The sequence below is a fragment of the Neobacillus citreus genome (assembly GCF_018343545.2).
GTDB lineage: Bacteria > Bacillota > Bacilli > Bacillales > Cytobacillaceae > Neobacillus > Neobacillus citreus.
The window spans coordinates 71,769-129,439 of record NZ_JAGYPE020000004.1 but is presented as its reverse complement, the minus strand read 5'-3'; the positions used below and the strand labels follow the sequence as shown (position 1 = coordinate 129,439).

The 57,671-nt window shown below is 42.6% G+C and carries 52 protein-coding genes (1 of these 52 only partly in view); 13 read left to right on the top strand and 39 right to left on the bottom strand.

The features are described from left to right. The 3 genes from KHB02_RS04205 to KHB02_RS04195 all read left to right on the top strand — a co-directional run. On the top strand, nucleotides 1-883 hold the 3' portion of the coding sequence (locus KHB02_RS04205; protein WP_213139937.1) for a TldD/PmbA family protein. 506 nt of this gene lie to the left of the window's left edge; only the last 883 of its 1,389 coding nucleotides appear in the window; its start codon lies beyond the left edge, outside the window; it ends in the stop codon at nucleotides 881-883. Nucleotides 884-886: 3 nt separating this feature from the next. Further along, nucleotides 887-2,230, top strand: a complete 1,344-nt coding sequence (locus KHB02_RS04200; RefSeq protein ID WP_213139936.1) for a TldD/PmbA family protein — start codon at nucleotides 887-889, stop codon at nucleotides 2,228-2,230. Nucleotides 2,231-2,373: 143 nt separating this feature from the next. Next, nucleotides 2,374-3,510 carry an SLC13 family permease gene (locus KHB02_RS04195; RefSeq protein WP_213139935.1) on the top strand — a complete coding sequence of 379 codons (1,137 nt, stop codon included), beginning with the start codon at nucleotides 2,374-2,376 and terminating at the stop codon, nucleotides 3,508-3,510. Nucleotides 3,511-3,557: 47 nt separating this feature from the next. On the opposite strand, the gene KHB02_RS04190 is transcribed toward KHB02_RS04195, so the two are convergent. Further along, complete coding sequence (locus tag KHB02_RS04190; RefSeq protein WP_213139934.1) at nucleotides 3,558-4,097, bottom strand: NADPH-dependent FMN reductase; 540 nt, start codon at nucleotides 4,095-4,097, stop codon at nucleotides 3,558-3,560. Nucleotides 4,098-4,395: 298 nt separating this feature from the next. On the opposite strand from KHB02_RS04190, the gene KHB02_RS04185 reads away from it, so the two are divergent. The 3 genes from KHB02_RS04185 to KHB02_RS04175 all read left to right on the top strand — a co-directional run bounded on the left by KHB02_RS04185 (nucleotide 4,396) and on the right by KHB02_RS04175 (nucleotide 11,102). Beyond that, nucleotides 4,396-4,977 carry an anthranilate synthase component II gene (locus KHB02_RS04185; RefSeq protein ID WP_213139933.1) on the top strand — a complete coding sequence of 194 codons (582 nt, stop codon included), beginning with the start codon at nucleotides 4,396-4,398 and terminating at the stop codon, nucleotides 4,975-4,977. Further along, nucleotides 4,967-6,709, top strand: a complete 1,743-nt coding sequence (pabB, locus tag KHB02_RS04180) for an aminodeoxychorismate synthase component I (RefSeq protein ID WP_213139932.1) — start codon at nucleotides 4,967-4,969, stop codon at nucleotides 6,707-6,709. Before KHB02_RS04185 ends, pabB begins: the two co-directional genes overlap by 11 nt. Before the next feature lie 340 nt (nucleotides 6,710-7,049). After that, the gene (locus tag KHB02_RS04175; protein ID WP_213139931.1) at nucleotides 7,050-11,102 is read left to right on the top strand and encodes a cupredoxin domain-containing protein; all 4,053 of its coding nucleotides are present in this window, start codon (nucleotides 7,050-7,052) and stop codon (nucleotides 11,100-11,102) included. Nucleotides 11,103-11,197: 95 nt separating this feature from the next. Here the strand turns inward: KHB02_RS04175 and KHB02_RS04170 are convergent, their stop codons facing one another. The 19 genes from KHB02_RS04170 to KHB02_RS04080 form a co-directional block, all read right to left on the bottom strand. Then, nucleotides 11,198-12,298 (bottom strand): DmpA family aminopeptidase, encoded by a 1,101-nt coding sequence (locus KHB02_RS04170; RefSeq protein WP_213139930.1) that lies wholly within the window; start codon nucleotides 12,296-12,298, stop codon nucleotides 11,198-11,200. A gap of 87 nt (nucleotides 12,299-12,385) precedes the next feature. Next, nucleotides 12,386-13,285 (bottom strand): acetamidase/formamidase family protein, encoded by a 900-nt coding sequence (locus tag KHB02_RS04165; protein ID WP_213139929.1) that lies wholly within the window; start codon nucleotides 13,283-13,285, stop codon nucleotides 12,386-12,388. 22 nt (nucleotides 13,286-13,307) lie between these two features. After that, nucleotides 13,308-14,240, bottom strand: a complete 933-nt coding sequence (locus KHB02_RS04160) for a metallophosphoesterase family protein (RefSeq protein ID WP_213139928.1) — start codon at nucleotides 14,238-14,240, stop codon at nucleotides 13,308-13,310. Between the two features lie 37 nt (nucleotides 14,241-14,277). After that, nucleotides 14,278-15,879, bottom strand: coding sequence for an APC family permease (locus KHB02_RS04155; RefSeq protein ID WP_213139927.1), 1,602 nt, complete (start codon nucleotides 15,877-15,879; stop codon nucleotides 14,278-14,280). Between the two features lie 154 nt (nucleotides 15,880-16,033). Then, complete coding sequence (gene mdh, locus KHB02_RS04150; RefSeq protein WP_213139926.1) at nucleotides 16,034-16,972, bottom strand: malate dehydrogenase; 939 nt, start codon at nucleotides 16,970-16,972, stop codon at nucleotides 16,034-16,036. 30 nt (nucleotides 16,973-17,002) lie between these two features. Continuing rightward, a complete protein-coding gene (locus KHB02_RS04145) occupies nucleotides 17,003-17,326 on the bottom strand; it encodes a BMC domain-containing protein (protein ID WP_277398160.1) in 324 nt (107 codons plus the stop codon). Between the two features lies 1 nt (nucleotide 17,327). Then, a complete protein-coding gene (gene pduL / locus KHB02_RS04140) occupies nucleotides 17,328-17,990 on the bottom strand; it encodes a phosphate propanoyltransferase (RefSeq protein WP_213139925.1) in 663 nt (220 codons plus the stop codon). A gap of 38 nt (nucleotides 17,991-18,028) precedes the next feature. Continuing rightward, complete coding sequence (locus KHB02_RS04135; protein ID WP_213115508.1) at nucleotides 18,029-18,313, bottom strand: BMC domain-containing protein; 285 nt, start codon at nucleotides 18,311-18,313, stop codon at nucleotides 18,029-18,031. 21 nt (nucleotides 18,314-18,334) lie between these two features. After that, nucleotides 18,335-19,852 carry an aldehyde dehydrogenase family protein gene (locus KHB02_RS04130; protein ID WP_213139924.1) on the bottom strand — a complete coding sequence of 506 codons (1,518 nt, stop codon included), beginning with the start codon at nucleotides 19,850-19,852 and terminating at the stop codon, nucleotides 18,335-18,337. A gap of 23 nt (nucleotides 19,853-19,875) precedes the next feature. Then, entirely contained in the window at nucleotides 19,876-20,337 is a 462-nt protein-coding gene (locus tag KHB02_RS04125; RefSeq protein WP_213139923.1) for a hypothetical protein, read from the bottom strand. Continuing rightward, a complete protein-coding gene (locus KHB02_RS04120) occupies nucleotides 20,324-21,337 on the bottom strand; it encodes a phosphotransferase enzyme family protein (protein WP_213139922.1) in 1,014 nt (337 codons plus the stop codon). Before KHB02_RS04120 ends, KHB02_RS04125 begins: the two co-directional genes overlap by 14 nt. Before the next feature lie 22 nt (nucleotides 21,338-21,359). After that, nucleotides 21,360-22,622, bottom strand: a complete 1,263-nt coding sequence (locus KHB02_RS04115) for a class-III pyridoxal-phosphate-dependent aminotransferase (protein ID WP_213139921.1) — start codon at nucleotides 22,620-22,622, stop codon at nucleotides 21,360-21,362. Between the two features lie 80 nt (nucleotides 22,623-22,702). Next, the gene (locus tag KHB02_RS04110; protein WP_213139920.1) at nucleotides 22,703-23,479 is read right to left on the bottom strand and encodes a DeoR/GlpR family DNA-binding transcription regulator; all 777 of its coding nucleotides are present in this window, start codon (nucleotides 23,477-23,479) and stop codon (nucleotides 22,703-22,705) included. A gap of 82 nt (nucleotides 23,480-23,561) precedes the next feature. Continuing rightward, nucleotides 23,562-24,320: a 3-oxoacyl-ACP reductase FabG gene (fabG, locus tag KHB02_RS04105; protein WP_213139919.1), complete on the bottom strand. Its 759-nt coding sequence runs from the start codon at nucleotides 24,318-24,320 to the stop codon at nucleotides 23,562-23,564. 254 nt (nucleotides 24,321-24,574) lie between these two features. After that, nucleotides 24,575-26,206, bottom strand: a complete 1,632-nt coding sequence (locus KHB02_RS04100; RefSeq protein WP_213139918.1) for an ABC transporter substrate-binding protein — start codon at nucleotides 26,204-26,206, stop codon at nucleotides 24,575-24,577. 123 nt (nucleotides 26,207-26,329) lie between these two features. Next, on the bottom strand, nucleotides 26,330-27,244 hold the full coding sequence (opp4C, locus tag KHB02_RS04095) for an oligopeptide ABC transporter permease (protein WP_213139917.1): 915 nt from the start codon (nucleotides 27,242-27,244) through the stop codon (nucleotides 26,330-26,332). Nucleotides 27,245-27,261: 17 nt separating this feature from the next. After that, nucleotides 27,262-28,212, bottom strand: coding sequence for an ABC transporter permease (locus KHB02_RS04090; RefSeq protein WP_213139916.1), 951 nt, complete (start codon nucleotides 28,210-28,212; stop codon nucleotides 27,262-27,264). A 28-nt stretch (nucleotides 28,213-28,240) separates the two neighbouring features. Further along, nucleotides 28,241-29,233: an ABC transporter ATP-binding protein gene (locus KHB02_RS04085; protein ID WP_213139915.1), complete on the bottom strand. Its 993-nt coding sequence runs from the start codon at nucleotides 29,231-29,233 to the stop codon at nucleotides 28,241-28,243. Then, nucleotides 29,230-30,246 carry an ABC transporter ATP-binding protein gene (locus tag KHB02_RS04080; protein WP_213139914.1) on the bottom strand — a complete coding sequence of 339 codons (1,017 nt, stop codon included), beginning with the start codon at nucleotides 30,244-30,246 and terminating at the stop codon, nucleotides 29,230-29,232. The genes KHB02_RS04085 and KHB02_RS04080 overlap by 4 nt, the downstream gene beginning before the upstream one ends. Nucleotides 30,247-30,462: 216 nt before the next feature. Between KHB02_RS04080 and KHB02_RS04075 the strand changes: the two genes are divergently transcribed. Both KHB02_RS04075 and KHB02_RS04070 read left to right on the top strand, forming a co-directional pair. After that, a complete protein-coding gene (locus KHB02_RS04075; RefSeq protein WP_241113707.1) occupies nucleotides 30,463-31,200 on the top strand; it encodes a response regulator transcription factor in 738 nt (245 codons plus the stop codon). Between the two features lie 12 nt (nucleotides 31,201-31,212). Beyond that, nucleotides 31,213-32,982 (top strand): sensor histidine kinase, encoded by a 1,770-nt coding sequence (locus KHB02_RS04070; RefSeq protein WP_213139913.1) that lies wholly within the window; start codon nucleotides 31,213-31,215, stop codon nucleotides 32,980-32,982. Nucleotides 32,983-33,045: 63 nt separating this feature from the next. On the opposite strand, the gene KHB02_RS04065 is transcribed toward KHB02_RS04070, so the two are convergent. The 7 genes from KHB02_RS04065 to KHB02_RS04035 all read right to left on the bottom strand — a co-directional run bounded on the left by KHB02_RS04065 (nucleotide 33,046) and on the right by KHB02_RS04035 (nucleotide 39,855). Next, entirely contained in the window at nucleotides 33,046-34,233 is a 1,188-nt protein-coding gene (locus tag KHB02_RS04065) for a M20 metallopeptidase family protein (protein WP_213139912.1), read from the bottom strand. Between the two features lie 27 nt (nucleotides 34,234-34,260). Then, the gene (locus tag KHB02_RS04060; protein WP_213139911.1) at nucleotides 34,261-35,448 is read right to left on the bottom strand and encodes an amidohydrolase; all 1,188 of its coding nucleotides are present in this window, start codon (nucleotides 35,446-35,448) and stop codon (nucleotides 34,261-34,263) included. 179 nt (nucleotides 35,449-35,627) lie between these two features. Next, nucleotides 35,628-36,098: an SRPBCC family protein gene (locus KHB02_RS04055; protein ID WP_213139910.1), complete on the bottom strand. Its 471-nt coding sequence runs from the start codon at nucleotides 36,096-36,098 to the stop codon at nucleotides 35,628-35,630. Between the two features lie 160 nt (nucleotides 36,099-36,258). Beyond that, nucleotides 36,259-37,575, bottom strand: coding sequence for an MFS transporter (locus tag KHB02_RS04050; RefSeq protein WP_213139909.1), 1,317 nt, complete (start codon nucleotides 37,573-37,575; stop codon nucleotides 36,259-36,261). Nucleotides 37,576-37,602: 27 nt separating this feature from the next. Continuing rightward, a complete protein-coding gene (locus KHB02_RS04045) occupies nucleotides 37,603-38,163 on the bottom strand; it encodes a class I SAM-dependent methyltransferase (RefSeq protein WP_213139908.1) in 561 nt (186 codons plus the stop codon). 108 nt (nucleotides 38,164-38,271) lie between these two features. Next, on the bottom strand, nucleotides 38,272-38,931 hold the full coding sequence (locus tag KHB02_RS04040) for a class D sortase (protein ID WP_213139907.1): 660 nt from the start codon (nucleotides 38,929-38,931) through the stop codon (nucleotides 38,272-38,274). A 57-nt stretch (nucleotides 38,932-38,988) separates the two neighbouring features. Next, nucleotides 38,989-39,855: an LPXTG cell wall anchor domain-containing protein gene (locus tag KHB02_RS04035; RefSeq protein ID WP_241113706.1), complete on the bottom strand. Its 867-nt coding sequence runs from the start codon at nucleotides 39,853-39,855 to the stop codon at nucleotides 38,989-38,991. Between the two features lie 192 nt (nucleotides 39,856-40,047). Between KHB02_RS04035 and KHB02_RS04030 the strand changes: the two genes are divergently transcribed. Further along, nucleotides 40,048-41,040, top strand: a complete 993-nt coding sequence (locus tag KHB02_RS04030) for an NADPH:quinone oxidoreductase family protein (protein ID WP_213139905.1) — start codon at nucleotides 40,048-40,050, stop codon at nucleotides 41,038-41,040. Nucleotides 41,041-41,098: 58 nt separating this feature from the next. Here KHB02_RS04030 and KHB02_RS04025 read toward each other — a convergent pair whose 3' ends face one another. From KHB02_RS04025 to KHB02_RS04005, 5 genes are all read right to left on the bottom strand, one after another. Beyond that, the gene (locus KHB02_RS04025; RefSeq protein WP_213139904.1) at nucleotides 41,099-42,034 is read right to left on the bottom strand and encodes an aldo/keto reductase; all 936 of its coding nucleotides are present in this window, start codon (nucleotides 42,032-42,034) and stop codon (nucleotides 41,099-41,101) included. A 40-nt stretch (nucleotides 42,035-42,074) separates the two neighbouring features. Beyond that, entirely contained in the window at nucleotides 42,075-43,019 is a 945-nt protein-coding gene (locus tag KHB02_RS04020; protein ID WP_213139903.1) for a phosphotriesterase family protein, read from the bottom strand. A 16-nt stretch (nucleotides 43,020-43,035) separates the two neighbouring features. Continuing rightward, nucleotides 43,036-43,356, bottom strand: coding sequence for a carboxymuconolactone decarboxylase family protein (locus tag KHB02_RS04015; protein WP_241113705.1), 321 nt, complete (start codon nucleotides 43,354-43,356; stop codon nucleotides 43,036-43,038). 15 nt (nucleotides 43,357-43,371) lie between these two features. Next, nucleotides 43,372-43,620 carry a hypothetical protein gene (locus KHB02_RS04010; RefSeq protein ID WP_213139902.1) on the bottom strand — a complete coding sequence of 83 codons (249 nt, stop codon included), beginning with the start codon at nucleotides 43,618-43,620 and terminating at the stop codon, nucleotides 43,372-43,374. 132 nt (nucleotides 43,621-43,752) lie between these two features. Next, nucleotides 43,753-44,949: a CaiB/BaiF CoA transferase family protein gene (locus KHB02_RS04005; protein ID WP_213139901.1), complete on the bottom strand. Its 1,197-nt coding sequence runs from the start codon at nucleotides 44,947-44,949 to the stop codon at nucleotides 43,753-43,755. A gap of 143 nt (nucleotides 44,950-45,092) precedes the next feature. Here KHB02_RS04005 and KHB02_RS04000 point away from each other — a divergent pair, with 143 nt between their 5' ends. Further along, nucleotides 45,093-45,890, top strand: coding sequence for an HAD family hydrolase (locus KHB02_RS04000; RefSeq protein ID WP_213139900.1), 798 nt, complete (start codon nucleotides 45,093-45,095; stop codon nucleotides 45,888-45,890). A gap of 111 nt (nucleotides 45,891-46,001) precedes the next feature. Here the strand turns inward: KHB02_RS04000 and KHB02_RS03995 are convergent, their stop codons facing one another. The 6 genes from KHB02_RS03995 to KHB02_RS03970 all read right to left on the bottom strand — a co-directional run bounded on the left by KHB02_RS03995 (nucleotide 46,002) and on the right by KHB02_RS03970 (nucleotide 53,638). Next, complete coding sequence (locus KHB02_RS03995; protein WP_213139899.1) at nucleotides 46,002-47,744, bottom strand: acetolactate synthase catalytic subunit; 1,743 nt, start codon at nucleotides 47,742-47,744, stop codon at nucleotides 46,002-46,004. 15 nt (nucleotides 47,745-47,759) lie between these two features. Beyond that, complete coding sequence (locus tag KHB02_RS03990; protein ID WP_213139898.1) at nucleotides 47,760-48,737, bottom strand: NAD(P)H-quinone oxidoreductase; 978 nt, start codon at nucleotides 48,735-48,737, stop codon at nucleotides 47,760-47,762. Then, nucleotides 48,734-49,780 (bottom strand): zinc-dependent alcohol dehydrogenase, encoded by a 1,047-nt coding sequence (locus KHB02_RS03985; protein WP_213139897.1) that lies wholly within the window; start codon nucleotides 49,778-49,780, stop codon nucleotides 48,734-48,736. Before KHB02_RS03985 ends, KHB02_RS03990 begins: the two co-directional genes overlap by 4 nt. 89 nt (nucleotides 49,781-49,869) lie before the next feature. Continuing rightward, nucleotides 49,870-51,597, bottom strand: a complete 1,728-nt coding sequence (locus tag KHB02_RS03980) for a CocE/NonD family hydrolase (protein ID WP_213139896.1) — start codon at nucleotides 51,595-51,597, stop codon at nucleotides 49,870-49,872. Nucleotides 51,598-51,735: 138 nt separating this feature from the next. Then, a complete protein-coding gene (locus tag KHB02_RS03975) occupies nucleotides 51,736-53,157 on the bottom strand; it encodes an amidase (RefSeq protein ID WP_213139895.1) in 1,422 nt (473 codons plus the stop codon). A gap of 133 nt (nucleotides 53,158-53,290) precedes the next feature. Then, nucleotides 53,291-53,638 carry a globin domain-containing protein gene (locus KHB02_RS03970; protein WP_213139894.1) on the bottom strand — a complete coding sequence of 116 codons (348 nt, stop codon included), beginning with the start codon at nucleotides 53,636-53,638 and terminating at the stop codon, nucleotides 53,291-53,293. 329 nt (nucleotides 53,639-53,967) lie between these two features. On the opposite strand from KHB02_RS03970, the gene KHB02_RS03965 reads away from it, so the two are divergent. Continuing rightward, nucleotides 53,968-54,747, top strand: a complete 780-nt coding sequence (locus KHB02_RS03965; protein WP_213139893.1) for an alpha/beta fold hydrolase — start codon at nucleotides 53,968-53,970, stop codon at nucleotides 54,745-54,747. Between the two features lie 129 nt (nucleotides 54,748-54,876). On the opposite strand, the gene KHB02_RS03960 is transcribed toward KHB02_RS03965, so the two are convergent. Further along, complete coding sequence (locus tag KHB02_RS03960) at nucleotides 54,877-55,614, bottom strand: TerC family protein (protein ID WP_241113704.1); 738 nt, start codon at nucleotides 55,612-55,614, stop codon at nucleotides 54,877-54,879. A gap of 243 nt (nucleotides 55,615-55,857) precedes the next feature. On the opposite strand from KHB02_RS03960, the gene KHB02_RS03955 reads away from it, so the two are divergent. Next, on the top strand, nucleotides 55,858-56,895 hold the full coding sequence (locus tag KHB02_RS03955) for a hypothetical protein (RefSeq protein ID WP_213139892.1): 1,038 nt from the start codon (nucleotides 55,858-55,860) through the stop codon (nucleotides 56,893-56,895). Between the two features lie 69 nt (nucleotides 56,896-56,964). Beyond that, nucleotides 56,965-57,495: a UGSC family (seleno)protein gene (locus KHB02_RS29730; RefSeq protein WP_273701394.1), complete on the top strand. Its 531-nt coding sequence runs from the start codon at nucleotides 56,965-56,967 to the stop codon at nucleotides 57,493-57,495. Nucleotides 57,496-57,671 lie beyond the last annotated feature (176 nt).

Genomic DNA, 57,671 nt, shown 5'->3' with positions numbered 1-57,671 from the left:
AAGACTGGCGATACAAGCCGTTGCTGTATGCGGCAATAAAATGGAAACTGGCTTTTACGGACCGGGTGCCCATAGCGGCTTTGAATTTATCGAAAACTTAAATCTTGATCTTTATGCCAATGAAGCAGCCAGGATTGCCGTAACCATGCTCGATGCCAACCCATGCCCGAGCGGCAAATTCCCGGTGATTATTGATAATGAGTTTGGCGGGGTCATTTTTCATGAGGCCTGTGGACATGGCTTAGAGGCCACTGCTGTCGCGAAAAACAATTCTGTATTCGCTAATCGCATCGGGGAAAGAGTTGCTCCGGAAATCGTTACGTACATTGATGATGGCACAATTCCTAATGAATGGGGATCCATTAACATCGACGATGAGGGTGAAAAGTCACGAAAAAATGTGTTAATCGAAAATGGGATTTTAACAGGCTATTTAATTGATAAATTTAATTCACGCCGGATGGGAATGAAATCTACCGGTTCCGGCAGAAGACAGTCCTTTCGCTTTGCCCCTACCTCAAGAATGACCAATACGTATATCGCCCCAGGCAAATCAAGACCGGGAGAAATCATCGCAGCGACTGAGAATGGAATATATGCCAAGTACATGGGCGGCGGCCAGGTCAACCCAGCAACAGGCGATTACAACTTTGCCATCATGGAAGCATACGAGGTAAAAAACGGAAAAATCGGAAAGCCATTAAAGGGAGCAACTTTAATTGGGAACGGCCCGAAAACCTTACAGCTTGTCGATATGGTCGGGAACAATCTCGGGCATGGTGCGGGAATGTGCGGTTCCTTGAGCGGCAGTATCCCGGTAAACGTCGGCCAGCCAATGATTCGGGTAAGTGAAATCACCGTTGGCGGGACAAAGGGGGAATAAAAGATGAATATACAGGATTTTCAGGTGAAACTTTTTAAAGAAGCCGCCTCCACTGGTTTTACAGATGTTGAGGTTTACTATGAAATGAAAGAAGTTTTTGGCTGTCAAATATTTAAAGGCGAAATGGACCAATACGAAATCGCGGAAGACGGCGGTGTTTCTTTCCGTGGTATCATTGACGGGAAAATGGGCTACGCCTATACGGAAAAATTAGATGATGCCTCTATCCCCTTCCTATTAAAAAATGCAAAAGAAAATGCTGAGTTCATGAATGACGAGGATATTGAAGAAATATTTGCGGGCAGCAGCTTTTATGAGAACCGGAATTTTTATTCCGCAGTCTTAAATGATGTAACCATTCTGGAAAAGATTCAATTTATCAAAGATGTGGAACGTGAATTGCTGGCAATGGACCCGAGGATTGTGGCGACAGATTATTGTTTGATACGTACGACATCGGTAACCAAAAGCCTTTCCAATACTAAAGGATTGTCCTTGAGTGATCAGGTGAATTATTTGTATGTCATGGTGGAAGCGATTGTGAAAGATGGAGAGGAAACCAAGACATCTTTTGAATTTAAAGTAACAAAGGACTTTCAAAGTCTGGCTGCCAAAGAGATTGCTACAAGAGCAGCTGAGGAAGCCTTATCACAGTTGGGTTCGCGAAATATTACGAGCAAGGATTACCCTGTCCTGTTACGTAACGATGCGGCCGCCAGCCTGCTAGCTACTTTTTCCGACAATTTTTCAGCGGAAAACACTCAAGCGGGGTTATCTTCGCTTAAAGATAAACTGGGGAAGCAAATAGCGAGTTCGATGGTGACAATCGTCGATGATCCATTCCTTGAAGATGGCCTTGGCAGCAGGAATTTTGACAGTGAAGGAGTAGCAACGGAGAAACTTACCTTGGTGGAATCAGGTGTGTTGCATTCCTTCCTCCATAATCTAAAAACAGCTAAAAAGGACCAAACAGCCACAACCGGTCATGCCCAGAAAGATTCCTATAAAGGTGCCGTCAAGGTTGGGCCTTCCAATCTTTATATTGTTCCTTCAGCATCATCTTTGGAAGAGTTGGTCTTTACGATGGGCGAAGGCGTGTTGATTACCGGTTTATCCGGCTTACATTCAGGTGCGAACCAAATATCCGGTGACTTCTCGGTTGCTGCGAATGGGTTTTATGTAAAGGACGGAAAGATCCAATTTCCAGTTAATCTTATGACGATCGCGGGGAATTTCTATCAGCTTTTGACCGATGTGGAAAAAGTAGGATCCGACCTAACCTTCCCACTCTCACCAGTTGGTTCGCCGTCACTACTTATTAAGTCCTTATCCGTTACAGTAGAATAAAGTGGTGTTTTTATAGGGGGCTGTCTCTCACCTTGGGGGTCAGCCCCCCGTTGCTTTTAAGCTATAAAATTTAATTGACAGGAATCGAATTTAATCATAATGTTATCATTGTTGAAAAAATCCTAACCTTTTTGGTGATCATTGTGAAAGAATTGGTTGTTGTTCGAAAACAGAAAAGACTAAGTTTGCCCGTTTCTTTTTTAAAAAAAGACATCGTATTCACGGTTTCACTTATATTAGCATTGGCAAGCTGCTTTCTGCATCCTCCAAAGCTTGAATATATAAACCTCAAGGTTATCATAAGTTTATTTAACCTTATGCTAGTCATTAAGGCCTTCGAGGAATTGAAACTATTAGATAAATTCGCGATTTCAATCTTGAATAAATGCCATACAAGCAAAAAAGTATCCGCGATTCTCGTTTTCTTATGCTTCTTTAGCTCAATGTTCGTCACCAACGACGTTGCCTTAATAACATTTGTACCGTTAACACTGATTATAAGCAAAAAGTTGAAGAACAACATGATGGAAACGATAATCCTGCAAACGATCGCGGCTAATCTAGGCAGCAGTTTGACACCAATGGGAAATCCGCAGAACCTGTTTATCTTTACTTATTACGGAATAAAACCTTTGCAGTTTTTCGGAACGATTTTTCTATTAGCTATTTTGGGAATTGTTATACTTGGAATTCTTTTGATGAGACTAAAAGGGAAAGAATTAAATGTGGTGTTTCCGGCTTCTACTTTTGAGGGAAGAAAAAAAGCGGTTGTTTGGGGAGTAGTCTTCGCCTTCATCATTGCCTCTATCTTTGGTGTGGTTAGTGACAAACTCGCCTTTTTCCTGACGTTAGCGGCAGTTTGTTTGCTAGATATTCATTTATTGAGAAAAATAGATTATACCCTGCTGTTTACGTTTATTTGCTTTTTTGTTTTCATCGGAAATATATCGAATACCAGCATCGTAAACACGTTTGCGAATGAAAGTCTCGACAGTTCACATTCTGTTTTCTTTACGTCGATTCTTTTAAGCCAATTGATCAGCAATGTCCCTGCCTCCCTACTGCTGGCAAAATTTACACCAGATTGGCAGCCGTTATTAATGGGCGTCAACATTGGGGGCCTTGGCACTATTATTGCTTCACTGGCAAGTGTCATTTCCTATAAACTATTCATTTGGGAGTTTCCGGAGGAAAATAAGAAATACTTAATAAAATTCAGCATTTATAATTTTTCATTTTTAGCAGGAATAACCCTTATACAGTATTTAATTGGTGTATGAACCAGCGCCGGGAGACTTGCCCCCGGCGTTTTACAGTTTAAATGAGTTTATTCTTTAACGAAAGCGACGAATCTTTCGACGACATCATCGACGAATTTCAACGTTGCTTCTTCTTTCAAAAGGCCTGTTTCTTCATCAAATTTCGTATGTGCCTGGCTGATCAGGATTTCGTTTCCTGCCGGCGGCAATAGCTTTGCCTGAAGTGATGCTAAGATTTCACGTATATGCAGTTGGGCCCGCAGTGTTCCTGCTATGCCCATAGTTGCACCGCCGGTCATAACCGGTTTTCCAATCAATACTTTATCGACCCGAGACAACCAATCAAGCGCATTTTTTAACACGCCAGGAATCGACCAGTTGAATTCAGGAGTAATAATAATAACACCGTCAGCTTCTTTAACCTTTCTCTTGAATTCCAATACAGGCTCAGAAGGATTAAATTCATCATCTTGATTATAATGCGGAAGTTGTCCGATTTCAAGAATCTCTAATTCGAATTTTTGAACAAACCTCTCCTTAATCGTTTCTACCAAACCCCTATTATAAGAATCTTTCCGTAAACTTCCCACGATTGCTACTAATTTCATTTTTGTCACACCTCTTTATGTAATAATAAAAAACGTTTACTTAAAAGATTATAGGTATAAAAAACTTAACTTTCAACAAAGGTGCCTAACTGCAAAATCCATTCTTCTAGGACCAATAGGACCAATTGCTCATTTTAATATTTGAAAACACCTTTATTTTAAAAGAAAAACTTTCACCTTTTGGAAAAATATCACTTAAAGTTAAACTGAAAAAACAGGACAAGTTTACTAATTACTCCATGTGATTGTATACTAATATTTGAATTTTGTTTAAATCTAGGTGGTGAGAGTAAATACCGTGATTTTAATGATCGACAACTATGATTCATTCACGTATAACTTAGTTCAATTCATACGCAAGATCGGTGAGGACGTAGTGGTGATTCGGAATGACCAGTTAACCTTGGAAACAATAGAAATCATGCAGCCTGATTCTATTTTGATTTCTCCCGGACCGGGAAATCCAGATACCGCTGGTCTATGTTTAGAAGTTGTGAAAAGATTTCATCAGGAAATACCTATTTTGGGTGTCTGCCTTGGGCATCAGACCATTGCCCAAGCATTTGGCGGAAACGTTATTAAAGCTGCTAAACCGATGCATGGGAAAATTTCTTTCATCAGGCATGACAAGCGTGGTGTCTTCACAGGACTGCCTTCACCATTTCAAGTCACACGATATCATTCATTAATAGTCGAAAAATCCACCCTTCCCCCCTGCTTAGAGATTAGTGCTAGAAGTGAGGACGGGGAGATTATGGCCCTTCGCCATAAGGAATATAAGGTGGAAGGCGTTCAATTCCATCCCGAATCCATCTTAACGGATAACGGAATGGACATGCTCCGAAATTTTTTTATAAAGGAAAAGACAAATGAAACATAGAGCACCTCTTTTAACCTTCGAATTTGCCGATACATATGGAAAAATTAAGCCGCTTACATTTCAAAATCCTATTGAGGTTATTGTGGCTCAGACAATTGCAGATGTATTACCAAGCTTTCAACACCTGCAAGAATGGGTGGATAAAGGCTATTATGCAGCGGGATTTCTATCATACGAAAGTGCGCCAGCCTTTGATTCGGCTTTTAAAGTCGTGGAAGGCGGTACCTATCCCCTGCTTTGGTTTGGTATTTTTCAAGAACCGATATATCAACAGATTAGCAGTAACGGAGACTATACACATACGGACTGGGTTCCATCAGTTAATATGGATCAGTATTATCAAGCGATAGATTTCATTAAACAATCCATTGAATGCGGAGATACATACCAGACCAACTATACGATTAGGTTAAACTCACACTTTCAAGGAGACGACCTTGCTTTTTATGGAAAACTCAAAAAAGCCCAGTCTTCGAATTACTGTGCGTACATTAATACAGGTGAACATAGTATTTTATCAGCCTCTCCTGAATTGTTTTTTCACTGGAATGGCAGCGATATCACCACCCGGCCGATGAAAGGTACGATAAAAAGAGGAAAAACATTGGAGGAAGATAAAGCAAATTCGAACTGGCTTTTCGATTCGGAAAAAAACCGGGCCGAGAACCTAATGATTGTTGACCTATTGCGAAATGATTTAGGGATGATTGCTGAGCCTGGGACTGTAGCAGTTCCAAAGCTTTTTGAAATTGAACATTATCCGACCGTACATCAAATGACCTCAACGATAACGGCAGAGGTGTCTGATCATATCAAACTTGTTGATATATTTAAGGCCCTTTTTCCATGCGGGTCTATAACAGGCGCACCGAAGATTAGCACGATGAAAATCATTTCCGACTTGGAAACAGAACCGCGTGATGTTTATTGCGGTGCGATTGGATATATCACCCCGAACAATGAAGCTGTTTTTAATGTACCGATTCGAACCGTTTTGATTGATCATCTTTCAGGGAAGGCCACCTACGGGGTTGGCGGCGGGATCACATGGGATTCTACTTCTGATGGCGAGTATGACGAAATTCTCACAAAAGCAAGTCTGCTTGAAGCGGATAGTCCGGAGTTTCAATTGCTGGAAAGCTTGTTATTGGAGGATGGCACCTTCTTTTTATTGGATGAGCATCTCCATCGCTTGAAAAATTCTGCTGAATACTTCGGTTTTCCGTTTGATTTTGATGGCATCAGAAGGACTTTGAATGATTTTTCAATTAACCATAATACGGGTCAATTGAAAGTTCGTCTTCTCTTGGACCGGCAAGGCCAGTTTACAATCGAAGGTAGTCCGATTAACCAAATGGATTCTGTCGTGAAGGTTACTCTTGCAGACAAACCAGTAACCAAGGAACACTTATTTTTATATCATAAGACAACGTATCGTGACATTTATACGCAATTCCAGAAGAAGAAGCCGGGTGACATTTTCGATGTCCTCCTTTGGAATGAAGATGAAGAATTAACGGAATTTACAAATGGGAACATCGTTTTGCAAATAGGCGGATTATTATGGACCCCCTCCGTAAAAAGCGGACTACTAGCTGGTACTTTTCGTGATGTTCTTATAAAAAATGGTGAGATCCAAGAAAAAACACTCACGCTTGCAGATCTGTATAATAGCGAGAAAATCTGGTTTATTAACAGTGTCCGTAAATGGATGGAAGTACAATTGGTTTAACGCGTTTATGAGGAGGAGTGCAGCGTGCACCTTCCTCCTCTTTTTTAATCTCCCCATACAGTCCTCTACTCCATCTTACATTCATTAACAGATTCTACTATTTTCATAATGTTTATATAATATTTTAAAATATCAAATTTCTACAAAAAACTCTTTATTCGTAATAAAACCTAGCAAAATCAGTCGTTTGTTATCGAGAACATTTTATTTTCTACTTTTTATTAATGTTGTATTATTATATTGAAATTCCAAATTTTACTATTGATAAATATAGGGGGTGTATAATTTGTTTGTTCTTTAAAATGAACGCTATTCTTTATATCGGGGGAGGTTTTTGCTTATGCAAAAACGATTAAAAATCTCGTTTACTGTCATTTTGTGTTTATTACTATTGTTTCAGGCGTCTGGTCAGACTACTATCGCCAAAGTAGAAAGCAAAACCAAAAATAGTACAGAGGTTATCAACAAGAAAAAAAGCAAAATTACTGCTGCTGACCGACAAGCTGCTGCTGACCGATTATCAGTTAAAATGGACGCAGTAAATAGCCAAGACACAACACCTACGCTTACGCCGGGTGCAACTCCGGATTATTTTGGTAAAATCCCTAACTACGCGAATAGCCAGCTTCCCACTGATGGACCGGTCGTGAAAATCAACGGCGACGGTACAGGAGCTGCTGCCACCGCAACCGTAGCAAATGGAGTTATTTCTGAAATTACGATCGTTGATGGCGGTTCTGGATATTTTATCCCTCCTACTGTTGAGATCTCTGGTGGCAACGGAACAGGAGCTGCTGCAGAAGCAATAGTGGAAAACGGAGTAGTGAAAAGCATTACGATCACCAACGGCGGCAGCGGTTATGTTAGAACTGGAGGCATCCGCAAGTTTGTCGATTCACTACCAGGATTAGGAGCAAATAATGCCAACAATCTTGGTCAGTATATACCTGTAGCCGTACCAGATACAACAACCTATAATGGCTCAGATTATTATATCATCGAACTCCGTCAGTATACCGAAAAGCTTCACAGTGACCTGCCTCCTACAACCCTTAGAGGCTATCGGCAAATAGACTCTCAAGGTAACCCTATCACCAACTTCAACTACCTTGGACCAATGATTATTGCACAGAAGGACCGTCCTGTTAGGGTAAAATTTGTTAATCATCTTTCAACAGGTGAAGGAGGAAATTTATTCTTACCAGTAGATACAACTGTTATGGGCGCTGGCCTTGGTGACAAGGGGTTGAAAGTAACACCAGGTTACCCGCTAAATTACACACAGAATAGGGCTACCCTGCATTTGCATGGTGGAAATACTCCATGGATTAGCGATGGTACACAACATCAATGGATTACTCCAGCAGGAGAAAAAACCGATTACCCACAAGGAGTTAGCGTTCAAAATGTTCCAGATATGGCCACTCCTGAACCGGGCTCACAAACCTTCTATTACACCAATCAACAAAGTGCTAGATTAATGTTTTACCATGATCACTCATATGGTATCACTAGACTTAATGTATATGCGGGTGAATCTGCTGGCTACATCCTTGAAGACTCTGCAGAAAAATCATTAATCGACGCGGGAGTTATCCCCGCAGAGCAAGTGCCGCTTATTATTCAGGACAAGACCTTTGTCCCAAATGACACTCAACTAGCCGCAACAGACCCGACTTGGGATAAATCCAAATGGGGCGGCGAAGGAAATCTCTGGTTTCCGCATGTTTATATGCCAAACCAAAATCCTTACGATATTGAAGGGGCAAACGCAATGGGTAGATGGGACTATGGACCATGGTTCTGGCCGCCATTTACAGGGATTGTGAACGGTCCAGTTTCAAACCCTTATTATGACCCGGTCAATGCACCGTGGGAACCGCCGGTAATCCCTGGAGTTCCGAATGTATCGGTTGTCCCAGAAAGTTTCATGGATACTCCGCTTGTTAACGGAACCGCCTACCCATTCCTTAAGGTTGGAAAAAAAGCTTATCGTTTCAGGATTTTAAACGCCAGCAACGACCGCTTCTTTAATCTGCAGCTTTATTTTGCTAAGTCGAACGATGCGATGTGGGATGATAACGGCAACTTAAATAATCCAAATGCCGGAGAAGTGAACATGGTGCCGGCCGTTCCAAAGGCGGGGCTTCCTAGCACTTGGCCAACAGATGGCCGTGATGGCGGTGTCCCTGATCCAGCGGCATCAGGTCCAAGCATGATCCAAATCGGTACAGAAAGCGGCTTTTTACCAAAGCCTGTCGTTCTACCGAATACACCAGTTGGCTACGATTATGACCGCCGCAGTATGACCGTCTTAAATGTCACAAATAAAACGCTTTTCCTCGGTCCTGCTGAGCGTGCAGATGTCATTATCGATTTTTCCGGTGTCCCTGATGGTTCTAAGCTCATTCTCTATAACGATGCACCTGCACCGGTTCCGGCATTTGACACCCGCTACGATTATTACACTGGGAACCCGGATCAAACTGACACAGGCGGCGCACCATCTACCCTGCCTGGATATGGGCCGAACACAAGGACAATTATGCAGTTCCAGGTTTCTTCCAATCTTGGAACAGGTAATACCTTTAATTTAGATACATTGGATAAACAATTGCCAGCCGCTTATGCAAATTTTCAAGATAAACCAATAGTTCCTCAGGCAGGTTACAACAATGCTTTCGGTACCACTTATCCTGCTGACGGCTATGCAAGAATCTTTGATACATCCATGACCTTCTTCAACGGGCCGATAACAGGATTTAAATTAACTAATGGCGGATCTGGTTATACATCTGAACCTACAGTATCCATAACAGGTGGTGGCGGTACTGGGGCAGCCGCGACTGCTACATTAGCAGCAAGGCCAATTGAGTCGATAAGTGTCAATAATGGTGGAACCAGTTACACTAGTGTCCCACAAGTGTCTGTTACAGGTGGCGGCGGATCTGGGGCACTAGCGGAGGCAAATCTTACGCCAACTTCAATCGCCACTATCACGGTTACTAATGGCGGGAATAAATACTCTTCTCCGCCAACAGTGTCATTCATTGGCGGCGACGGGTTAGGAGCTGCGGCTACAGCCACAGTGAGAAACAACAGAGTCACGGCGATAACAGTAACAAATCCCGGCTCCGGCTATACGTCTGCACCAACCATACAATTTACGGGCGGTGGTGGCAACGGTGCTGCTGCAATAGCTAATCTTACCCCGACCTCTGTTGGCAAAATAACATTATCCAATGGCGGTTCTGGTTATACTTCAACACCTTCTGTAACCATCACAGGTGGAGGTGGATCTGGGGCTCAAGCAACTGCCGTACTCGCGCCAGCAGCTGTAGCCAGCGTTCAATTAGTCAACGGTGGAGATGGTTATGGTTCAGCTCCGACTGTAAGCATCACCGGAGGTGGCGGATCTGGTGCAACCGCTGAGGCGTTAGGACTTACAATGGAAATGCAGCCTAAATCAATTATAGAAGACTTTGATGTGAATTACGGAAGAATGAATTCGATGTTAGGGGTCGAAGTGCCTCACACAAGTGCTAATGTTCAAACCTCCATCCCATATGTTGACATTGATCCGCCAACAGAAATATTTAAAAACTCTGATGCAGCCGTTCCTTTAGGGGCGCTAGCGGATGGTACACAAATATGGAAAATCACCCATAACGGCGTGGACACACATGCAATGCACTGGCATATGTTTGATGTGCAATTAATTAACCGCGTAGGTTGGGATGGCATGATCAAGGCTCCGGATCCAAACGAATTGGGCTGGAAGGATACAATTCGCATGAATCCTTTAGAAGATGTGATTATTGCGATGAGACCGATAATTCCAGATGTCCCGTTCGATCTTCCTAACAGCATACGGCCTCTTGATCCGACGATGCCACTCGGGTCGACGATGGGCTTCATGAACGTAGACCCCACCAATCAACCGGCCGCAGTCACAAATCAATTGGTGAACTTTGGTTGGGAATACCTGTGGCATTGCCATCTGCTTGGGCATGAAGAAAATATTATGATGCGTCCGATGGTCGTAACGGTTGCTCCAAAGGCTCCAGTGTCCCTCGCAGCAGTTGCAGGCAAAACGGGTGTGACCCTAACCTGGACAGACCGATCACTGAATGAAACTGACTTTTTAATTCAGCGGTCTACCGTATTTGATGGGCCATGGACCAATGTCGGGACAGTAGCGGGTGTGAAGGGAGTAGGTGGCAACGGTACATTTTTAGATAAGTCCGTAACGAAGAAAAAAACCTATTTTTACAGGATCATAGCCAGTAATACAACGGGCTACACTCAGAAATACTCAGTTTCAACGGTTGGCTATCCGACTATGACGGAAAATTCACAACCGACAACACCGATTTCTGTTATAACACAATAAAAAAACGAACTCCGGATTTATTAACGTTATCCGGAGTTCTTATTTTGTAACTTTAAAGTAGACATAGTCGCTAGCTCTACATGTGATAATAAGAATTATATTCGATTATACTCTTTCATTATCCGCAATAGATCTTGATGATCAATCGCTTCAACCTTATGCCCGTTGGGTTTCACGGTTGTCATTGTTTCTGCTGCAATAAGGGCATTTACCACAGACTCATCAACTGCCTGACAAACCGCTTCATATATCGGGTCAAAAACTTCGTCATTAACAAACTCCATTTTCAGCTTTTCTGGTGCTGATTGCGGAATATCCATTTCGTTCGCAGTAGAAAAAGCGAGAAAAATATCTCCTGAACTGTTTCCGCCAGGACTTCCGCTTCTTCCAATGCCAATCGCCGCACGTTTGGCAACGCGCCGCAGTTGGTGTGGAAGCATCGGGATATCAGTCCCAATAATGACAATGATGGAGCCCTGCTCTTTATCTAAAAGTTTTTCCTTCATCATATGTTTTCCGACCGGTACACCTAAAATGGTAAGCCACTCACGCAATCCAAAATTGGCTTGGACAAGAACTCCTATATGATTCGTCTGGCCATCGATGGTAACAACACGAGACGATGTACCTGTCCCGCCTTTAAACTCGTAGCAAATCATTCCCGTTCCACCGCCAACATTCCCTTCAGCAACGGGACCCGTTTTTGCATTATTAATCGCCGAAAGCACATGCTCTTCAGAAATATGCTGACCGTTTATGTCATTAAGGACGCCATCATAGGTTTCGGCAATGACAGGCATTGACCATATATGTTCATTACTGAACTGTTCACCATAATGGTTTATCATCCATTTTGTGGTAGCATGATGAGCCATTCCTACCGAGTGAGTATTGGTGATGCAGATGGGGCTAAGAAAGTAGCCGGCATCGTTCACCCAATGTACCCCAGTCATCTCGCCATTTCCATTTAAACTGTAAAATCCGGCCCAAATTGGATGCATCGTATTCTTTTTTCCTCTTGGCAGGATGGCCGTCACTCCAGTACGGATGGGCCCTTTACCGATTTGAACCGGCCCTTCCCCTTCAATAATGGTCGTAAAACCAATTTCTACCCCCGGTACATCGGTTAAGGCATTATTTTCTCCTGTCACACCAGGGAATGGCAAGCCGAGATCACTGGCACGCTTTTTACCCAAATTACAACTCCTCCTTACTGTGAACAAAAGAGGGCTCAACCCTCTCCATCAAGATTTACAGAGTGAAGCGGCCCTCTCAACTTGTTCTTACTTTATTTTGTATTCGTATTTATCTAGGATCCATTGTGGGAGTTCCATCCGTGCTGTCATGAGCGGATCCACTATCTGGCAGATTCGCAAGTCACCCACAAGGGATAACAGCATTCCTGCTTCATCGGTATCAAATTCAAGCTGCTGGACAAGAAATTGATGCATATTGATTGTGGCTTGTTGGGCCGCCTCATCTAAAGTTTCAGCAGATGCAATTGTGATTAGCTTCTCTTCGCTGACAAGCATCGGCAATGGATACGATTCTCCTTTTAGAACATCGACCTTAACGGTTACTTCTCCAGGTATTTCCAATCCACAAATGACAATTTCTCCATCAGCCATCACGGCATGCAGGTCTCCCATTGAAAGAAGGGCGCCTGGAACATTTACCGGTAAATAAAGAGTAGAGCCCTTTATGATCTGCTTGCAATCCATATTGCCGCCATGTTCGCCTGGTGTACCAGTCGGAATTTCCTCCCCGCTAGGAGCGGTACCGATAACACCAATCATCGGTTTAATAGGAATATGAATTTTATCATTGAAAACAGCTTTCCCTTCCCGAATTGGAATAACTTTTGTCGTTTCGCCCGACACATAATCCCGTAAAACACCAAGCTTTGGTGTCGTCGTCATGACACCTTTTTGGTCTATTTTAATATCCAATATCTCTACTTTTAGAATATCCCCCGGCTCCGCCCCTTCTACATACAAAGGACCTGTGGCAGGATTGATCTGCTCCCAGCCAACGGAGCTGAACAGCTGATCCTCCCGCTGGATTTGATTGCTAAAGCAGTCATACGTTTCGAACACAACCGTGCTGCCAGCCTGAACTTTTTTAACAGGCTTATTGTTCGGTGACATCGTTAGTACGCCTTGTTCCTTGCGAATTATTTCCATGGTTACAACTCCCTCAAAAAAATTACCCCGCTGTCAGTGTATAGGACACCTGTCCATCAGCACCGACATCCACCAACGCCCCCCTTAGCAGGCCTTGGTCATAGTCTGTTCCGGCGTTAATGCATATGGTTTTCCCTAATGACGTCACACCGCGGCTTTCATGAACATTCCCGTGCAAAGATAGGAGCGGCTGATATTTTTCAATCGCCTCGCGCACCGCTTTGCTTCCTGCTGGACCGGTTGCCAGGGAATCCCCATCAAGTACAGGTTTTAACTCATCATCATATAAGGTCCCTTGATCTAAATCAGTATCATAAGGAGGGATATGAATATTAAAAATGCAGCGATTCATGTCTTTCACCTGCGCGGCCAATTGTTCGATTTTCTCTGCCAGCTCTTCCTCGTTAAATTCACGCGGGTACTTAAACACACTAGGCTTTCCGCCACCCACAGAAAGAATCTCAAACCCATTTACTTCAATAATTTTCCCATCACCGTTTGCGACAAAACTTCCCGCGTTGATCAGTTCATCTAAGTAAAAATCATCGACACTTCCAGGAATCAAGATGCAGGGAATTCCTGCCGCCGAAAATCGCTCATCTGCCAACCGAATCCACTCCTGCAGGACTTCAATCTGCTTCTCTTTGATGATCAGCTCGGCGTCATTTTCGTTTAAACGATTTAATTCATCCTCTGAAACTAAGAAGGGATAGAATCCAGCATCCCTAAGATTTCGCTCCAGGTCTGGCAATTCCTTCTCTTTTTTCACTTTAACGGTTGAGCCGTAATACCGGCAAGTATAAACGCCGTTTTTTTCCACAATCGGAACAACCATTTTCCCGGTTAAATCCCCTCCAAAAATAACTAAGTCAGCTTTATAAAACTTCCCGGCATTAGTGAATTTTCGGAAGGCTGTTTCACCGCCATGCAGGTCTGCTGCATAAAAAATTTTCACTTAGCTCACCCCACTACTTTTTTTAAAAATGGTTTACTTAATCCGAAGGTATCTCTTGGAACTGGATATCGATATCGATTCCCTTCTTCGCATGGGACCGCTTCATCACGAAATAGACGATAATTGGGATTAACATTAAGCAGAGCGAAACCACAATCATTGTAAATGGCAAATCGCCTCTCAAAAACGGAATCAGAAGATAGTAACAAATCGAAACACTGATTGCCAGGGTTAACCAGCCAAGAATGGTAATTAAATGTATTCCTAAAAATTTTGTTTTTACAATCGGCGGTGAGGAGTTAAACAAAATCTTCTTGCGGGTGGAGAAAACAATTCCGGAAATCCCCAGGAAAATCCAAGCTAAGAACCAAGTGAATATCGTATATGCGATATTGGCCGTCCAAGAAGGCATGAAAATATCGAGCATTAAGAAAAACCAGGCACCGATTATGACCGTTCTTAACGCGTAGGTTGGTGAATTCGTTTTCTTGTTGAGTTCCATAAATTTGCTAGGAATCAAGCGGTCAAACGACCAAGCGACAATATTACGCGAAGGGCCGAAGCCAAGACCAGCCGCTGAGCCAAAGGTGGCTACCGCGAAACAGATAGCAATCAAAAAGACAAATACAGGGCTCTTCGTCATAATTCCAATCATGATCGTGATAAATGGATCATAGCCCTTGAAAGGATAGGCCTCATGGCCGGCATTGTACAGATAATACAAGCTATTGGACCAGATATCGCCGAAGTTAATATAAGACATCGCATAGAAAATCGCCCAAACAACCATTAAAATGGCCAGTGAACCAAATAAGGCCAGAAGCTGAGATTTTTGTACATTACGGACTTCGCCAGCGAGGTTTGCCCCAAAGGTGGAGCCAAGGGTGTTTAGAATAATGTAAGTGGAACCGGCCATGACTGTTGCTCCAAAAAGGAACTTTGTTGTGTAGCCATCTGCTTCAGCTAATTTAATGACATCGCCATAGGCCAAGCCTGTCAGCTCAGTAAAATTAGCCGCAAACGTTCCCTGCCCGGTAATTAGGTTTGCAATGATAAAGACAACCGCCCCTACCAGCGTTGCACCGAGCGTTAAATAGGCCAGCCTAACCATCCACTTTGTACCTTTATAATAGATAAAGTAGATGAACGCCAACAGGGCGGTACCGATAATCGCATGCATGATATTGCTGTTGAAAAACTCCGCCAGCCCCAGCCATGTTGCGTCATTTCCGTTAATGAGTGCTATCGAATAGAAGAATTCAACGATCGACCATTTGATAATCCAATTTAACAGAATACCAGTCCAAGAAATGGATGTAAACGTTATCATAAAACTTGCCATCAGTCCAAGCGATGGATGCAGAATCCTGCTTATATAAATATATTCTCCGCCGGAGCGCGGCATCGAGACCGATAGCAGCCAATAAAGGCCGGCAATAATAAACATCTGCGCTACCGTCAAAATCGCCCAAACCATATGGGCACCCGGATATAAAAATGGTGCCCACATAATATACACGAGTGCGAACATCAAACCCGGGTTGGCAGCGGAATAAATCATCGTGTCTATTGGACTGATCTGTCTGGCAATTCCACCTGTTGACTTTTGTTCAAATAATGCGAGACCTGCTTTAGACATCTTTTCACCCTTCTTTCTTTAAAAATAAAAGAAAAATCACAGTGACGAGACATTCCACAACAAAGACAATTTGCTTTCTCTAAGAAAAGAGGCTTCTTCTGGCAGTCCCCCCCTCTAGATAATTAACAATATTCTGAAAAGTAAACTCAAAAAATTAATCTAACAAACGCAGCAAGGATTTTACGGCTTGTGCAGAAACATCGAGCCCCTCTTTTTCCTCAGGTGTGAGCGGCAATTCTATAATACTTTCAATGCCATTGCCGCCAAGAACTGCAGGGACACCTAAATATATGTCTTGATACCCATATTCCCCTTCTAAATAGGCAATCGAAGGGAGAATTCTCTTTTTGTCCTTCACGATCGCCTCGGCCATTTCTACGATTGCCGCGGCTGGTGCATAATAGGCACTGCCCTGACCTAAAAGTTGAACAATCTCACCGCCGCCGTTGCGTGTCCGTTCCACAATTTTATCGATTTTCTCCTTAGAAAGGATCCTTTCCAATGGAATCCCCCCAGCATACGAAAACCTGACCAACGGCACCATCGTATCGCCATGCCCGCCCAAGACAAAGCTGGATATATCCTCTATCGACACATTTAATTCTTGAGCAACAAAGGTATTAAACCTAGCCGTATCAAGTACCCCCGACTGCCCAATCACCCTGTTTTTAGGGAATCTAGTCGTTTTGTAGCAAACATAGGTCATCGCATCAACTGGATTGCTAAGGACTAACACATAACTATTGGGAGAATAGTAGGCGATATTTTCAGATACTTCCTTAATAATTTTTGTATTTATTGAGACTAAGTCTTCCCTGCTCATCCCGGGCTTACGGGCGACTCCGGCAGTAATAATGACCAAGTCTGCGTCCTTAATATCTTCATAGTTGGAGCTACCTTTTATGATAGAATTATATTTCTGCACAGGGCCCGCTTGTAGTAAATCTAATGCCTTCCCCTTTGTCGGATTTTCCTGAGAAGGAATATCCAACAGGACAATGTCCCCCAACTCCCTTTGGGCGAGCATCAGAGCGATTGTCGTCCCGGTATGGCCAGCCCCGATGATGGCAAACTTTATTCGTTTGAAGGACATAATCATCCTCCTTTCTTGCATCAAGCACGTTTAAGTTTTTTTCTCTGAATTGTCTTCAATCTTCTCTTGTTTTTTAACGTTAGACTTCTCCATAAATAACTGCGGCAGGCTTTCATCAGGATGTGGAATGACATGAAATGCAATTAAAGAACCTTTTTTTCTGGCCATATCCGCCCCTGCTTCGACCGCTGCCTTTACGGCACTGACATCCCCTTCTACTACGATCGTAACGAGAGCTGGGTCGACCATATTTTGTTTGACAAGCTGGACAAATGAGGTTTTTACCATCACATCTAATGCTTCGATGGAGGTAGCCAGTCCTCTAGTTTCAATCATTCCTAAAGCTTTTGCCAACTCACCTCACCTCTTCCACGTCTCTTTTCACCAGTTTCCCTGTCTGCCCGCTTACAATCAACCCGGCATTCGCTTCATCGGTATCGATATGCATTTCCAAAATATACTTAGGTGAAACTCGAATCTGGACCCTTTCATATCTGATCGGCCGAATTAGATGACCAACTTCCACGGCAACATATTCCCCGTCCTCCACACTAAATTGTAGTGCTTGTTCTGGCGGCATATGGATATGTGCTTGGGCGATGATCAATCCTTTTTCTAAAAATAGACTGCCATTCGGGCCGATAATGGTTACCGGTGAAGATCCCTCTAAGTCTCCTGATTCTCGGATGGGCGGCATCAAACCAAGTTTAATTGCATCGGTTTGACTTACCTCTACTTGTGTTTCCTTCCGTAATGGCCCAAGAACCCGAACTCTTTCAATGCTCCCCTTCGATCCGGCAATGATGACGGTTTCATTTGCAGCGAATTGCCCGGGTTGCGACAAATCAGCCTTTTTCGTTAACTTATAACCCTTGCCAAAAAGGAATTCCAAATCCTTTTCCTTTAAATGACAATGCCGTGCCGATACACCAATAGGAATACAGGCACCATCATGTGGACTCTGCTGTAGCCGCCTTATTACTTCCTCAACAATCCGTTTTGTTAGTTCTTCCTTCATCCTCTTAACCTCATTTTTTCATCTCTGGAATTAAAGGTCTATCCCTCAATCTTCGGTAATACGAGCTGCAATTCAGTATGCGGCCTTGGGATGACATGAACTGAGAGAAGTTCACCCACCCGCTGTGCCGCTTCACTGCCTGCTTCTGTCGCGGCTTTAACCGCGCCGACATCACCCGTTACTAACACAGTCACAATTCCTCCGCCAACATGGACCTTCCCTACAAGATTTACGTTCGCTGCTTTTACCATCGCATCGGCCGCTTCCAATGAAGCTACCAAACCTCTTGTTTCAATCATGCCAAGAGCACCATTTATCGCCATACCATATTCCTCCTAAATGTACTAAGATTTTTGATATTGTTCTATTACACTCTTAACTAACTGGGTAATCATCTCTTTGTCTATCTCCATCCGGTTCTTGCTTGTTTTTTCCAAGACCTGTTCGACGATTTTCTCACTGCTGCCAATTTTTTCAATCGATTGTGCAGGCTTTGGAATTGGTACATCCTTTATTCCATAAGCGATTCGTTTAATATTAATCAAATGCCGTGCCGTGATGTTGTCCCCCGTAATGTTGCCGCCGTATGACCCGCACCCTAGTGTAAGCGAGGCGGTCAATCCTGTCGTTGCACCTGCAGCTCCAATCGATGCCAGTGTGTTTACTAAAATTCTAGAGACGGGCATTTCAAGGCCAAACATTTTGGCGACATTCTCATCATTAGTATGAAGGGCGAGGCTATGGCCCCTGCCGCCAATATTCAACAATCCCTGGCAGATTCTTTTCGCCTCTTCTACATCCGTAGCTGTATATAGGGCAAAAATCGGAGCAAGTTTTTCAATTGAAAAAGGGATTTCCTTCCCAATCGATTCTTCCTCAGCAATTAACAATCGTGTCTCACTTGGTACCGTAAGGCCAGCCATGGCAGCAATTTTTACGGCAGACCTTCCAACAATCGCTGGATTCAATTTTCCACGTGTTGGAGAAATCACGTTTTCGACCAATGACTTTTCTGAGCCAGTTAAAAAGTAGGCACCATTATTTTTTAATTCTCTTATCGTCATTTCTTTCACGTTTTTGTGGACGACAATCGCCTGCTCGGTGGCACAAATCGTGCCATTATCAAACGTTTTGCTGTCAACAATCATCTTGACTGCTTTGTTGATATTAGCGGAACGATCAATATAAACCGGAACATTCCCTGGTCCGACACCGTAGGCAGGTTTTCCAGAACTGTACGCAGCCCGGACCAGCCCGCCGCCGCCTGTTGCCAGGATTAATTGGATATCTTGATGGTGCATCAGTTCCGTTGTTGCCGGCATTGTCGGTCTGCTGATCCAGCCGATTAACCCTTCAGGTGCGCCTGCCTCGGTGGCGGCATCCCGGCATACCCGAAGCGCCTCCACTGTACACTTTATCGCCGAAGGATGCGGGCTGACGACAATCGCATTTTGCGATTTTAATGAAATAAGTGTTTTAAAAAATGCCGTCGAGGTTGGGTTCGTCGTTGGGATGATCCCGGCAATAACACCGAACGGGTAGGCGATTTCCGTGATTTTTTCTTTTTTGTCTGTTCTGATGATACCTACCGTTTTTTCATCCTTGATAGATTCGTAGACTCCCAGTGAGCCTAAGTCGTTTTTAATTTTTTTATGTTCAACCACACCCATTCCTGTTTCCTCAACAGCCATTTGCGCTAGTCTTTCAGAAGCTTGATAGGCTGCTTGTGCGGTTTGCTTGACGATGCGGTCGACCTGTTCCTGGGAAAATTCCTGAAACCTTGCTTGCGCTTCCTTTGCCCTGCTGACAGCTTCCTTCATTTCTTGAATAGAATTCAAATCTGTATCCATTTGCAAAAACATTCTCCCTCCCTTCATCTATCTTGTTAATCATGATGCGGGAAAAATTTCACCTGCCCTTGTCCCTCTTCCCAACTTGCAGTCTTAGTCCCTAAACGTTTCCAGCTCGATAATTCCTCTTTTGTTAGTGGAGGATAATCAGACTGCCCGCCTGCATCTGCCTGTGGTCTCCTGTTAAAGTCAATTGACGCGGAAATATTCTTCCAGATGTTGATTTCTTCCTCTGACAGGGGAGCGAGGTGAGTTCTTTCCTTAGAAAAACCTATAGCTGAAGAAATTTCTTTCCATTTTTTAAAATCATAATCTGACAACGGCGGATATTCCGGGTAGTTGTTTTCTTCATGAGGACTTGTGTTCCAACCGTTGGATTGGGACGGACCCGCGTATTCTTCCAGCTTCGAAAGTACTAATCTGGTAATCTTTTCGACCAATTCGGCATCCATTGTATCACCACCTAAAACTGCCTCAGGTTTCTTATATTTTTCCATCTCGCAAATACTTTTTTGCTAATTCATCGGTATCTTCTGTAAAGCCACTGCCCAATTCACGTGTTGTCTCATTATCACGGCTGCCCACCCAGGCAATCAGCTGAAGCCGCCGCATTAGTATAAAAGTGGGAATTTCTTGTTCTTCCGCCTTTGAAAGTGGACGGACACTTCGGTAGCCTTTTAACCATGATTCAATAAGTCCGGGGACATATGGTTTGTGTTCAATAAAGCTTAAGGAAGTGGCGAGGTCATACAAATACCAACCAAATCCACAATCATCAAAATCAATTACCTTGATTTGATCGCGCTCCACCAAAAGATTGGCAAGCCGTAAATCAGAATGGATGAGTCCGTAACGGGTGGGAGCTTTTCCGAAACGCTCTAATCTCGTTTTTATCTTTTCGGAAACACTAGTGAACAATTTTTCACGCTCTGGCGTTATACCCAGCCCATCCTGCCATCTTCCCCACTTCGGAGTCTGGCCAAGGATGGTTTCATAATCCCAAGTAAGCCTGCGGACTTGGCAGAGTTGTTCCCAATTTGCCATACTGTGTTCATGCAATTGGGCCGTAATCGCCCCAAGCATTTCAAATTGGCTGATTAGCTCCTGCTCATTGTCTTCATTTGGCGCTTCACCTTCTAAAAACGTGAAAAGAGTACAGTGATAATTCATATTTTCATAGTTGACGACTTGTATATATACACCATTCCCCCCGGACACCGGCAAAGAGACCTGGATGGACGAATGCTGGTCAATCGATCTTAACCACTCCAGTTCACTTTCCACTTCTATTTTTGTGTGATACCCGGGACGTCCCACACGCAGAATATATTTTTCCCTCGTAGTAGTGTCTGTAATTAGGTAAGTAGCATTTTCGGAATAGTTTAATAGCTGAATAGATGATTGCGATAAAAACGGATAAAAAGGAATAGCGGCTTTCGCAATTTGATTAAATTTTTCCATGGATTCCTGTAAAGAATCAATTGAGGAGCTGCCCATATTCAATACTCCTTTCGAATTGTTAACTGTAGCTGAAAACCGATTTAGCTGCCTGTTTGATGCTTGCCTCGCATTTTGACAGTAATTCATCACAATATTCTTTATCGCAAAGCAAACCAGGTTTAAATTGCAGAACTCTGTTATCGAGCATCGAGTAAATAGCCCACACGCCATTTTTATAAAGTTCCTGCATGACATAAAGGGCGCCTTGAGGATGATTAAACTCAAGCCCCATAACAACCCCAAGTTGACGGATGCCGACAAAAAAGTCCGGATGCTGCTTCTTGATGGTTTCTAATCCTGTCCGCAAGTATCGGGCCACAAAATCAACATTTTGCTGAACCTCTTTACGCTGTGAGATTTCAAGCACTTTCATGGCCACAATACAGCCTAATTCCGATCCCCCAAAGGTTGAGATATGCGCAAAACCATCCTCATTCATCCAATTCCCAGCTTGTTTACTGACGACGGTTGCGGCAATCGGGTAAATCCCGCCGCTGAAGCCTTTGGAGGTGACAAGAATATCCGGTTCGACTCCGTAATGCTCAATCCCCCAAAGCTTGCCCGTCCGCATTAGGCCAGTCTGCACTTCATCTGCGATATAAAGTGTCCCGAATCTTTCACACAACCTTTTTACTGCTGATAGATAACCTCGTTCCGGGAGTGGGAACCCATAGGTTGCAGGGATGGTTTCGATAATGACACAGGCGACATCTTCATTTCCGAGTGCCCGTTCCATGGCATCCAAATCATTGAAGGGAACATGAATAAATTCCGACGGGTCACCCTCACTTAGAAACATTCGGGAATACCGTTCATTCCCCAAAGAGACGGCGAGGCCTGTGTGACCATGATAGCCATTTATAATCGAAACAATTTTCTTCCGTTTTGTTGCATAGCGGGCACATTTCAAGGCTACATCAATAGCCTCGCTTCCTCCAGCAGATAAAATAGAATAATGAAGGCTGTCAGGTGTACATTGTGAGAGTTTTTCCGAGAGGCGTGCACGCGTCATGGCCGGAAAGTGGTGATTACCAATATCAAATTCATCCAATGCTTCTTTCAAAGTGGCAATAATTTCTGGATTGCGGTGACCGAGATTATAAGTTCCTCCATTTAAATGGACATCCATTAATTTCTTGCCTTCCATATCATAAAAGTAATATCCTTCTCGTTTCCCCATCACCAAGTCAATGCCGTCTTTTTGCCATTGGCTTGTTTTTCCCGGGTTCCACCATTTAATTGAGCGGTCAAGGATTTCATTTTTTCTGCCAAATTCAATCATATTCGTTTCTCCTTATCTCTCATTAAAGCATTTAGTTATGATGGTTATCACATCTTTAATTTTTGAAATTCAGGATTTCTCTATATCTCATCAGCCACAATTAATTCAACGCCACGGGCGGCTACTATTTTCTTCCACTCCTCGGGGCAGCTTTGGTCCGTGATAATCTTGGATGCATCCGTAATGGAGCACATATATGCAAAGGTAGTTTTTCCAAACTTGGATTGGTCAGCAAGGACAATGACTTCTTCGGCGCGCTCCATCATTTTCCGAGAAATGCTTGATCCGCTGATATCATAATCTGTAATTCCGTTGGCAATGGAAATCCCGCCTGCACAAACAAAGGCTTTATCTGCACGAAGCATTTCGAGCATCCGTTCGGACAGCGGCCCGCTCATATATTTCTGGTTTCTTTCAATTTCGCCGCCGATAAAAATGACTCGGCCCTTAAAACTGTCCATAGCCGCAAGCATGACTGGAACAGAATGGGTAATCAGAGTAATATCCTGCTTATCTGCAAGGAACGGAATCATGTCGAGCGGAGTCGTTCCGTTGCCAATCATAATGACGTCGCCGTCTTCCACTAGGTCTGCAGCCGCCTTACAAATGGCTTGTTTCTCTTTTTGGTTAATCGTTGTTTTTTCATCAAAAGGCAGTTCCCAGCTATGAATCTTATTTTTGACGGCACCACCATATACTTTTTTCAAATATCCTTCCTTTTCAAGCCGGTCTAGGTCGCGGCGAATTGTTTCATCGGAAACATGGAGAAGGTTGGCCAAGACGCGCACTTGGACCTTTTCTTCCTTTTCTAAAGATTCCATAATGGTTGTTTTTCGTTCTTCATAGGATAAAGACATATCTAGTACCACCTACTAAGCACAGAATTGGAACCTTTATTCTAGTAAAGGTATTAGTTTTTTTTCAAAAAATAACTCGAACTTAATTTTCCGGTAATATTTGTCCGCCATCGACGATGATCGATTGTCCAGTGATAAAGCCTGCTTCTTTAGTGGCCAAGAACAGGGCTGCATAACCGATGTCTTCAACGGTGCCAAGCTTTTTCATTGGGATGGCTGAGGCCATTTCTTCTAGGTAGTCATCACCTAGACCTTCGAGTCCTTCTGTTAAGACATTCCCAGGCAGCACCGCATTCACGGTAATTTGTTCGCCAGCCAGCTCTAAGGCGGCTGTTCGCATGAAACCTAATTGCGCCGCTTTACTAGCCGCATAATGAGACCAACCCGGATAACCGGTAACAGGACCAGTAATCGACGAGGTAATGACAATTCGTCCGTATTCAGCTTGCTTGAGATATGGGATGCACGCTTGTACAGCGTGGAATGTGCCCTTCGCATTGGTATTCATGACAGTATCCCAATCTTCATTTGTCATCGTCTCCAGCGAGGCAGATGGAAAAATCCCGGCATTGGCGCACAAAACATCAATACCGCCAAATGTTTCATGGACCTCTTTCACTACAGCCTTCATCGAGTCACGATTTTGGACGTCACCTTGGAATGCCACAACCTTTGCATTTTCACAATTGAGTTCAACTGCACACGCTTGGGCAGCCCCCAAATTTCGGGCCACAACCGCTACATTCGCACCATGCCTTGCAAACACTCGGGCAATCCCTTTCCCAATCCCTTTACTGCCACCCGTAACGATAACCGTCTTACCCTGCAATGAACTATACATTTTAACAGCTCCTCTACCATTTAAATATGAATGGGCTTTTATTAAAACAACAAAATACCAATATCCAAATTGCCTGAAGTTGTGGGATATCATGTGAATTGTTGTGGATTTTGGAAGATAGTAATATGTATGAAAAGTTAGGACGGAATATTCAGTTTATTTAATCTGCTATTTTGCTAAGGGAAGCAGCGGCAAAAAAAACAGCATGCAGCCGAGTACGGCTGATGCTGTAAGAATTCAGTCTATTACTATATTTATTTTTCAATTTGCCATTCATTCACGTTGTAGAACATTCCGAATTGCTTTGGTTGTCCTACTTTTACTTTCTTATTTACGGCTCCCATCAGGAAGTCTGAATAAAGTGAAAGTGTTGGCAGGTCTTCATGCAGGATTTCTTGAACTTTGTCATAAATCACTCTGCGCTTTTCTGGATCTGGTTCTGATTTACCTTGTGTTAACAAATTATCAAGCTCGGGATTGCTATAGTCAGCAAAATTATAGGTTGCACCAGTAGCATAAAATGTACTTACATCCGGATCAATTTGGTACGGAATTCCTAGGAACATAATATCAAAGTCATGCTTAGCACCTTTTTGCATATGAGTTGGGAAATCGAACTTTTGAACCTGAACGTTTAACCCTACTGCTTTTAAGTTTTCTGCAACAATAACAGCGGATTGCTCACGAACTTGGTTCCCGATCGGAACATTGACACGAATTGGCTTGCTCTTATCCCAGCCTGATTCTGCAATAAGTTTCTTTGCCTTTTCTGGATCATACTGGTAATTCTTAATGTCTTTATCAAAATATGGATGGATCTTTGTGTATGGTCCATCAATGATTTCTGCTTTTCCTTTTAAAAGCTTCTCAACAAGTTGCGGACGGTTAATCGCATAAGCGATCGCTTGGCGCATCTTCTGGTCAAAGGTTTTTGTATTCAGGTAGATTTCCTGCCAATCATAGCCCTTTGGATCATTTGTTGTGACATTCGCCATATTTTTCACTTTTTCAATATCTTGAATCGCAATTGCACCGGTGGATGGGTAGTTGATATGAATCTCGCCTGTTTGCAGCTGTGCTGTAATGTTTGCTTGTGGAACTACCTTAAAGAACAGCTTTGCAGTTTTTGGTGCACCTCGATAGTAATTTGGATTTGCCTTAAGTTCTACACTCGATTCCCCGCTGAAGTTAACAAGCGAATAGGCACCATTGGAAACGGTTGGCTTTAACATAAATGGATCTTGATGAAGCGTTGCTGGATCCTTATCCTTTAAGATATGACTTGGAACAGCTCGGAAATTGATTAAGCTCCCTTTAAGATAGTTTGGGTCAGTCGGCTTTTTCGTATGAATGACAAAGGTTTTGTCATCAACTACTTCAATCCCCTTAACAAATTTTTCTCCTTTTGGCAGCTGGCCATTTTCATCCAGACCATCAATAACGTTAAGAGTTTTCAAGCCGGAACTTTGAACGGCAGGATTGGCCAGCAGATCAAACGTAAATTTAACATCCTCAGACGTAACAGGCTTCCCATCTGTCCAATTTGCCTTTGAATTAATTTTAATCGTAAACGCTTGGTTATCTTTTGTTTCAAAGCTTTCAGCTAACTTATTTTGAAATTTCATGTTTTCATCTGGTTCAAAGAAAGGATCAAATAGAATATTTGCCAATGTAATGGCACCCAAGTCACGGGTATTAATCGGATTGATTGCACCGATAGCGTTTGAAACACCTACGACAATGGTATCACCATATTGTGTGGAGCCGTTGCTCTTCCCATTTTCCTTCGGTGTGCTTGATGCATTGTTAGAACCTGAACATGCGCTTAAAAATAATAGCAAAGCAACCGATAAAACCGTTAAAAACTTTCTTTTTAACTTCTTCATTCCCTTCCCTCATTTCGTTTTATATTAGATTGTTATATATTTGGCGGCTTAGCCCCCAATTGTTTAACGCGTTAATGTGATGGAAGCATAACCCCCACTATGTTAAAGCGCTAGTCCCTATTTTTACTTCAATGTTTTCGGATCCAGAGCGTCCCTTAGGCCATCACCGATAAAATTGATGGCTAATACAACAACGACAATCATGATTCCCGGAGGAACCCATAGCCATGGCTGGTCGGTTAATACCGTTAAGGATTGGGCATCTGTCAGCATGTTCCCCCAGCTTGCTGTCGGCGGTTGTACCCCCATCCCGAGGAAGCTTAGAGATGCTTCTACGATAATGGCTGCTGCTATGCCAAATGTAGCTTGGACAAGAATCGGAGCAATCGCATTCGGTAAAATATGCTGGAATAAAATCCTGGGTGTACTTAATCCGAGCACAATGCCCGATTTGACATAATCAACATGTTTCAGCGAAAGTACCGTTCCGCGAACCAATCTGGCAACGGCCGGCCAGCCAAGGAGTCCCAAAATCCAGATGATATTAAATAGGCTAGGCCCTAAAATACTGACCACTACAAGAATTAACATCAATCCTGGAAATGACATGAAGACGTCTGTCAATCGCATTAACACAATATCGACCCATCCGCCAAAATAGCCGGATACCGCACCTAGGATTGTTCCAATGACGGTGTAAATAAGAACTGCCCCTAGTCCGACTGCCATCGAAACCCTTGAAGCATAGATAAGGCGTGTAAAAAGATCCCGTCCGACTTGGTCTGTTCCTAACCAGTGCTCAGCAGATGGCGGTGCAGAGAATTCGTCATAAACCTGATACGGGTCCTTTGGTGCAATAGCTGGTGCAAAAATCGCAATCAGGATGATTAACAACATCAAAATACTGCCTGCTACGGCCAAGCGATGCTTCATAAAACGTTTAAGTATTAGTTGTAAAGGTGTTTCCTCTCCGCCAATCTCTGTATGAGGAATGGGAGGTTCTACATCCTTTTTAATATTTGTTTCAAGCATTGGCATACCATGTTCCTCCTTTCCTATTTATACTTAATGCGCGGGTCAACAAACGAATAAACAATATCTGTTAATAGATTGGCAAACAGCACCATAAAAGCTGTTAATAGATTGAGAGCCATTAGTGTTGGATAATCCCTTGACATGATGGACTGAATGGTCAGCTGTCCCATTCCTGGCCATTGAAAAATTTGTTCGGTGATAACCGCTCCGCCAAGCAAGAAAGGAATCTCCATACCAATAATCGTAATAATCGGAATCAAGGCATTTTTTAAAGCATGTTTATTGGTAACAACAAATTCCTTTAACCCCTTTGCTCTCGCCGTCCTTAAATAGTCCTGGCCCAGCACCTCCAAAAGACTTGCCCTGACATAGCGGACATATTGTCCAGAAATTCCGACTGCGAGCACGATCACCGGAAGAATTAAATGCTGCACCTTATCCAAGAAATTGTCCTCACTGCCGAGAGTCGACATGCCCCCAGCCGGCAGAACCTGCAATTGTACAGCAAAGATATAAATAAGGCCCAATCCTAGGAAAAAATGCGGGATGGAAATTCCGAAAAAAGAAGTCCCTGTCGCCAAATAGTCAAGTTTGCTATATTGCTTGACTGCACTTAAAATCCCTATAGGCAGGGCGATGATTAACCCGACTAGAAGGGCAAGTCCCATTAATTCAAACGTTGGGCCAAGCCTTTCGAAAATCATCTTTGATACTGGTTCATAGGTTGAAAAGGAGTAGCCTAAATTGCCTTGTGCAAGATTACCAAGCCAATGGAAGAATTGAATGTAAAGCGGATCATTCAAACCCAGCTGTTCCTTCCGCATCTCCAGCAGTTCAGGTGAAGAATTGGGGTCGACATACATATCAACCGGGTTTCCCGGCGCCATATTAATGATGATAAAATTGACAACCATTACCCCAAATAAAACTGGGATGGCAATTAAAAGTCTGCGGATAATATAGGGAATCAAATTTTCACCCTCTTTCAAAAACTAATTTTTATGCATCGTTTACCGCGAAGCAGGCAACGCTATGTTCCTTACCTTTTAGAACAGGTCTTTGCTCCCGACAAATCGCCGTTGCAATCGGGCAGCGAGTGTGAAAGCTACAGCCGCTTGGAGGATTGGCCGGACTTGGGACATCGCCAGCAATAATGATTCTTTCTTTCGATCTTAATTCAGGGTTTGGTATCGGATAAGAGCTTAACAACGCTTTTGTATAAGGATGCTGCGGATTTTTGAAGATTTCTTCCGTTTTTGCTACCTCCACAATTCTCCCCAAATACATGACGGCAATCCGGTCGCTGATATACTTTACAGCTCCTAACCCATGGGCAATAAATAAATAAGTCAAGTTGAATTCTTTTTGCAAGTCCTTCAACAGGTTTAAGATTTGCGCCTGAATGGATACATCCAAAGCGGAAACCGGCTCATCACAAATGATCAGTTTTGGATTTAGCGACAAGGCCCTGGCAATCCCGATCCGCTGCCGCTGGCCGCCGGAAAATTCGTGAGGGTAGCGATTTTTATAGCTTTTCGGCAGACCAACCAGCTCTAAAAGCTCGTCCACCCGTTTATGGATTTTTTCCTTTTCAATTACTTGATGAATTCTCATCGGTTCTTCGAGCAGGTCTTTGATTCTTTTCCTTGGATTCAGAGATGAATATGGGTCTTGAAAAATAATCTGCAAGTCCCGGCGCAGACCTTTCATCGTATCTCTGTTAGCAGTGGTGATTTCTTTCTCCTGGAAATACACCTTACCCTCCGAAGCATTTTCCAACCTTACTAGCGTTTTCCCAATGGTTGATTTTCCGCAGCCCGACTCTCCTACCAATCCGAGTGTTTCACCTTCGTTAATATAAAAGTCGACCCCATCTACCGCTTTCACGTGACCAACCGTTTTCAAAAAAACACCCTTTTTAATAGGGTAATAGGTTTTTAGTTTTTCTACTTTTAGTAAAGGAGTCGTTTCTTTTTCAATCATGGTGGTCATGTGAATATTTCCTCCTTTGGTTGATCGGTGTTTGTCCTTAAACCGTCTTCCTCGGTTAACCAGCATCTTACTTTATGCCCTGCCTGAACATCTTTAAGACCAGGCTGTTCCTGCTCGCACCGTTCCGTTGCATATGGGCAGCGGGTATGGAACCGACAGCCTGTTGGCATATGCTTGATGCTTGGCACTGAACCAGGAATTGAAGCCAGGCGTTGTTCACTTTCATATTCCAAATGTGGAATGGAGGCCATTAACCCTTGGGTATAAGGATGCTTTGGCTCTTTAAATAGCGTAAAAACATCTGCTTCCTCGACAACCTGACCGGCATACATGACAATAACTCGGTCGGCCGTTTCCGCAATCACCCCAAGATCATGAGTAATCAGCATAATGGCTGTATTAGAATCCTTTTGCAAGGTTTTCATCAACTGGAGAATTTGTGCCTGTATCGTTACATCCAGGGCAGTTGTCGGTTCATCCGCAATCAACAGCTTCGGCTTGCACGCAAGCGCCATCGCAATCATCACCCGCTGCCGCATTCCGCCTGACAATGCATGCGGGTATTCCTTCATAATCTCATTCGCCCTCGGAATTCCAACCTTTTTTAACATTTCAATGGCATATTCCTTAGCAGCCTTTGGATTCATCTTTAAGTGAAGTTTGATTCCTTCAATCATTTGGTTTCCAATGGTGAAAACAGGATTTAAAGAGGTCATGGGTTCCTGAAAGATCATCGATATCTCATTTCCCCTGATATCTCTTAAACGCTGATTGGATACTTTTGTCAGGTCTTCTTCTCCGAAAAGAATTTGGCCCTTTTTTACTTTTCCGTTTTTTCCGAGCAAACCCATTATCGATAAGGAGGTGACACTTTTTCCGCAACCGGACTCCCCAACAATGCCGATGGTTTCTCCAGGGTTGACTGAAAAACTCACCTCTTCTACTGAAATCACTTCTTCTTTGTCTGTTTCAAATGCAATTTGGACATGGTCTACTTCCAGTAAAGGTTTCATTCCTTCACCACTCTTTCTAAAAACTATTAATTTTAAAAATTTTCGGAACATTCCATTCGGTTAACATTATTTTATTAAAAATAGTAGTATGAAAAAAAGGGACCTGAATTGACATTTCGTATCATTACTTGACAAACAGTGATAGGCTTACGCTTGTTGAACGTGTCAAAGTGTAGTATATTTTGAATATTAAAATAATGTTTTAGGGGGTGCCAAATGTACCAATTGGTGATTGCTGATGATGAATATGAAATCCGGCACGGTCTAGTAAACTATTTTCCGTGGAATGAACTTGGGTTCGAAGTCATTGGGGAAGCAGCAAATGGGAAAGAAGCCCTGGACCTAGTATCAGAGGGAAATGCTGACGTTTTGCTTTGCGATATTCAAATGCCCATCATGACTGGCATTGAGGTCATAAAGGAGATGCATGAGCAGAACTCCCCTGTCTTGACTGTTTTTTTAAGCGGTTACCAGGAGTTCCACTATGCCCAGTCTGCCATTAAGTACGGGGTCAAAAATTATATTCTAAAACCCACAAATTTTTCAGAAATAACGGAAGCGTTTTCGCAAATTAAAAAAGAACTAGACCAAAGAACTCCTGCCTCCACCCAAACGGCTTCCGCAAAACTAAAAAACGATGATGATGATCCGATTATTAATAAAATTAAAGATTATGTGAAAATCAATTTTAAAAATGCCACCCTGGATGAGGCTGCCCAAGTCGTTTACATGAACCCCCATTATGTAAGTAAATATTTTAAACAAAAAACAGATGTCAATTTCTCTGATTTTCTTTTTCAAGTAAAAATGGAAGAAGCAGCAAAATTAATTAAAGAAATGAAGTACAAGGCCTATGAGGTAAGTGAAATGGTCGGATATAGCAATGCCAAGAATTTCACACGTGCGTTCCGAAAATATTTTGGGGTCAGCCCAAAGGAATATCGGCTAAATTAAGGGCGCTTCCTAATGGATTCTTTAAAACGTTCCTTTTTTATTAAAAATTTAAGCAAGCTGCTGATTCCAATGCTAATCCCGGTGTTAATTCTAGGAACACTTGCGATTACGTTAATTCATTTATATCTGAAGGAAAAGATAAATCAAGAAAACTTGAATCTATTAAATCAAATCCAAATGAACGTGGAAATGATTTTCGATGAGCTAAATTCTATTAACTTAACCATTGCCGCTAGCGCCAAAGAATTTCTGGACCTGCAAAACATGCTCGAGAAAAAATGGCTGGATCCTGAGGATTTTGTTAAACTGGCGTCGTTAAAAAATACCATCGACTCTCCCGCGATTGCTCATCCGTACATTGATTCGATTTATATTTATATAGAGAATGACAAACAACGTTTTTTAACATCGACAACAGGCGGTGTAGTAGACCTCCGTCATTTCGATGATGTTTCCTGGTACAAGGGGATCGACAAGTTCAAAAGCGCTGATACTGTTTGGACCCAAAAAAGAACAGTCATTCGAAAGCTCGTAGATTTTCCTGACCAGAAGATTGATGTCATTTCTTTGTATCGAAGCTTTACTCTCGCAAACGGTAACATGGGTTATATTATTTTGAATGTAAACACTGATTATGTAAAGGATAATCTAAACAGCTTATATAAAATGAGCGGTCAAAATATTTTGGTCATGGATAAAAGTAACCAAGTTCTGTTTGTAAATCATCCAGTCCATTTAACGTCATTCGAAAAGAAGGAAATGATTTCCTCCTCTAATGAAATTAACACATTGAAAATAGGAAACGACCCTTCTGCTGTATTTAAACTGGACTCAAAAAAATATGGCTGGGTGTTTTTTTCGACTATCCCGAGGAGTTCCCTTTATAAGCTGCCATACCAATTAAGCATGGTTACATTAATTCTTTTACTCTCGTCGGTTATCGTGGGAGGGATTATTGCTTATTTCCTAACAAAAAGGAATTTTGCCGAAATTGATTCGATTTTCAACATCTTAAATAATGCCGAAAAAGGTGAACCTCTCCCCCATTTGCCATCCGTGGTAACGGATGTTCACAGCCTAATCATTCATAAGATTTTGACCAATTTTATGGAGCAATCCTATATGAAGGTGCTCCTGTCGGAGAGAAAATATAAAATGCAGGCACTGGAATTATCCGTGCACCAATCCCAATTAAATCCGCATTTTTTGTATAATACACTAGAAACGATTAATTGGAAGGTTATCAGTCTTACCAAGCGGCCAAACGAGATTAACCAAATGATTGATCATCTCGGGAATATCCTCCGCTATTCTTTAACTGCAAAGGATAGCTTAGTTGTTTTAAAGGATGAAATCAAACATACGAAAAGCTATGTTGAGATTCAGAAAATTAGGCATAAGGATCAATTTGCGTTCTATTGGGAATGTGATGAGGGTGTTGAAAACTATTATGTTGTTAAACTGTTCCTACAGCCTTTGATTGAGAATTCACTCCAGCATGGCCTGCCGGGCTTGGGAAGAACCCTTTCGATTAAAGCGAAAATAAGAGTGTTTCCTTCACACCTTTATGTAGCGGTCATTGATAATGGCAAAGGAATCGGCAAGGCAAGGCTAGAGGAAATCCGTTCAAAGCTAAAATCAAATTATACAGCAAACGATCACATCGGCCTTTATAATACCCATAAACGCTTGCAGCTAACCTACGGGGATAACTATGGCCTGGCCATCCGCAGCAAACTCGATTGGGGAACAAGCATTTCAATCCATATCCCTATCAAATAAATAAGGGGCCTGGCACCGGCGCGTTAACCATTAACGTACCGGGGTTCAGGCCCCTTTTACATCTTAATTTTCATTTAAGTACTGCAATGCGCTTCTGACAAAATATTGAACCCCTAGAATCAATGCTTCTTCTTTTACATCAAATTTTGGATGATGGTGTGGATAATTTTCGGCAGGGTTGTGGCTTCCCGCCCCCAAAAAGGCGAAGCATCCCGGTGCTGCCTCTGCAAATGCCGAGAAATCTTCACTACCCATCAATGCTGTACCTCTGACAAAATGCTCCTCACCAAAGGTTTCAATAATAACTTTTTCAACCATAGAGGTAATTTGTTCTTCATTGATAGTTGGACTGTAGCCAAAGTCATAGTTTAATTGATAAGTTGCACCATGTGCTTCTGTGAGTCCCTTTGTTAATTTTTCCAACCAGATTGGAATCTCCTTGCGAACTTCCGGGTCAAACGTTCGGACAGTACCGCCTAAGGTCACTTTGTCTGGAATGATATTGTTGGCCGTTCCCCCGTGGAACTGGGCAACCGTAATAACTGCTCTATGGCTGGCATCGACTTTTCTAGAGATAAACTGATTGATTCCATTTACCAACTGAACACCAATGGCAATCGGGTCAACAGTTTCTTCCGGTGCCGAACCATGCCCGCCTTTACCTTGAATGACAATATCAAAATCATCACACGCCGCAGTCACATGTCCGTAACAGAGCGAGAATTTACCCAACGGACCTTGTGAACCAAGGTGAAGTCCAATCACACCGTCAAGGCCATCTGCTGCCCCCGCCTTTACCATTTCCTGGGCGCCGCCAGGATTAAGTTCTTCTGCATGCTGGAAGAAGAAGCGAACTTCCCCTTTGATTTCGTCCTGTAATTGCGACAGAACTTTAGCTGCGCCAAGGAGCATCGCCGTATGTCCATCATGACCGCAGGCATGCATCACACCTATATTTTTGGAGGCAAATGGCAATCCTGTTTCCTCTAGGATTGGCAGGGCATCCATATCTGCCCGGAGCCCCAAGACTTTGCCAGGCTGGCTGCCGAATAAGCGTCCCATGACACTGGTTGGCGTGACCCTGGAAACTTCAATATTGCCAAACGATTGCAGTTTTTCATAAACGTAATTAGAGGTTTCAAACTCTTGGAAAGAAAGCTCCGGATTTTCGTGAAAATGTCTGCGCCATTCAATTACTTCTTCTTCAACTGCCTCTATTAGTTTCTGGATATCTACTACTCTTTCAATCACAAAATCCCCTCCACATAACGGGTACTTTTATTTTTCACCTAAGAATTTGAGGGCCGAGCGGACGAAATAATTGACACCTTTTATTAAAGACTCTTCCTTCACATCAAATTTTGGATGATGATGCGGATAATTTTCGGCAGGGTTCTCGCTTCCAGCACCTAGGAAAACAAAACATCCCGGTGCTTCCGCTGAAAATGCCGAGAAATCTTCCCCTCCCATGATTCCATTTGCAATGACTCGTTTGCTTTCTCCGAATGTTTCCACAATGGTTTGCTCCACCAATTTGGTGATATTTTCTTCATTTATGACAGGTGCGTATCCCAGCATATAGTTTAGTTCATAGGAAGCGTCATGGGCTTCAGTGATCCCTTTTGCAATTTTTTCAATCCAGACAGGAATTTGTTTACGTACTTCACGATCAAACGTACGGACAGTACCGCCAAGGCTTACGCGATCAGGAATAATATTATTGGCTGTTCCGCCATTGAATTTGGTAACAGAAATGACAGCGCGCTGGGCTGCATCCACTTTTCGTGAAATGATTTGGTTGATTCCGTTAATAATTTGAACACCGATAGCTATTGGATCAATCGTTGCATTTGGTGCAGAACCATGTCCGCCCTTGCCTTGAATATCAATATCAAATGCATCAGTCGCTGCAGTGACTGGTCCATAACAAACGGTAAAGATCCCTGAAGGAATTTGCGAACCAAGGTGAACGCCGATGACCCCATCAATTCCTTCTGTAACGCCGGCCTTCACCATTTCCGATGCGCCGCCAGGGAACAATTCCTCCGCATGCTGGAAGAAAAAGCGGATTTCCCCTTCTATTTCATCCTTTAATTGGGACAGAACTTTTGCAGCTCCTAAAAGCATGGCAGTATGTCCATCATGACCGCAGGCGTGCATCACACCGTCATTTTTGGAGGCAAATGGCAGCCCGGTTTCTTCTTGAATTGGAAGCGCGTCCATGTCAGCACGTAAAGCAACAACTTTACCAGGCTTTGCGCCGATAATCCTACCTAACACGCTTGTTGGCGTTGGACGGGATAACTCAATATTGCCAAAGGACTCCAGCTTCTCAAATACGTACTTGGATGTTTCTACCTCTTGAAATGAAAGTTCAGGATTTTCATGGAGATGCCTGCGCCACTCCACAACCTCTTTTTCAACAGCTTCAACTAATTTCTGAAGATCCAGCGTTTTCTCGACCATAAATTAAGCCTCCCTAAAATTCTTTTATTCAAGATAATTTTAGAGAAAAAGTACACTGAAATACAACAAAAATATAGAATATTCTAATAACGGTCAATATAAGAGTATTTTCTGAATCTAAGAAACCTTTTTCTTCCACTTTATATCATTTCAATTAAGAAAACATCCAGCTTTAGGTCTCAAGTACGAAATTTCTTTCTGGACTGATAGACAGCCTTTTTAATTTCCTTCTCCAGGTTTTGGAATAGGTTTTCGATTACCTTGATTGCTGCTCCATTTAGTAACCGATCAGGAGTCACTTCCATAGTCCCTGTTATCACAACATCAGCTTTAATAGTTAATTTGCAAGCCCCTTGCCAATCTCTTAGAAATAAATCAGACTGCGCCTGAATATTTCCAAGTTTGCTAGTTCCGTTTATTTTCAGGCGATAAAATGATGGGTTTTTCTCTTCTATACGTCTTATGTCGATCGCAAATACATCGTTGATTGGACCAATCCGGATATCAATTTCGCCTCGGTAGACACCACTTGAAGTTTCAACAAACGACTTGCAGTTTGGAATCGAGTTTTTTAGAACCGTTTCATCTTTCATCCACTTCCATACTAAATTTCTTGGCAAACCAAAGGCATGATTGTACTCAATCTTCAACGTTATCCCCCCATTGGGCATCAGTATTAGAACTCTATGTCAATCATTGTATTCATTGGTTACCGGTCATGTTAAAGAAGTATTGTGGTGTCTGGGCTATTCATGAAAATTTTCCATACACGAAAAAATTCCAAGCCAATATTGGCCTGGAACTTTTATGCTATTCATTCGGTTGTTTACTCCTGGACCAAATGACAACAGGGATAAGCAGCAAAGATAGAATCCCCCCTACTAGTGAAAGTATCGTGTAACTTGTCTGCGCAACTACCATCCCAGAAAGAACCCCGCCAGAAGCACCGGCAAGAGCAACCAAAACATCTAAGGTCCCCTGTGTCTTAGCGCGCGTGGACACATCCGTTGCATCGACAATAAGCGCCGTACCGCTAATCAACCCGAAGTTCCAGCCAAGCCCTAGAAGTGCAAGTGCAATCATAAGGACGAGCATTGAATCAGACGGTGCAAAAGCAGCAAGGACACCTGCCGTAAGCAAAGTAGCACCTGCAACAATGGACATTGCCGTACGGCCAATTTTATCAGCAAGTATTCCGGTCCCCAGAGATGGAAGGTACATGGCGCCAATATGAATACTGATAATTAATCCGATATCACTCAGATCATGTCCATGGTTTCTCATATGGACAGGTGTCATGGTCATGATGGCAACCATCACTAACTGTGTTAGGACCATCAGGGCAGCACCGACTACGAGTTCGCGCTTCTTCTTGAGTGATGCACCGATGGGTAGTTTTGAAGAAGAATCTCCATTGCTGCTATTAACTTCCGACAATAGCTTCGCAATCTTGAGAGGATCTGGGTGCAGGAACAACAACAACACGGAACCGGCCAGAATGAACGCAGCTGCCCCTAAAATAAACGGCCCAGCCAAAGCAGGGACGCCCACTGACAAAGCGAACCTGCCCATTACATCAATAAGGTTCGGCCCGGCAACAGCTCCGAAAGTCGTCGCTAACATGGTGATACTAATCGCGGTTGCCCGCTGTGAAGGACTAGCGAGATCGGTACCTGCATAACGTGTTTGCAGGTTAGCTGCGGTTCCGGCACCATAGATTAATAGTGATGCAAACAGCAGAATAATAGAATTGATGACAGCTGCCGTCACCACTCCAATCGCGCCGATCCCCCCGGCCAAAAAACCCGCTGCCAGTCCAAAACGGCGGCCGTATCGCTGCGACAGTCTTCCTATCAGAAGTGCTGCACCTGCGGAACCAAGAGTCAACAATGCAACTGGCAGTCCGGCAAACCGGTCGGTTCCCAGCATATTTTTGGCTAGCAGTGCCCCAACCGTTACACCAGCAGCAAGTCCTGCCCCACCGAGCATCTGGGAAATGACCGCTACCCCCAAAGTCCGCTTATATAACCTTTTTTGCCTTTCAGGCGAATCGATGTAAAGATGTATTCCACCCACTGGAATTTCTAAAACTTTGGCGTTATCGTCAACTTTTGGGTCAATCACCATTTCACCTCCCTTATATTTTTTAAATAGCTAAACCTTTTGACAAAATACCGTTTGCCGTCCTTCTTGGTCGTTCTCTTCAAAAAAGTGCACTTTCCATTCACTGAATTCGTTTAAAAGCTCTGTTGGCTTCAATTTATATTGATTGGATATCGTTTGGTATGCTGTCTTGGGTGACTGAAAATAGGTTTCCATAAAGAAAAATCCGTTCCTTTTTACCATGCTTTTGACAAACGGAAAGAGGGATCGGTCTAGGTAGTAGGTAATCACAATAAGGTCTGTTGCACTGAGCGCCATCTTAAGCTGCGTGACATCCGTTAAATCACAGACTCGCGGATTAATATTAAGTTGCTGTTTAACAGCTTGTTCCTGAAGAAAGTTGATGGCAATCTCTGATATATCAAGAGCCTCTACATGATAGTTTAATTGGGCAAGAAAAATACTGTTTCCACCTAGACCGCAGGCAAGGTCAAGGGCATTCCCGCCGTGAAGATGTACTGAAAGATCTTTCAATCTGGGATTGGGATCAGGCTCCTTTAACTCATTCAGGCGATCTTTGTATTTGGCGTTCCATTTAGATTTCATATCCATTTTATTACACCACATCCATCTTGTATAAATGCCTAAATTCTACCATACAAAAAGCCCACTAAAAAGGGGGCAAAATGAAAAATGAGGCCTGAATAGCACAAAAAAGAATCAGTCCCCTTTTAATTTGGAGTGGATAATTAGACGGTGAGTTCCTGTGGTGATAGGGTCGCAGGTGATCAATGTCAAGATCCGGTCTTGACCATTGGGATTTAAAACAGATAAATCATCAGGTTCCACAATTAAAACATTGTAAATATCGTAGGTATAGGCTTGTTTTTTGTCCTCCACCACAATTTCATCGCCAGGCTTTAGTTCATTCAAGCGGTTAAACATTCTTCCATACGATCGGCTGCGATGGGCTGCAATGGCGGCGTTACCGATTTCACCGGGAAGGGCCGTACCATCCAAATGGCTAGCACCAATTTTTAAATTGGCTTGACTTGCCCCTTCTAATATGGGCAGAGTTAGGTCTATCTTTGGTATTTTTATAATACCGGTCATGCCGTCCATTTCGAAATTTTTATTTATCAGGGCAGGCTCCTGAATTGTTCCACGCTCAGGAATAGGCTCCTTTTCCAGGCTTTCATCAAATGCCTTATTTAGACGTTGATAATTATTTTCCAGAGAGGTTTTGTTTCCTTGTTTTTTTTCATCCCATTTCTTTAACAGTAAATTTTGTTCATGGTTATGAAAAACCTCTGTAATTTTTGGATAAAACATAATCATAATGCCTAAAAGAATTAAAAGGACAGCAGTTAACTTTTTCATATATACACCTCAATAAAAAAATTGAGAGAGATATTAATCTCCCTCAAAGCTATGATTCTAGTTGTTTAGCTTTTTCCGTCTTAATAAATACACACCGGAAGCGGTAACGAGTAGTCCGAGTAAATAATAGCCAAATGGGCTTGACTCTCCTGTTTTTGGAAGAACCCCAGTTGTTGTGGTTTGTTTTATAGTTTCTTGTGCCGGAGGATTCTGATTTCCTTGATTTTGTGGAGGCGGGGTATTATTATCCGTACCTCCCGGATTTGGCCCTGGTTGATTTGGATTTTCTGAATTTCCTGGTTTATCTCCTGGATTGTCTCCCGGCTTATCTCCCGGATTGTCGCCTGGCTTATCTCCCGGATTGTCGCCTGGCTTATCTCCCGGATTATCCCCTGGATTGCCATGATCATCGTCATCGTCACCTGGCGGAGGCGGTGGTGGTGGAGGATAACATTTTTCCTGCCAATAATTGATGGTACCGTTTGCTTCGACACCGACTCTTACGTCGCTTACAGGAATGATAACCGGTTCCCTGTCCTTTATAATCAGCTTGAAGGCAGTGATATCATCCGTTACGTATTCAGCATTATCTTTTAATTTAAAATTCGGGGAATTCCCTGGTGCTTCCATCTTAGTCCAAACGCCTTTCCAAAGGACATAAACCTCTACTACGTTTTCCTTACAGTCATTTTTTAAATGAAAATGAATCTCTGTACTCTTATTACCCTTTTGATCCTGGTCGCCCAAGTTCCCGTTATTAGGATTGCCGTTATTCCCTTCCTGTTGTCCCCCGTTATTGTTCCCGTTTTCATTTCCATTCCCTTGACCGTTTGCGGCAACATAAGAAGCGGGAATGATTAGTAGGAAAATTAGTACATACATGGATGCCATTAACAACATCCTTTTTAGGCTAATCGTCTGCAATGCGCCACCTCTTTCCTAATTTAAAAACAAGTTGAATGCAGTTCTATACTATTCAACATTTTCCTCAATAAGTACGCTTCCTTTTTCCTATTTCTTTTTAATTAATTTTTTGATAAATCTGAATTTGTTTTACAAAAAAGGCTTTTCCTTGTAAAATGGCTTCAATAGTAAAAAAGTGGGAGGGGAAAAAATTTGAGTGAATTGTTTAAAGCATTAGTGGTTGATAAGACGGAGACCGATTTTTCAGTTGAGGTTAAAGAAGTTTCTTTTGACATCCTTCCTGAAGCGGAAGTACTAATTAAGGTTGCTTATTCCAGCATAAATTATAAGGATGGACTCGCCAGCATCGCAGATGGCAAAATAGTCAGGTCATATCCGTTTATCCCAGGTATTGATTTAGCGGGAGTTGTTGTCTCGTCTCAGGACCCACGCTTCCAAGAAGGTGATAAAGTTATCGCGACAAGCTATGAGATTGGGGTATCCCATTATGGAGGCTTCAGTGAATATGCACGGATTCCTGGCGATTGGGTTGTTCCGCTTCCGGAGAATCTTTCGCTGAAAGAAGCGATGGTTCTAGGAACTGCTGGATTTACTGCTGCCCTTTCTGTACAAAGGTTAGAAGAAAACGGTGTTACCCCTGCAAAGGGAAAGGTTTTGGTAACTGGAGCAACCGGCGGTGTCGGAAGTATCGCTGTATCGATGCTGGCCAAACGGGGATATGAGGTTGTTGCGAGCACTGGTAAAGCTACAGAGCATGATTTTTTACATAAGCTGGGGGCGGCTGAAGTTATCTCAAGGGATGAGGTTTATAATGGAAAAAATAAGGCATTGGATAAACAACTTTGGGCTGGTGCGGTTGATCCGGTCGGCGGCGAATCCCTTGCAGCAATTTTAAGTAAAATTCATTATGGTGGATCAGTAGCTGTAAGTGGATTAACTGGAGGAGGAAACGTTCCGACTAGCGTCTTTCCTTTTATTCTGCGTGGTGTAAACCTGCTGGGGATCGATTCGGTCTATTGCCCAATGGAAGTACGCAAAAAGCTGTGGGATCGAATGGCCACAGACTTAAAGCCGTCCACGCTATTGGATTCCATTGCAGTTGAAATTTCGCTAGACGACCTGCCTGAAACCCTGCCTATCATTTTGAAAGGACAGGCAAAAGGGAGATTCGTAGTAAGAATTTAAGCTTTTAAAAATTGAAGGACCCATCGGAATTAAGTTTCCAAAGGGTCCTTTTTCTGATTTATAATTGGAATATCTGGTCAATGCTTTGAATCTCTTGTGGTGAAAGCTCCACATCTAGCGTTTTTAAATTATGAAGCACTTGGTCTGCATTTTTGGCACCTGGAATAATCACATCGATTCCTTCACGTGTTAAATACCAGGCAAGTACCACATGAGCAACCTCTGCCCCTTTTGCATCGGCAATTTCCCTTACCTTCTCAATTTTAGCTAAGTTTTGCTCATACACTTCTTTCTGGAATTGCGGCCGTTTTTGATTCTTTTCACTAATCACTGTATTAATATTATATTTTCCCGTCAAAAACCCGGAGGCAAGCGGGTAGAAAGGAACAAAAGAAATATCATGTTCAATCGTGTATGGGAATAATTCTTTCTCTGCTTCTCTGCTTAATAAGTTATAGCCCCCTTGATAGACGTCGACATAGCCGTCTTTATTCGCTTCCTTTAACTGCTCGAGGGAAAAATTAGAGACCCCAATCGCCCTGATCTTCCCCTCATCTTTTAGCTGCTTCAAGGCCCCGACCGCTTCATCCTTAGGTGTATCTTGATCAGGGAAATGAATATAAAATAAATCTATGTAATCCGTTTGCAGGCGCGTTAGGCTCTCCTCTACTGCCCGCTTTAAAAAGCTTGGGGAATTATCGAGCGTCACTTCACCCCCAACAAATTTATGGGCGGCTTTTGTGGCAATCACAATCTCTGAACGATTTCCCCTTTCCTTGACCACTTCCCCGACGATTTCTTCAGAACGCTTTGGACCATAGATAAACGCAGTATCCAAAAAGTTAATTCCCTGTTCCAATCCTACCCGTACTAAATCCCTTCCTGCTTCCTCATCCAGGTTGGGAAATAGATTATGTCCGCCAACCGCATTGGTACCTAAACCAATAGGATTCACATATAAATCTGTCTTTCCAATTCGAATTTGCTTAACCATGTACCATTCATCTCCTTGTTTATACTATTTTGCAAGTTTCCTAATTTCCCTCAAACCAACGGCGAGCGTTATCAACCATCATATTGGTAACCTGCTCTTCCGTTACACCGTTTTTCTTCAATTCTGGAATCACTTCTTCTAACACAAAACTCATGCTCCACTTCGGAAATGTTTTTGCAGATGTTCCATCGGGATACCAATCATAGGAACAGCAATAATCCTGTGATAGGAACATGCGGTCTGCATACCCTAGTTTGGCCAACGCAATCACGGTATCGTTTCGGGATTCGTTTGAACATACTCTAGTTATTCCGTATCGATCCATGCCAATAAATGGTCCCCGCTCCAGTACCTGTAGGATGTACTCCTGATTGTCGGTATCCCCAGTATGCCCAATTAATACCCGTTTTGGATCCACACCCTCTTCTTGTAAAATATCAAGCTGTTTTAGGCCCGTTCCGCTCGCCGGGTGGGAATGAGTCATAATCGGTACACCGGTCATTTTATGGGCCCGCGCTGCAGCACGGATCACTTTTTCAACATCCCTGGTAACCCCTTGTGCATCGGTGGCACATTTTAAAAAGCCAGCCTTGATGGATGTGTTTTGAATGCCGACCTCGATGTCTCTGACAAATAATTCCGCCATATAGTCAATGCTGCGATTTTGGAAGTGAGGCGGGATGTAATGGTAAGAATAAATACCAGTAGCAGCGATAATTTGCACACCCGTTTCACGGGCCACTCTCTCAATAAAGCGGATATCCCGGCCAAGTTCCATCACCGTTGGGTCACAAATGGTTTTAACACCAAGTTCCTTCACTTTATTTACCTGCTCTACCGCTTTGGCAAATTCCTTTTCCTCGTCATATAAATGGGGAAATTGTACAAAGACAGCTTCTGAGCGGACACGCATATGTTCATGAATCAGCGTAACCCCAAGTTCAGAAGACTCAACTGGTCCAGTTACAGTATTTACTAATGTCATAGCCTAGTCTCCTTCTTTATTTTTCTAGCAATTTATCCAAACTCTCTTGTACTCTTGGTCTTGATGAAGTGAATTCTTCTAATTCCGTTTTGAAGGTACCATGAATCCGATTGATCATCCCTGCTACCCCAACAGTAGTACAAAGGACGAGTATTTGCCTTGGGGTAAAGTGTTCTCTGAGTCTGTCATATAATTCATCCTCAATTCGAACCTCAGTAGCCAGCCTCTCCGTATATTCAAGTACAAGCCATTCTATATCGGTATAAACAGTACTTTCCCTCCAGTGACGGAGGTGATCCACTTTATCTTTAGATAGTCCAATGCCCCGACCGAGCATAATATGGGTCGGTACTCAGTAATGACACTTGTATAATGTGGAGGTATAAAGATAAGCAAGTTCAGTCAGCTGAATATCTACCTCACCGGACCGGTACACACCAAAGATAAGATCCGAAACTCCTTCCAATACCTTAGGCTGATTGGCCAGCACCTTGAAAACATTCATTACGTGTCCCCCGGACGCATCCTGAATGAAATCTAAAGACTCCTTGACTTCGGGACTTGCCTGGTCATACTCTATCAATTCAATACGTTCCATCATCTACCAACTTTCTATTTCCACTTTATTGATAGTTTATAATTTTCAGACAATAATTGCAAAGCCAGGGTATTTCCTGGTTTGTTAATAGTGTTCTTAAACTTTTCACTAGTCGACAAATTGTATTCTAGCAATCTATTCTTCAGAAGTGCTAACAACTCTAAGCGTCAAATATCTTTCTATTTCCTCCATGGAATAACCTAATTCCGCCAATATTTCAACGGAATGTTCGCCTATTTCTGGTGGAGGTGAAAAATTCTGAGCATTGGTATCATTGATTTTAATAGGAACTCCAGTAACAAATACTGCGTCCCCTTGTTCACCCATATTCATTTTTCGAACCATATTCCTATCCTTTATTTGCGGATTGTTAATGATGTCCATTAATGTGTTAACCGGGCCGCACGCAATTCCAGCGTTTTGAAGAAGCTGAAAAACTTCCTCTTTTGTATACTGGATGGTCCACTCTGAAACCATCTTTTCCAATACATCCCGATTCTCCATTCGTCCCTCCTTGCTATTAAAGGGAGAATCGCTATTCAGCCATTCATTTTTACCTATGATTCTGCAAAGCTTTTCCCACATATGCTGAGCAGCGGGTGCAATAAATATATAACCATCCTTTGTCGGATACGTATTACAAAAGGCAAGAGGGTCACGATTGCCGATTCGCCGAGGCTCTATTCCCTTTAACATAACTTCAGAAAAATGGTAACCAAGCAAGGATATCATTCCATCAAGCATGCTTACATCAACATATTTTCCTCTCCCGGTTCGTTCTTTGTGCAATAATGCCAGCATCGCACCCATAGCCGCTTGTAAACCGGAAAGATGATCGGCAATATAAAAACCGACGTTGGTAGGAGGTCCGTCTAAATGTCCGGTAAGCCCTGCTAATCCACTCATAGCTTGAATGGTTCCATCGTATGCTCCATATTCTCGATAAGGCCCTGTTAAGCCAAAACCTGTAATATGGACCATGCTTATTTTGGGGTTAATTTCCGAAATAGTTTGATAGTCTATTCCTAAACGCTCAGGCACCCCAGCACCATAATTCGTAATGAGAAGGTCCGCTGTTTCTACAAGCCTATGAATGATTTCTCTGCCTTCTTCGGATTTTAAATTGATAGAAAGTCCTCGTTTATTTCGGTTCTGGGCAGCGAAATACAGGCTTGTATCCTCATGGAAAGGACCAGCCATTCTTCCTACTTCCCCCTCAATCCGTTCTATTTTGATTACTTCAGCACCGTGGTCACTAAGGATTTGACTGCCGTAAGGTCCCGAAATGTAATGAGTAAAATCTAAAACCCGAATGCCAGATAGAATTGACATACCGGTCACCTCTCTTTTTATATTTTTTTATAAAATGTGGGAATAGCGACTTTCCAACACTTATATGTTTGCTTTTTTAAAAATTGTTTTATATAAATGGTATATTGAACATAGTAACCATAAAAAAAGAGAGGAAATATCAAATGAAATGTTTTTCGATTGATCTGGATGGAACGTTATTAAACTCAAAACATGAAATATCAGATGAAAGTTTCAAGGTACTAAAGGAATTACGGGAACAGGGACATCAGATTATTTTTAACACAGGCCGAGCTTTTGATGATGTGATTAAATATGAGCATGTGCAAAAAATAGCAGCTCCCATTTTTACTATTAATGGGACTGTTCTATACTCTGAAACAAGAGATGTCCTATACGAAGCATCTTTATCGGTTTCCATCTATAAAGAGCTGATGCAAATTTTAAAAGAAATTGGAATGTGGATTATGGTCTATACCAATAAAGGTGGTTTTCCATGTCGATATCCAGCGCTTCAAGAAAAAGATCCTGAAGAAATCGTGAAGATTTTCCATCATTATGATTACGATCAAATTCTAGATAAGGATGATATTAAAATTTACAAGATTATGGTCGTCGCACCCGGGAACCAACTTGAAAAAATTGACCAAGTCAAACAAGCAATCGAGGGGAAATTTGCAGTCTCCATGGCCTCTTCTTACGTTCACGTAGTCGAAATTACCTCTATTGAGGCAAATAAAGGAGAAGCACTGCGACGATACCAACAATTAATGAATATCCAGTTTGATGAAATTTTTGCGTTTGGTGACGGTGGGAATGATATCTCCCAATTTAAAGCAGCAACTACTTCCGTCGCAATGGCCAATGCCCCCCTATATGTTCAGCAGGAAGCGGATATCGTCTCTAAGTCAAATGATGAAGATGGATTTGCCTATGCGGTTCGGAACTTATTAAATATCTAGCATTTCTTGACTAAGGCATCATTCAAAAACTAAACAAATTCGGGGCGTGTCTTTCACGCCCCTCCTTAATTTCTTGATCAAAACTTTAAATTAGGACGAATTATTTGTTAGTTAAATATTATTTAATACGCTCAAAAAAGGAAGAGGCGGAAAAGAAGCAGGATCTGCTTTTAAATCAATAACCACTGATCCTTCTGTTGCAAAGGCCTCCTTCAAAGTTTCTTCGATTTTTTCTGGAGAACTCACTCTAATACCTTTTACGCCGCATGCTTCCGCCACTTTGGCATGGTCAACGGCAGTCAGGTCACAAGCAGATGTATTTCTTCCCCAGCGGGCCTGCTCAGCCCATTTTTGATAGGCCAGAACTTCATTGTTTATGACGGCAAGCACCACATCTATTCCGTGCCGTTTACATGTTTCCAGTTCACTCCAAACATGAGCAAAGCCGCCATCTCCTGATAAACAAAAGACCTTTTGATTTGGTTGTGCTACCTTTGCACCCATTGCCATCGGAAGCCCCCAGCCAAGACCTGCAATTCCCCGTGGAAAAATAAATTTTCGACTTCCTTTTGCCTTGATATAATTGGCCAGCCAAACAGACGAGAAGCTTGCATCCGCCACAATAATATGATCATCTGTTAATTGTTTTTCAAGTTCGGCTAAAAATCTTTCCACTCTAATCGGCGAATGGTCTATGTTTTGGATTTTTTCTGCTTCCTCGGTATGAGCTTTTCTTGCTTTGGCAATTGCTTCTACCAGACTAGGACGCTGTTTATCTCTTTTTTCGAGATTCTTGCGTAAAAGGGCGTTTTTCAATGCTTCTAATGTTAATTTTGCATCTCCCGCTAATCTTAAAGATTCATAGTTGCGGCCAATTTCCAATGGGTCAATATCGATGTGAATAAATCGTGCATCTTTAGAAAATAGTTTCCAAGAATCGGTTCCATTTTGGTTAGTGCGATTTCCCACCAATAAAATGACATCGGCCTCTTCAACCACTGGCCTCAAGAATTTTGTGGCGCCGCCTTTACCCATGTAGTAACCAATCGGTCCGATGGTTAACGGATGTTCTTCATCAACTGAGCCTTTTCCCATCGTCGTTGTCGCGACAGGGATTGAACATTCTTCTTGAATTTGGCGAAGTTCGTCGATAGCCCCCGATGAAATGACACCTCCGCCTGCATAAATAAATGGACGTTCTGCATTTGCGAGCAGTTCAGCAGCCACTTCGATTCGGGACGGGTCTGCAATAGTCCGGTCCAAAGGGTAAGCAGACAGGCAAGCCTTTCTTTCTATTTGTAAAGGGTTTTTCTTCGTATCGAAGGAAATATCTTTTGGAATAAGCAAAATGGCAGGTCCAGGCCGCCCGCTCGCTGCAGCGGTAAAAGCCATGTCCACGTAATCTTCGATTCTAGCTTCTGCTGGAACTTTTTTCACCCATTTGGCTACACCTGAGAAAAGCTTTACATGATCAAGCTCCTGAAAGGAGTTTTTTTCCTCCTCAGAAATCGGCACCTCATCAACGAGGGCCACTACCGGATGGGAGGCCTTTAGGCATTCTGCCAGCCCAGGAACCAACAATGTGGCAGCGGGTCCATTCTGTGCCGCTACAACCGCTACTGTGCCAGAACACATCGCGTACGCTTGCGCCATATAGGAGCCAGCATTTTCCTGCCTGAATCCGATTTGTTTAATTCCAAGATCGGAACAGGCAAGCATAATCGTTTGTGGATTACTTTGCCCAAAAATAAACTTAACACCATGGCGTTTTAATGCTAAAGCAAATCTCTCTGCATTAGTTAATTCCTTGGTTGAAATCTCAGTTTCCTTTTGTGTTTCTGTAACATTGGCCATTTACAATTCCCCTCCTCACTCTACCTTTAAAACAATCTTTCCGGTATTTCGATTTTCCGCCATATACTGATGAGCTGAAGATACATCTTTCCAATCAAAAACTTGATCGATAATCGGAGCCAGTTTTCCTGCACTGAATTTTCCTCTCGAAAATTCTTCAAACTGACGGGTTAAATCGATTTTAAATGCTTTGGTCCTAGACCTAAGTGTTGACCCGATAAATTGGATCCTCTTCTGAAGGAATGGGCCTAAATGCGCTGAGGTCAATGCTTGTCCGCCCAGGGTCCCAATTAAAATCCATCTTCCATCGATCCCAATTGACTTTACATTTGCTTCCCAATAGGAAGCACCGATGAAGTCCATGATTAGCTGGACACCCTTTCCATTCGTGATTTCATGGACTTTTTCCGAAAAATCTTCTTCCTTATAATTAACGGTATAGTTTGCGCCGAGAGATACACAGCGGTCTAATTTTTCAGCAGAGCCAGCAGTCACGATACTTACCGCACCTATTTCCCTTGCAATCTGGATGGCAGCTGTTCCAACACCGCTAGCGCCGGCATGAATCAGCACATGATCTCCCGCTTTTAAATTTCCTAATACAACCATGTTTAAATAGGCAGTCAGAAAGGCCTCCGGAATCGCTGCAGCTTCCTCAAACGTCATCTCTTCCGGTATTCTCATCCCCATGTCTGCCGGAATGACCACCTTCTCTGCATAGCCGCCGCCCGGCAATAGGGCATAAACCCGGTCACCTTCCTTCCAGTCTGATACACCATGGCCAACTTTTTCAACCACACCTGCCATCTCCAAACCAATAATGGTTGATTCACCAGGTGGTGGCGGATATAACCCTTTTCGCTGCAGTAAATCCGCCCGATTTATGGCTGTTGCTTTCACTTTTACAAGTAGGTCACCCTCGCTTAGGATCGGGTCATTTACTTCTCCGATATATAGATCATGATTTTTTTCGTTTACTAGAACAGCTTTCATCTAATCATTGCCTCTCTTTCATTTTCAGTTTCTCTGGGGGTAAATAAAACTTTCGGGCCGCCATTGTTTAGGCATTCCTCAAAACCTTCTTTAAAATCCTTAAGTTCCAAGTATTTTTTTACAATTAAGAGGACTTTGGTCTGCAATTTTTCCATTAATTTGATGGCTGTATGCCAATCCTCTTTTATGGCAGCGATACTGCCAGTCACTTTTAATTCTTTATAAGCGATGTCCATAAAAGATACATTTGTTAGTTTCGAGGATGTACCTATCTGGATAAATTGTCCTTTTGGACGCAGGACGGAAAGTCCTAAATTAACACCGTTTTCATTCCCGGAGCATTCGAAAACGATATCAATGTTCATATTTTTCTTTTTTAATAGACTTGGCAAATCCCCGGACATGACTGTGGTATCCACGCCCATTTGCGAAGCGATTTCGAGGCGGTCTGTATCTGCTTGCGTCCCACAAACTAACACTGTTGCCCCAAATTGTTTTGCTACAAGTACCGTAAATAGTCCGATGGTGCCCGGTCCAATAATTAAAACTGTATCTGTTGGTGTAATATCAGCCTTATACACACCTCTTACCGCTACAGACAGCGGTTCAATTAACGCACCCGCATCATCTGAAATCGTATCAGGGACAATATAAACCTGCTGTTCATGAAGTTTTACAAACTGGGCAAAGACTCCATCATAATCGAAACCAATTCGCTTACGATGAGAGCACAGATTAAATTCTCCACTGTAGCAGTAGGTACATTCTTGACAGCTGCTGTATGTAGGATGGGCAACAATCCGGTCCCCGATCACTGCTTTAGTGACCTTTTCCCCCACTGCGACCACTTCTCCGATAAATTCGTGGCCAATAATGACTGGAGGCGCTTTAGGATCACGGTGATAATTTCCTGTATATAGCTTTAAATCTGTTCCGCAAATACCTGCCCGCTTTACTTTGGCTAATATTTGGTATTCTCCTATTTCCGGAACGGCGATATCCTCTAAGGAAACCTGTCCATCTTTTAACACTACGCTTTCCATTTCGAATATCCCCCGTTATTTTTAATGAAAAAACCCTCAGCTGAGGGCTTTTTCACCTAATATTCTGTGTTTCTATCAAATTAACAAACCTACCTAGGTATAACCGGCAGCAAGATATGGGATGGATATTCTTCATTATGAAATACTTTTTGTGAAGCGGTAATGAACTCCCTGCTATCAATTCCAGATTCACCCGTGTTCGTATTCCGGTCAAAGCGCGGGAAATTGCTGCTTGAAATCTCCACTCTCATCTGGTGCCCTTTTTTAAATAAATTACTGGTTGACAGTAAATCGATTTCATAGCGGTACACTTCATTTGGTGTGATGAGGGAAGGCGGCTGATTTTTATCTCTGTATTTGGCTCGGATAATGCCATCCGCTATGTTAAACGCTTTCCCGTCTGGATGGACATCGACCAGTTTAGCGGTAAAGTCAGTGTCTACCGCGGAGCTTGATGCATATAAGACCACTTTTACCGGGCCAGTTACCTCAATGTCTTCCTCTAAAGCCTCACTCGTATAGACTAAAATATCATCGCGCACTTCCAAATGCTGCTGGTCGATTGGTCCGCGAAGATAATTCGCCGGCATTAACAAGTTGCCGCCTAGCGTTGGCACTGGATTGGCCGGGTCATAAACATAACTATCGTTTGTTTCCTCCAGCGGCGGTGTTGCGGATAGAGTACCATCGCCATCTTTCGTATTGGCCTTGCCATTACTTTGGAAATAGTAAGGTGTATAAACGGTTCGTTTCAGCGGCCATTCCTGCTCACTGCGCCATTTATTTTCGCCCATAACAAATAGTTTGACTGGCGGCTCTTCCGTGATACCGTTTTCGATTCCCTTTAACCAATGGTCAAACCATTTTAGTTGTAAACTTGTTAAATCCGTTTTCAATTCAAGCAGCAGGCTGGATGTGCTCATGCCAAAATTGAGATCCCCTACGATTGAGGCAAACCCTGCATGTGCCCATGGACCAATCATAAGCTTAGTATTCTTCTTTTCTTTTAGTTTTTCATAATGCTCGAGATCCTGCCCTAATAAAAGATCATACCAGCCAGCCATTCCAAAAATAGGTACTTCAATATTATCTGACTTTTCCCTAACACTGATTTCCTGATGGTATTCGTCTCTTAAATCATGATTCAAAATATCATGAACGAACGCGGCATAGCCTTCCCCTAGTTTGAGCCATTCACTGTCTCGGATCGGCAATTGCGAATAGGCAGCTTCTTCTATATGGTCAATGGAATCGAGAAGTGTCATAAACTCCTTTAAAAAGTCCGCTTTTCCTTGTTTAGCCTTTACGACTGCATTCGGGCCAATCGTCGACATACTCCAAGAGACTAGTAAACCAAGTTCAAGCGCGCCGCCGCGGTACATGTACACATCGGTTCCCCATGTGATGGGAAAAATTGCTTTTAAGCTTGGCGGCTGCATGCTGGCAGCCTGGAATTGAGTCATGCCCATATACGACAGGCCATACATGCCGACGTTTCCATCCGAGTATGGCAAGGAGGCAGCCCACTCTACCGAATCGTAGCCGTCGTTATATTCATTTTTATAAATATAAAAAGGAGCTCCCTCTGATTCAAAGCGGCCGCGCACATCTTGAATGATGACCACATACCCTTTGTGGGCGGCAGCGATTGGATCCAATACCATCGTGGTCAGGGGAAGAAATTCCTTATTATAAGGGGTTCGTTGTAACAGAACGGGATATTTTCCATCTCCATCGGGACGAAAAACCTCAGCATACAAGGTGGTGCCATCTCTCATAACAGCTGGGACATTCTTTTCGTGAATGATTTTACTCAACAAAATCCCTCCATTTTGAATCGGTCGCATTGGTCTATGTTTACTTGCGGATAAAGGGCACTCACTTGCGGATAACCCATTTTTACTTGCGCTATGCCATTTTACATGCGCATAAGCGCTCTTTATTTGCGCATAAGCCTACTTTACTTGCGATACTGGTTCCAAATAAGTTTGAAATGCCTTTTCATATGCATGACAAGCCTGCAAGACAAGTTTATCTGCAAATCTGTTTCCTGCCACCTGCAAACCGACAGGCAACCCGCTGCTTGTCAACCCAACTGGCAATGAGGCCGCAGGGTGTCCTGTTAAATTATAAATTTGTGTAAGCAACCAATCTGTGGAAGGGTTTACACTTTTTCCGTTAATCAAGGACGGACCTGGTAAGTGGTGTTCGAACGCTGTTGTTGCCAGAACAGGTGAAAGTAACAAATCATAATTGTTTAATACATCTTGGATTTTTTTCCATACAATCGTTCGTTTAAGTTCAATCGCTTTATAATCAATCGCACTAAGCTTTCTACCGATTGCGATCATTTTGGCCATGCCATCCGAGAAGCTTGCGGGATCGTTATCGAAATATTCGCCGTAGCTGGCAGCAAATTTCACGCACCACATTCCGGAGAAGGCACGAGCTAGTTCCTTTAAGCTTAAACCTAGATCAAGGTCAATCTCTTCCACTTCACAGCCAAGATCAGCATAATGCCCAACCGCTTTGTCGATAACTTCGGCAACATCATCCGAAATTTCATACAGACCGAAGTTACGGGTATAGGCAATCTTTAGGCCCTTCAAATCCCTGTCAAGGTCCGTGAAATCCTCTCCTGAATCCGGAATAGAATTTGGATTATTCACATCATAGCCGGCCATAACCGAAAGTAGCAACGCAGCATCTTCCACAGTTCTTGCCATCGGCCCATTATGTAAATACGGATGTTCGGACCCAAATAAATTGAGACGATCCTCATGAGGAACCAGACCAAAGGTTGGCTTTAACCCAAAAATACCTGTCAGTGCTGCCGGAATGCGGATGGATCCGCCTCCATCGCTTCCTTCGGCGAACGGTGCAAGTTTAGCGGCCACAGCTGCAGCAGAACCGCCGCTTGACCCCCCTGGAGTTAACCTGTCATCCCAAGGATTTTTCGTCACCCCAAACAGTGGGTTATCTGTAACCCCTTTATGGCCGAATTCCGGTGTGTTTGTTTTTCCAAGGACAATCCCGCCCTCAGCCTTAATTCTTTGTAAAAAAATAGGGTCATAATCCGGAACATAATCTTTAAAAAGTGGAGATCCATATGTAGTTAAAATCCCTTTGGTGGGGGTTAAATCCTTGATGGCAATCGGGATACCGTGAAGCTTGCCAACGTTTTTTCCCTTCATCACGGATTCCTCAGCTCTGATTGCTTCTTCGAGAGCTTGTTCATTGATTGTCACATATGCATTCCATTTGGAATTGTGTGTTTCAATTCGATTTAAAAAGGCTCTTATTACCTCGACTGGGGACAATTCCTTTTGTCTGATTAACTTGCCTAACTCTATCGCCGTGAAATCTGTAATGGACACGCCATTCACTCCTTTTTGGGTTAGTCTTCCTTTCTATTATACTTGAATTTATCGTCAATTTTAATTATTTTCTGAATATTTGTTTAAAAAAAGCGCAAGGAACTCTCGAAACCTAGTTCCTTGCGCTTATCTTTTATTTCACCATCTTATTCAATAGAAATTCTACTTTTTCGATTAAACGCCCTTTTGAGGCAGAATCCCAATCCATTTCATTTATGGTTTCCTTCATATTAATAAACCACATTTCCGCCCGTTCTGGAGCGATTTGAAAGGGATGCCGATCCTTAACCTGATTCTCATGATCGTGAGTTGTTTCTTCAGACACCAGTCGATTGATAAATGTGCGTTGACGATTCTTTAACTGTTCAATGTCCACGTTTCTTTCTTTAAACATGTTGATATAGTAATCATCCTTCATCAACCTATCATAAAAGCGGTCCACGAACTCGTTAACTTTTTCCTGATCCAATATTTGAGACATGACAATACCTCATTTCACTATAGTAGCAGTAATTTCTACTACCATTATAGTGTAAACCAAAAGGAGAAACTGTGACATAAATCACAATATAATGATTCACACAGCTAAGATCCCTTGATCTGCTTGTATCAAATGAATCTGCTTATTTAGCTTGTAACAGTTTAGCTATGTCCTATCTCCTTTATAAAAATACCTATATGTAATTTACATTTATATGTGTTAAAAATAAAACTTGATGATATACTAAATTAAGTCTAATCAATATCGATTTTTTCACCATAATAATATAGGAAATAAAGGTTTTATCCAAACCCTAGGAGGAATGAACTTTGAGTGGGGTACAAAAAAGTTGCTCCGAAATTCCTTATTTACGTCTCGGTGCCGGTGAGCCATTAGTTTTCATTCACGGACTTGGTGAAGTGAAGGAAGGTTGGTCAGATCAATTCGAATTAGCCGATCAGTTTGACTTAATTATTCCGGATTTACGTGGACATGGTGAGTATCATTTTCCCGGTGAAATATCCATTTATAACTTTGCCTACGATGTGATCACATTATTAAAAAGCCTTGGAATTGAAAGCGCACACATTTGCGGTTTATCAATGGGCGGAATGGTGGCACAGGAAATCTATCGTCAGGCACCAGAAATGTGCCGCTCCTTGCTGCTAGTAAGTACATTCCATTATGCCCCAAAACAGTTTGGGGAATTATTTTTAAAATACCGTCGTGCTCTGGTAAAGAATAAATCGTTGGAAGGTATGAAAGAAACTGCCGCCAAGACTTGTTTATATTCTTGGTCAAAGGAAAACTTCGAAAAGTTTTTCCGATATTATCAACCAAATAAAGAATTCTATATCCAATCGGCGGAAGCGTGTTTGAAAGTGAATTATTTAAGATTACTTTCAAACATAACTGTACCTACCCTTATAATCGGCGGACAATATGATTCTGTCACTCCAGTTTGGATACAGTACTTAATGCATAAGCAAATTGCCCACTCCGAGTTTGTTATATTTAGAAATACTGGTCATGTTGCCAAGCTTGAGGCAAAAGATGCCTTTAACAAAGAACTTCGTAACTTCTTAAATAAACTTAATACCGCAAGTTAGACTCCCCCCCATTATTACTAATTCCATACTTAAAGCCCCTCTCAACCAAGAAGGGGCTTTCTTTATAATACTACCAATTTTTATTTCTTCCAAAGCCTGTTTCATTCAATACTCTGCTATATCGCAAGCTTAGATAGTAGGTTCGTTTCCAGAGTTTTTCCTGACCAAATGGACGATAAAGGTTCCGAAGAAGGTGGTGATTAAAACGCTGAAGAATATGATTTCATCAAAATGAATTCCAAATGAAGAGATAATCATTTTTACTCCGATTATGGCGATTAATATAAAAGAAGTTGTTTCAAATTCCGGTACTTTATTAATCAATTTTAGGAATAACTGAGCGACTCCCCGCATCATTAAAATCCCTAATATTCCGCCTAGGAACAAAACCCATTCTTCATTGGAGACGCCAAATGCGGCAACAATGCTATCAAAGCTAAAGGCAATGTCCATTAACTCCACCGTTAACACGGTCCTCCAGAAGCCCATTCTTTTAGGCCGAACCTCATCCTCTTCTTCTTTTTTCAAAAATAAGTTCTGCAGGACAATAAACAGCAAATAGTGGCCGCAGACAATCTTGATCCATGCAATATGAATTAAGGAAACACCTATGCCAATGACCAATAATCGAAAAAAATAGGCGCCGAATATTCCATAAAATAATGCCTTCTTTCTCTGTTCCTTTGGCAGATGCTTCACCATTACTGCCAACACCAAAGCATTGTCCGCAGATAATAATCCTTCAAGAATGATCAATGAACCAATAATGCCCCAGCTGGCATGATCAAAAGCTACAGATTCAAAAGCCTTTAATGAAAAAAATGTACTATAATTGTGGATTATTTCTTGAAGGAATTCCATCAGCATGTTTACTCCTTTACCTTAAGCTAGAATTCTCTGTTTTTTACCTACAGATTGAAGGTTTGTCCACTTTAAATTGACCGTCCTTTCCTTCTCTCTAAATTTATGAACTGCTTTGCGATATATGAATTAAAAATATTTAAAGTACACAAAGTCCCTTTTCCTGTACCTTTCTTTCCCAGAAAAAGCAGGATATCTGATAGTTTTTCAGAATACATTATAAAAGACTGAAAGAGGTGGTTGTTGGATATGCTTCGGGCTGAAAAAATGGAAGTGAAGGATGGTCTAGCGGCAATTGAGCATTTTTTTCAAAAAGGCTGGACGGATGGTCTGCCAATTGTTCCGCCGACGGAAGAGCGAATCTATGAAATGTTGCAAAGTGTCAATATGGAACCGGACACCATTGTTGGTGCCATTCCTGAAAGAGGAAGAGTTTTTACAGCTGAAATAGTAGCCATAAATGCGGTCATGGCAGGTTGTTTGCCAGGATATTTCCCGGTCGTCATGGCATCGGTACAAGCCATCTGTGAACCTGAATTTGGACTGCACGGACCAAGTGCCAGTACTCATGGTGCTGCCATCATGATTGCCGTAAATGGTCCCATTGTCGAGCAAATTGGGTTAAACTCTGGTGCTAATGCCTTTGGCCCTGGGAATCGGGCAAACGCCACGATTGGACGGGCAATTCGCTTGTTGATGATCAACGCCGGCGGTTCTCCAGAATTCGACCGCTCGACTCTTGGCACCTCAGCCAAATACAGCTTTTGTTTTGCTGAAAAAAAGACGGATTGGACACCTCTTCATGTTCAAAGAGGATTTAAAGAAAATGATAGTACAGTTACTGTGTTTGCCTGTGAAGGCCCAAATCAAATTCAAAATCATGGTTCCCTTAACAGCGTTGGAATTCTTCGAACGATGTCGGACCGGATGAGTGCTTTAGGTACCATGAATATGGCGAGTGAAACGGAAATGGCGGTTGTTCTTTGCCCTGAACATTACCATCACCTGCAAAAGGAAGGCTGGTCTAAGGAAAGTGTTCAGCAATTTCTCTACGAGAATGCAAAAAGGTCAATACGTGATATGAAACATGGCGGAATCATCGATGCGCCCATTGATGAGGGAGATGAATATAAATTTAAACACGCTATTCCTTCCCCTGAACAAATCCTTTTAATGGTAGCCGGCGGGGAAGCGGGAAGATTTTCCGCTTGTATGCCGGGATGGTTTAGCTACAAACAGTCTAAAGCCGTCACAAAGTCGATTAAAGCCGCAACAGGATTCACCTGACACGAGTGCTCTTAACCAATCGGTGATTGGTTTTCATAATTACTTTTCAATAGAAAGGATGGCTGCGATTTGAGTTTAATTGTGTTTAATCCTACCTCTGGTCCTAGTTTAAAAGAATTGCGAATGGCGAAAAGAGAGAAATCTTTGGAAGGCAGTGTCATCGGGTTAGTCGATAACGGAAAGAAGAATTCAGACACCGTCATTCATTTTCTGGCGGAACGTCTTCAGCAAAAATATAATCTGAAGGATGTCATCCACCATAAAAAATTATCTTTTTCACATGGTCTCACCGATGCAGAGGCTAGTATGCTTGCCGAGAAATGTGACTTTATCATCTCCGGGGTCGGGGATTGAGGGTCCTGCAGCTCGGGCAGTTTGCTCGATGGGATTATTATGGAAAAACACGGCATCCCGACAGTTGTTCTTAGTACTGAACCTTTTATTTCGTCAAGTAGAGCCATGGCCGTTGCCCATGGGATTCCTGATTACCCTTTTGTAACCATTCCTCATCCAATTGCGGCGACGGAAAAAGAGGTTCTTCATAAGTGGGTAGAGAAGATTGTTGGCGACGTTGAAGAGATCCTATTAAGAAGTTTATAAAGAGAATAACCTGCTAAGATGGGTTCGTCCGTCTCGGCAGGTTATTTAAATTAGGTACCAAATAAGAAACCGACTTATAACTTATTACCTTTCTATAAATAAATCATTTTATAAGTCCACTTCCACTCTTGATTTCTAGATACTTTGGTATTATGAACTCTTTATAAGACCACTTC

What these genes read in the sequence shown, in the direction of transcription:
- KHB02_RS03995 (WP_213139899.1), bottom strand. Translation starts at nt 47,744, where the DNA reads ATGGCCAATGTTACAGAAACACAAAAGGAAACTGAGATTTCAACCAAG.
- KHB02_RS04070 (WP_213139913.1), top strand. Translation starts at nt 31,213, where the DNA reads ATGGATTCTTTAAAACGTTCCTTTTTTATTAAAAATTTAAGCAAGCTG.
- KHB02_RS04200 (WP_213139936.1), top strand. Translation starts at nt 887, where the DNA reads ATGAATATACAGGATTTTCAGGTGAAACTTTTTAAAGAAGCCGCCTCC.
- KHB02_RS04060 (WP_213139911.1), bottom strand. Translation starts at nt 35,448, where the DNA reads ATGGTCGAGAAAACGCTGGATCTTCAGAAATTAGTTGAAGCTGTTGAA.
- KHB02_RS04165 (WP_213139929.1), bottom strand. Translation starts at nt 13,285, where the DNA reads ATGGAAATAATTCGCAAGGAACAAGGCGTACTAACGATGTCACCGAAC.
- KHB02_RS04080 (WP_213139914.1), bottom strand. Translation starts at nt 30,246, where the DNA reads ATGAAACCTTTACTGGAAGTAGACCATGTCCAAATTGCATTTGAAACA.
- KHB02_RS03970 (WP_213139894.1), bottom strand. Translation starts at nt 53,638, where the DNA reads ATGTCTCAAATATTGGATCAGGAAAAAGTTAACGAGTTCGTGGACCGC.
- KHB02_RS04175 (WP_213139931.1), top strand. Translation starts at nt 7,050, where the DNA reads ATGCAAAAACGATTAAAAATCTCGTTTACTGTCATTTTGTGTTTATTA.
- KHB02_RS04135 (WP_213115508.1), bottom strand. Translation starts at nt 18,313, where the DNA reads ATGGCGATAAATGGTGCTCTTGGCATGATTGAAACAAGAGGTTTGGTA.
- KHB02_RS04010 (WP_213139902.1), bottom strand. Translation starts at nt 43,620, where the DNA reads ATGATGGAACGTATTGAATTGATAGAGTATGACCAGGCAAGTCCCGAA.
- KHB02_RS04075 (WP_241113707.1), top strand. Translation starts at nt 30,463, where the DNA reads ATGTACCAATTGGTGATTGCTGATGATGAATATGAAATCCGGCACGGT.
- KHB02_RS04110 (WP_213139920.1), bottom strand. Translation starts at nt 23,479, where the DNA reads ATGTCTTTATCCTATGAAGAACGAAAAACAACCATTATGGAATCTTTA.
- KHB02_RS03955 (WP_213139892.1), top strand. Translation starts at nt 55,858, where the DNA reads ATGCTTCGGGCTGAAAAAATGGAAGTGAAGGATGGTCTAGCGGCAATT.
- KHB02_RS04125 (WP_213139923.1), bottom strand. Translation starts at nt 20,337, where the DNA reads ATGGAAAAATATAAGAAACCTGAGGCAGTTTTAGGTGGTGATACAATG.
- pabB (WP_213139932.1), top strand. Translation starts at nt 4,967, where the DNA reads ATGAAACATAGAGCACCTCTTTTAACCTTCGAATTTGCCGATACATAT.
- KHB02_RS03990 (WP_213139898.1), bottom strand. Translation starts at nt 48,737, where the DNA reads ATGAAAGCTGTTCTAGTAAACGAAAAAAATCATGATCTATATATCGGA.
- KHB02_RS04155 (WP_213139927.1), bottom strand. Translation starts at nt 15,879, where the DNA reads ATGTCTAAAGCAGGTCTCGCATTATTTGAACAAAAGTCAACAGGTGGA.
- KHB02_RS04025 (WP_213139904.1), bottom strand. Translation starts at nt 42,034, where the DNA reads ATGGTTAAGCAAATTCGAATTGGAAAGACAGATTTATATGTGAATCCT.
- KHB02_RS04020 (WP_213139903.1), bottom strand. Translation starts at nt 43,019, where the DNA reads ATGACATTAGTAAATACTGTAACTGGACCAGTTGAGTCTTCTGAACTT.
- KHB02_RS04045 (WP_213139908.1), bottom strand. Translation starts at nt 38,163, where the DNA reads ATGGATATGAAATCTAAATGGAACGCCAAATACAAAGATCGCCTGAAT.
- fabG (WP_213139919.1), bottom strand. Translation starts at nt 24,320, where the DNA reads ATGTATAGTTCATTGCAGGGTAAGACGGTTATCGTTACGGGTGGCAGT.
- KHB02_RS04005 (WP_213139901.1), bottom strand. Translation starts at nt 44,949, where the DNA reads ATGTCAATTCTATCTGGCATTCGGGTTTTAGATTTTACTCATTACATT.
- opp4C (WP_213139917.1), bottom strand. Translation starts at nt 27,244, where the DNA reads ATGCCAATGCTTGAAACAAATATTAAAAAGGATGTAGAACCTCCCATT.
- KHB02_RS04000 (WP_213139900.1), top strand. Translation starts at nt 45,093, where the DNA reads ATGAAATGTTTTTCGATTGATCTGGATGGAACGTTATTAAACTCAAAA.
- pduL (WP_213139925.1), bottom strand. Translation starts at nt 17,990, where the DNA reads ATGAAGGAAGAACTAACAAAACGGATTGTTGAGGAAGTAATAAGGCGG.
- KHB02_RS04015 (WP_241113705.1), bottom strand. Translation starts at nt 43,356, where the DNA reads ATGCTCGGTCGGGGCATTGGACTATCTAAAGATAAAGTGGATCACCTC.
- KHB02_RS04130 (WP_213139924.1), bottom strand. Translation starts at nt 19,852, where the DNA reads ATGTTTTTGCAAATGGATACAGATTTGAATTCTATTCAAGAAATGAAG.
- KHB02_RS03985 (WP_213139897.1), bottom strand. Translation starts at nt 49,780, where the DNA reads ATGGAAAGCGTAGTGTTAAAAGATGGACAGGTTTCCTTAGAGGATATC.
- KHB02_RS04190 (WP_213139934.1), bottom strand. Translation starts at nt 4,097, where the DNA reads ATGAAATTAGTAGCAATCGTGGGAAGTTTACGGAAAGATTCTTATAAT.
- KHB02_RS04100 (WP_213139918.1), bottom strand. Translation starts at nt 26,206, where the DNA reads ATGAAGAAGTTAAAAAGAAAGTTTTTAACGGTTTTATCGGTTGCTTTG.
- KHB02_RS04120 (WP_213139922.1), bottom strand. Translation starts at nt 21,337, where the DNA reads ATGGGCAGCTCCTCAATTGATTCTTTACAGGAATCCATGGAAAAATTT.
- KHB02_RS04050 (WP_213139909.1), bottom strand. Translation starts at nt 37,575, where the DNA reads ATGGTGATTGACCCAAAAGTTGACGATAACGCCAAAGTTTTAGAAATT.
- KHB02_RS04115 (WP_213139921.1), bottom strand. Translation starts at nt 22,622, where the DNA reads ATGATTGAATTTGGCAGAAAAAATGAAATCCTTGACCGCTCAATTAAA.
- KHB02_RS03960 (WP_241113704.1), bottom strand. Translation starts at nt 55,614, where the DNA reads ATGCTGATGGAATTCCTTCAAGAAATAATCCACAATTATAGTACATTT.
- mdh (WP_213139926.1), bottom strand. Translation starts at nt 16,972, where the DNA reads ATGTCCTTCAAACGAATAAAGTTTGCCATCATCGGGGCTGGCCATACC.
- KHB02_RS04040 (WP_213139907.1), bottom strand. Translation starts at nt 38,931, where the DNA reads ATGAAAAAGTTAACTGCTGTCCTTTTAATTCTTTTAGGCATTATGATT.
- KHB02_RS04085 (WP_213139915.1), bottom strand. Translation starts at nt 29,233, where the DNA reads ATGACCACCATGATTGAAAAAGAAACGACTCCTTTACTAAAAGTAGAA.